Consider the following 57,205-nt stretch of genomic DNA (forward strand, 5'->3'; position numbering starts at 1 on the left):
GCGCCCCGGCGTTGGGCCGGTAGCCGAGCTCGTCGATCGCCTCCAGGATCCGCCGACGGGTCTCGTCAGGGATGGAGGCACCGGGCTTGTCGTTCAGGACGAAGGAGACCGTGGTCCGCGAGACACCCGCATGGCGGGCCACATCGCTCATGGTCACGCGATGCGTCCTGTTCGTGGCCACTTCCAGTCCCTTTCGGCTAGCCGGAGACGAGACACCGCCTCCAGTTTCGCGCTTTAATAACGCGTGTTACTTCCTTGTGGCAGGGAAGTTACGTCCGTCTTGAGCGGCATGTCAATACCTGCGCAATGGGCTGCATCGGGCCACCGTCCCGGTGCCCTTCGCCACCCGCGCTCTTCCTGAGAGGCAGACAGTCACCATGGCCCGACCCCATGCCCCCGTCAGTGTCACCGTCCTCGGCGAGTGCGTCGCCGACGCCTTCACCGACCCCGCCCGGTCCAGCTCCGATGAACTCGCACTGCGGGCCCTGCCCGGTGGCGGCCCCGCCAACACCGCCGTCGCTCTCGCCCGGCTCGGCACCCCCACCCGCTTCCTCGGCCGGTTCTCCCACGACGTCTTCGGCACCCTCTTCCGTGCCCGCCTCAGCGCCTCCGGCGTCGATCTGACCGGCAGCGTGACCGCTCCCGAGCCCAGCACCCTCGCCGTCGCCGACCTCGACGACTCCGGCCAGGCCAGCTACACCTTCTACGCCGACAGCGCCGCCGACTGGCAGTGGACCACCGACGAACTCGCCGCCACCCAGCAGGACGACGCGGCCTGCCTGCACACGGGCTCCCTGGCACTCATACGCCAACCCGGCGGCACCCGCATCGAGGACCACCTCGCCCAGGCACGCGAGCACGTCACCGTGTCCATCGACCCCAACGTCCGCCCCCTGCTCGTACCCCCCGCCGCCTACCGCGAACGGCTCCCCCACTGGTGCGCCCTCGCCGACATCCTTCGCCTCAGCGAGGACGACCTCGCGCTGCTCCTGCCCGGTGCTGGCGCCGAGGAGGCGTGCGACACCTGGCACGCCGCCGGCGCGCGCCTCGTCGTCATCACCTTGGGCGGACGGGGCGCCCTCGCCTCCCTCGACGGTCTCCGCGTCACCGTCGCGGCCCCGGCCATCGACGTCGTCGACACCGTCGGCGCCGGGGACTCCTTCACCGCGGGCCTGCTCCACCGGCTCGCGGCCCTCGGCCACCTCGGCGGCCGACTCGACGCACTGAGCCTCGAAGACCTGACCGACGCCTGCTCCTTCGCCGCTCGCGTCGCCGCCCTGACCTGCTCAGTCCCCGGCGCGAACCCGCCTCTGGCGGATGCAGTGGGGCTGAAAGCCGGGGTGGATGGGCTCCTGCCCCATGCCTGAACGCGGCATGCCCGTTCCCGCAGCCATGACTGCGGGAACGGGGGCGCCGAATCCAAACTCCCGGCACCCCGTACGCGCTGTTGCCGCGGCGTCGCCGGCGTTGCGAGGCCGGGGAGCCGAGCGGTGCTTGAGATCAGGCGCGGCTATCGGTGAGGTCGGCGAGGAGCGCGGTGATGACGGGGCCCGCAGCGGCCATGGCGACCGAGCCGGAGGCGAGCAACCACTGGACCGGGAAAGGACTTACGTCGCCTATCTGCCCGGACATGCCATGCGGATCGCCGTCCTCTGCCCAGGCTAGGAAAGCGCCACCATCCTGAGACAAAAGCACCCGTCCGCCGCGTGAGACGGTCCGGAGAACAACTGGTCAGCGCGATGCTCTCTGCCGGAAGTCGCGAGAACCTACATCAACGAACCCAGTCGTCGTCTCAAGGAAGCGAGGCGACTGGCCTCCCGTCTCATTCAACACAGTCGCCCCAGGTCGGGGTCTGCTCGACTCGCTTTCCAGTCAGCGGCCACTGGGTGTGGCGAAAGCCTTGTTGGGCGTGCGCGGTGTGGGACAGGATCAGACTCATGGATCCTGCTGTGACGGCTGCTCTCATTACCGCCCCTGTAGCTATCACCGCGGCTGGTGCTGCCTTCGCTGCCGGGCTAGTGCAGGGGCGGGGGGCTCAACGAGGGCCGGTAGACGCAGTGCGCCGACAGCATCAGCGCGACGCCTATGCGAGTCTTCTGGCCGCATTGCATGTCTTACGAGCGTGAGGCTGAGGTTGGGGCTTGCGAAAAGTTGGCTCGGGCCGAGTTACCGGCAGCTGGGGTGAGTTACACCCCGGAGGACCTAAACAGGCGCACGCTGGAGTTGGTAGCGGATGTCCCGATCAAAGAGGTTCTGGCGCGTGCCGCTGTCGTCGAACTAGAGGGGCCCGAACCCGTTTCCGACGCCGGTACCGAGGCAATGGTGGCCGTTTGTGATGTCCACTACAGCGCGGCCGCGACGAGAACAGGTATCGATGCCGCCATGCGCAACGTCCTGTCTGAGCACGACAAGGTCTATCCGGCTCTCGAGAAGTTCACTGAGGCAGCGAGCGCGGGCTCAACAGAGCGGGGTAGGCGTTGTCGCCGTGCATTGAGCGGATCGTCTTCTCCGTGTCCACGGTCTGCTGGCGGGCGGAGGGCCCGGCCTCCTTGCCCAGGCCAGTGTGTCAGTCGCCTCACTTCCTTGAGACTACGACTGGGTTCGTTGCCACCGGACAACTGCTGTCCCTCGTCATTCAAGCGAGGCGTTTGACAGCGAACCCAGTCGCGTCCGCCTCACTGTCGCCGCCCTGTCATTCGGCTGCACGCAGCTCCCCCTTGTCAGTGAGCATTTTCAGCGTTGCCTCGCCAGGGTGAGGACGGTCTTGGCGACTGACGTCATGCGGGTGGGGCTGATCCGGGGTCCTCGGAAGATCCGCCAGGACTTCAGCAGTGCCATGCCCTGTTCGACGGGTGCCCGGGAGGAGGCCAGCGCCCGGTGGGTCGTCTGCTGTGGGGGTCAACTGCCCGCCGGGCGGCCGTCTGCGCCCGGTGGTGACCCAGGGGCTGGCGCCCTGGTAGGCGCGGTCGGCCAGAACGGCCACGCCCTGGCGTTCGCAGATCCGGATGATCCTGTGGTGCGGGCCGCGGTCAGGTCATGGCACCGGCCTGGCAAGGCCGGCGAGATCCACAGCACCCGCACAGCCGGGTCGGTCACGACCTGCACGTTCACGCCGTGGCGACGGTGCTTGTGCGAGTAGTCGGCCCGGCCGTCGCCCACCCGGTCGCACTCGGCGAGCGTCCCGTCGAGCAGTGCGTACTCCGGTGCGTGCTCGCGCAGGACCTTCAGCAGGCCGGGCGCCCGCGCGGCCAGGAGATCGATCACCGCGGCCGTGTAGGCGTGGGCGGTGCCGACCGAGATGCCGAACCCGGCCGCTATCTGGGCCAGGGTGTCGTGCTTGCGCAGGGACAAAAGACCGACAAGCGCGCGTTGGGCGGCAAAAGCTTGCAGCGGCGGTCACCCTCGCGGGTGACGATGAGCATGGTGACCCACTCGACCAGCGCATGAGGCAGGTCGAGTGCGGCAGGATTGGGGACCAACGAGGCACCTGCGCTGGTGAGTTGAGACTTCGAACACTTCCCTCAACGGCACGGGTGCCTCGTGCCGTTGCCCCCTCGCCGCCGTCACCCCATCGGTGACCACGCTGAAAACGCGCATTCGCTCGCGGCCGTAATCCCGGGGCGTGGCGTGCGTGCAACTCGGCGAGGATCGTGATCGACGTACGGACCGTCCCGATGGCCAGGGGCGGGGTCAGCACGGCATGGGTGAGATCCCCGTGCGCGTACCTGTTCCGGATCGGCCGCCCGCAGCTATCGAGGAGGTCGTACTGCTCCTCGGTGAGGAGTCCGTCAGCGCGGGCATTCCCGAGGTGGCCGGCCAGGGTGCCCTTGCCGTAGCGGTCGGCGAGCGCGGTCTCGATGGCGATGACGGAGGTCGCAGCGCCGATCATCATGAACCGCGCCCACGGCGTCACGGTGACCGTCGTCGCCCGTGACCTCGCAAGCAGCTGGTGTTCCGACCGATCCGCCACGCCTGGCGCGTCGAGGTCGTCCACGGCCGGCTGGGACGCGCCCGCCGACTGGCGACCCGGCGTACAGGCCGACTCGTCTGCCGCCACCTGCGGCGACGATGGTCGGAGACTTGCCGCCCAGTTCCAGCGTGACGGGGACAAGGTTCTCGCTCGCCGCCTTCATCACGGCTCGTCCGACCTCGGGGCTGCCGGTGAAGACGGATCGCGTACTGCTTGACGTTGATGATCGAGGTGTAGTCCTTGCTCGTCGGTCCGGGTCCTCGTCGGTGAGGGCGTTGTGGGCGCTCGACGCCCGCGTCGCCCTGACCCTCACCGGCCCCGGCGGCGGGACCGGGTGGATCGACGAGGCAGGCGGCCTGGCTCCGTCCAACGGCGCGGTCGCCGCGCACGTCACCGCCCCCGCGCTGACGTTCCCCCGGGCGCTACCCGCAGTCCTGGAGCATCGGCGCACCACGACCGACACGAACGCTCGAGCGTCACTTGAGCGTCAAGAATGCTCGCCGATGCCCGGTACTTCACCGATGCCGTTCTTGCTGTGCGGTGAACTCGCAGGTCAGACCGCCTCCGCAGCTACGCCGACCGCGCGACCCGTTGCTTGCCCGGAAACAGGTCGGGCAAGCCGACAACATGCGAAGAACCACAGGTCAGAGGCCCTTCTGAGCCGGCTCAAGAATCGCCACACACTCCACGTGCGAGGTCATCGGGAACAGGTCGAACGCCCGCAGCGTCCGTACCTTGTAGCCGCCCTCCCGGAAGTACGCCAGGTCGCGCGCCAGGGCCGCCGGGTCGCAGGCGACGTACGCGATGCGGCGGGCGCCGAGGCCCGTGAGGTGCTTGACGACCTGCTTGCCCGCGCCCGCGCGCGGCGGGTCGAGGACGATCAGGTCGCACTCGGTGATGCCGGTGCGGGGCAGGATCTGGTCGACCTTGCCCTGCTCGATGCGGACCCGGTCGAGGTCCTGGAGGTTGTGGCGGGCGTCCTCGACGGCGCGCTTGCCGGACTCGATGCCGAGGACCGCGCCCTTCTCGCCGATGCGCTGGCCGAGGGCGCCGGCGAACAGGCCGACGCCGCAGTAAAGGTCGAGGGCCGTGTCGCCCTTGCGCGGCAGCAGGCCCTGCATGACCGCCCTGACCAGGGTGTTGGCGGCCTGGGGGTGGACCTGCCAGAAGCCGCCGGAGCCGACCCGGTACGTGCGGTCGTCGGCACGCTCGCGGACGAAGCCGCGGCCGTGGACCCGGTGGATGCCGCCGTCGCGTTCGTCGACGCGCAGGACGGAGACCGGCTTGTCGAGCTCGACGAGCGGCAGCCGGGCGCCGGGCTTCGGGGTGAGGATGACCTGGCGGTCGTTTGAACCGGTGGCGGTGATGGCTTCCACCGAGGCCATGCCGGTCCAGTCGCGCTTCTCGATGCCGAGTTCCGTGACGCCGGGCGCCGCGATCAGGCAGTGCTCGATCGGCTCGACGTCGTGCGAGCGGTGCTTGCGCAGGCCGGCCCGGCCGTCCTCGTCGATGGCGTACTGGACGCGGGTGCGCCAGGCGGGCACCGCGCCCTTCGGGAGCTTGTCGCCCTCGGCCGGCATGACCGTGCCGTCCCAGCCCGCCTCTTCGGGGGTGAGACCGGCGAGGCGCTGGAGCTGCTCGGCGATCACCTCGCCCTTGAGCCGGCGCTGGGCGCCGGGCTTGGCGTGCTGCCAGTCGCAGCCGCCGCACTTGCCGGGGCCGGCGTACGGGCAGGGCGCCTCGACGCGGTCCTTGGACGGTTCGATGATCGTGACGGCGTCTGCGCGCAGGAAGCGGGAGTCGCTCTCGCCCTCGGTGACCCGGGCGACGACCTTCTCGCCGGGGAGGGTGTGGCGTACGAAGAGCACCTGGCCCTCGGACGTGCGGGCGATGCAGTGGCCACCGTGGGCGACGGGCCCGACCTCGACCTCGTACTCCGCCCCGATCAGCGATTCCCCGGCCTTCGGCGAGGTGGATTCGTTCTGCATGAGGGGGTGGCTCCAGGGATCAAAGGGAAACGGCCGGACAACAGCCCACCAGTCTACGTGGGTGTCGTCCGGCCGCTCACCACAAAGCGTGTCAGCTCTTGCTGCTGGGTTCCTTCGGCCTGCGCTCCACCGGTCCGCGGCGCACCGCACCCGGAGCGTTCCACTCCGCGCGCTTCCTGGCGCGCTGCTTCGCGGCTTCGGAGGATTCCAGCTGGTACGGGACGGAGGTCACCATCACGCCCGGGGTGAACAGCAGCCGCCCCTTGAGGCGCAGGGCGCTCTGGTTGTGCAGCAGGTGCTCGTACCAGTGCCCGACCACGTACTCCGGGATGTAGACACTGACGACGTCGCGCGGGCTCTCCCGGCGCAGGCCCTTCACGTAGTCGATGACCGGCCGGGTCACTTCGCGGTACGGGGAGTCGAGGATCTTCAGCGGAATGTTGATGCCGCGCCGCTCCCAGTCCTCCCTGAGCGCCTTGGTCTCGGACGGGTCGACGCTGATGGAGAGCGCCTCCAGCTGGTCGGAGCGGATCAGCTTGGCGTACGCGAGCGCGCGCAGCGTGGGCCTGTGCAGCTTGGAGACCAGGACGATGGAGTGGACCCGGGAGGGCTTCATGCTGTCGTCGGACGGGGCCTCGTCGGCGGAGATCTCCTCGGCGACCCGGTCGTAGTGCCTGCGGATCGCGGTCATCGTGCCGTAGAAGATCACCATGCCGAGCAGCGCCACCCAGGCACCGTGGGTGAACTTCGTGGCGAGCACGACGACGAGCACGAGGCCGGTGAAGAACGCGCCGAAGGTGTTGATCGCGCGGGAGCGGATCATGTGGCGGCGCTTGGCCGGGTCCTTCTCGGTCCGCAGATGGCGGTTCCAGTGCCGGACCATGCCGGTCTGGCTGAGGGTGAAGGAGACGAACACGCCGACGATGTACAGCTGGATCAGCCGGGTCGAGTCGGCGCCGTAGATCCAGGTGAGCAGGATGGCCGCGCCGGCCAGCAGCACGATGCCGTTGGAGAAGGCCAGCCGGTCGCCGCGGGTGTGCAGCTGGCGCGGCAGGTACCGGTCCTGGGCGAGGATCGAGCCGAGCAGCGGGAAGCCGTTGTACGCGGTGTTGGCGGCCAGGAAGAGCACGAGTGCGGTGGCCGCGGCGAGGATGATGAAGAGGAACGAGCCGTCGCCGAAGACGGCGGCCGCGACCTGGGAGATCACCGGGTCCTGGACGAAGCTCGAACCGACGGCGGTGCCGTTGTGGATCAGGTCCTCGGCCGGGTTCTCGGCCATCTTCACATCGGTGGCCATGGCCAGGCCGATGATGCCGCAGAACATGGTAACGGCCAGCAGGCCCATCATCGCGAGGGTGGTCGCGGCGTTCTTGCTCTTCGGCTTGCGGAAGGCGGGGACGCCGTTGCTGATCGCCTCGACGCCGGTGAGGGCCGCACATCCGGAGGAGAAGGCCCGCAGCAGCAGGAAGACGAGGGCGAAGCCGGCCAGGCCCTGGTGCTCGGGCTTGATCTCGAAGTCCGACGTCGGAGCGTGCATGCCCTCGCCGAGGACCAGTCCGCGGAACGCCCCCCAGAGGATCATGACGAAGACGCCGGCCACGAAGAGATAGGTGGGGATGGCGAAGAGCTTGCCGGACTCCTTGACGCCCCGCAGGTTCATCAGGGTCAGCAGCACGATGGCCCCGATGGCGCAGAGCGTCTTGTGCTCGACGACGAACGGGATCGCCGAGCCGAGATTCTCCACGCCGGAGGCGATCGACACGGCGACGGTCAGGACGTAGTCGACCAGCAGGGCGCTCGCCACGGTCAGGCCGGCCTTGGGGCCGAGGTTGGTGGTGGCGACCTCGTAGTCGCCGCCGCCGCTCGGGTAGGCGTGCACGTTCTGCCGGTACGAGGCGACGACCGTGAACATCAGGACCACGACAGCGGCCGCGATCCACGGGCTGAAGTGGTACGCCGACACGCCCGCGACGGAGAGCACGAGGAGAACTTCTCCTGGTGCGTACGCCACCGAGGACAGCGGGTCGGATGCGAAGACGGGGAGGGCGATGCGCTTGGGGAGGAGTGTTTCCCCCAGCTTGTCGCTGCGCAACGCCCGTCCGATCAGGATCCGTTTGGGCACGTCGGTCAGTTTGGACACGCAGAGGATCGTAAGCGTTGCGTATGGAGGCCGCCCACGCACCACCCCCGTGGTCCTGCAATCTCCTGCGGTCAGTCGTAACAGCCACAAAATCCTTAACGGAATCCTTGCGCCGCCTCCTCATGAGGAGAGCACGCTGTAATCATTCGTGACGCTCGGCCACCGGATGTGCGGCGGACGGGGCCGAACGTCTCCCGGCAGCGGAGGGAGGCCCTCCCTTTGCTACCCGAACGTTCGGCCCTGCCGCCCCTTTGCAGGTACGGCCGTGACGAAAGCAGACTCGAATGAGGCAACGCACCGGCTGCCGCATAAGCTCATCCCGGGCAACGCCGGAAAACGTTGCCCCGTTGTTTGCCCGGCAAGCCGAGGAAAGAGTGTGAGCAGGGTGTTTTCGCAGGTCAGCCGGACGACCAGGACTGCGAGGTAGGCGCAAGGTGCACATCGTCATCATGGGCTGCGGGCGAGTAGGAGCCGCTCTCGCGCAGACCCTGGAGCAGCAGGGGCACACGGTCGCCGTGATCGACCAGGACCCCACGGCGTTCCGCCGTCTCGGGTCGGGGTTCGGTGGCCGCCGCGTCACCGGTGTCGGATTCGACCAGGACACCCTCCGTGAGGCGGGTATCGAGGAGGCCGGTGCGTTCGCCGCGGTGAGCAGCGGCGACAACTCGAACATCATCGCCGCCCGGGTGGCCCGCGAGATGTTCGGCATCGAGAACGTCGCGGCTCGTATCTACGACCCTCGGCGTGCCGAGGTCTACCAGCGCCTCGGCATCCCCACGGTCGCCACCGTGCGCTGGACCGCGGACCAGATGCTGCGGCGGCTGCTGCCGTCGGGCGCCGAGCCGCTGTGGCGGGATCCGAGCGGCGGTGTACAGCTCGCCGAGGTGCACACCACACCGTCCTGGATCGGGCACAAGATCAGCACGCTGCAGGAGGAGACGGGCGTCCGCGTGGCGTTCCTCACCCGATTGGGCGAAGCCATACTGCCGTCGTCGCAGACGGTGCTGCAGGAGGGCGACCTCGTCCACGTGATGATGCGCACGGACGAGATCGCGAAGGTCGAGGCGGCCTTCGCCGAGGGTCCTGAGGAGGGCGGTCACTGATGCGTGTCGCGATTGCCGGGGCCGGTGCGGTGGGCCGTTCCATCGCGGCCGAGCTGCTGGAGAACGGCCACGAGGTGCTGCTCGTGGACAAGGCGCCGACCGCCATCTCGGTGGAGCGGGTGCCGATGGCCGAGTGGCTGCTCGCGGATGCCTGTGAGATCACCTCGCTCGACGAGGCGGCGCTCCAGCGGTGCAACGTCGTGATCGCCGCGACCGGCGACGACAAGGTGAACCTGGTCGTCTCGCTGCTCGCCAAGACCGAGTACGGCGTGCCGCGGGTCGTCGCCCGGGTCAACAACCCGAAGAACGAGTGGCTGTTCAACGAGTCCTGGGGCGTCGATGTCGCGGTGTCCACGCCGCGTCTGATGTCCGCTCTGGTCGAGGAGGCGGTGAGCGTCGGCGATCTGGTCCGGTTGCTGCGCTTCAGCCACGGCGACGCCAACCTGGTCGAGCTGACGCTGCCCCCGGAGTCGGCGCTGGCCGGTACCCAGGTCGGCGATGTCGCCTGGCCCGAGGACACCTCACTGGTGACCATCATCCGCGGTACGCGGGTGCTGACACCGAGTTCGGAGGAGACGCTGGAGGCCGGTGACGAGCTGCTGTTCGTGGCCGCCCAGGCGCGCGAGGAACAGCTGGAGGATCTGCTGTCGGTGCGCCGGGAGCCCGCGGGCGACTGATCGACGCGCGTACGGCGAAGGGGGCCGGGAACCGCCACGGACGGTTCCCGGCCCCCTTCGTTCGTTCGCTGCCGGTCAGAGCTCGGTGTTGCGGGCCGCTGCGGCCTCTGCCTTACGGGCCTTCTCGGCTTCCTCCTGCGCCTCCATCTCGGCGAAGACGTCGATCGGCGGCGGAGCCTTGGCGAGGAAGACCCAGGTCAGGTACACCGCGAGCAGGAACGGCGGGATCTTCAGAGCGACCAGGATCCAGCCGAGCTGCGTGGTGTCGGCCCACCAGTAGAGCGGGAAGAGGATCGCGCACTTGGCGAGGAGGATCAGGCCCCACGCCCAGCTGGCCTTGGCGTATGCCTTCTTGCGGCCGGGGTTACGGGTGCGCCAGGAGAGGTTCTCCTTGAAGACCGGTCCCAGTATCAGGCCGATCAGCGGCACCCCGGCGATCGTCGTGACGATGTACGCGAGGGCCAGACCCAGGGTGTAGATCATCCCGGGCAGGTAGAAGTCCTTGGCGTTGCCGGTCATCATCGCGAAGACCACACCGAAGGCGACACCGAAGACCCCGCTGAAGGCGTGCTTGACGGTGTCCCTGCGGATCAGTCGTACGACGACGAGCACCAGCGACACGGCGAGGGCCGCAATGGCCGAGATGTGCAGGTCCTTGTTGATGGTGAAGATCGTGACGAAGAGCAGCCCGGGAAGGACTGTCTCCACCATCCCGCGGACGCCGCCGAACGCCTCGAAGAGGGCGGCTTCCGTGACCGCCTTCGCGTCGGCCTTCTGCTGGTCGGTGCGGGTGGTGCGGTCCGTGTCGGACGTCGGCTTGTCGAGAGACGTCACCGGCTACTCCTTGCCGAGCGGTCGGAGTTCGTATTTGGGGTTGAACAGCACCCGGCGCCCGTGGCTCATGGCGATCCGGCCCGAGGCGATGAGCTTGCGGCCCGGTTCTATGCCCACGATGGAGCGCCGGCCCAGCCAGACCACGTCCAGTGGCGCGGTGCCGTCGAAGAGCTCCGCCTCCAGGGCGGGCACTCCGGCGCGCGGCCGCAGGGTGACGGTCCGCAAGGTACCAGTCACCTTCACGATCTGGCGGTCGTTGCAGTCGGAGATCCGTGTGCAGCCCGAAGCCTGCGAGTCCTCCTGCAGCTCCTCCGATTCCAGGTCCTGCTGGGAGCTGGACAGCCGGTCGAGCATCCGGCGGAAGCGGCCGGACGGCCTCAACGCCTTCTCGGAACGAGGAACAGCACTCATACCCGAAGGGTACCGGGCCCGGATGGCCTGGGCAGGTGTCCGTTGTCTCACTCGGACGGGCGAGCAGGAGTCTTGAGGGGTTGACTCCCCCGTTCTCTCCTGCTTCCGGTCCCCCGTCGCGCGCGCTGCGCTCAGTCCCGTTCGAAGCGGTAGCCCATGCCCGGCTCCGTGACGAAGTGCCGCGGGTGCGAGGGGTCCGCCTCCAGCTTGCGCCGGAGCTGGGCCATGTAGACCCGCAGATAGTTGGTCTCGGTGCCGTACGAAGGTCCCCACACCTCCTGCAGCAGCTGCTTCTGGCTGACCAGCCGGCCGCTGTTGCGGACCAGCACCTCCAGCAGATGCCACTCGGTCGGGGTGAGCCGCACATCGCGCCCCTCGCGGTGGACCTTCTTCGCCGCCAGGTCGACGGTGAACCCCTCGGTCTCGACGACCACGACATCGTCGGCGCCGTCCTGGCCGACCGGTTCCGCCCGCCGGACCGAGGCACGCAGCCGGGCCAGCAGCTCGTCCATGCCGAACGGCTTGGTGACGTAGTCGTCGGCGCCGGCGTCGAGCGCCTCGACCTTCTCGTCGGACGTGTGACGGGCGGAGAGCACCAGGATCGGTACCCGGGTCCAGCCGCGCAGCCCCCGGATCACCTCCACGCCGTCCATGTCCGGAAGTCCGAGGTCGAGGACGACGACATCGGGATGACGTGCGGCGGCGAGCTGGAGGGCGGTCGCACCGTCGGGCGCCGCGTCCACCTCGTACTTGCGCGCCTTCAGGTTGATCACGAGGGCGCGTACGATCTGCGGCTCGTCGTCGACCACAAGCACCCGGGTCATCGGGACCTGCCTTTCTGCTGTACGGAAACGATCTGCTGAGGGAATGTCGGTGCTCACGAGACGACCTGCACGGGCAGATCGGGTCCGACCGGAACGTATCCCGACACCGCCTTGAGCGTCAGGACCATGGTCATGCCCCCGCCGGGGGTGTCCTCGGCATCGAGGGTGCCGCCCATGGATTCCACGAAGCCGCGGGCGACGGCGAGCCCCAGACCGACGCCGGCGCCGCGCGGGGCGTCGCCGTAGCGCTGGAAGGGCTCGAAGATCCGTTCCTTGCCCTCGTCGGGGACGCCGGGGCCGCGGTCGGCCACCCGTAGTTCGACCCGTTCGCCGAGCGCGCTGGCGGCCACGGTGACGCGTTTCCCGTCGGGGCTGTACTTGACGGCGTTCTCGACGATGTTGGCCACGGCCCGCTCCAGCAGCCCCGGGTCGACGGCGACCATCGGCAGCGTCTCCGGGATGTCCAGCTCGACGCTGTCCTCCGGTACGCCTCCGAGTGCCATCGGGACCACCTCGTCGAGGTCGATCTCGCGGATCAGCGGGGTGACGGTGCCGGTCTGCAGCCGGGACATGTCGAGGAGGTTGCCGACGAGGTGGTCGAGGCGGTCGGCACCGTTCTCGATGGCCTCCAGGAGCTCCGCCTCGTCCGCTTCGGACCAGGCCACGTCGTCGGAGCGCAGCGAGCTGACGGCGGCCTTGATGGCGGCCAGAGGGGTCCGCAGATCGTGGCTGACGGCGGCGAGGAGGGCGGTCCGTATCCGGTTGCCCTCGGCGAGCCGCCGGGCTTCCTCCGCCGCTCCGATCAGGCGCTGCCGGTCGAGCACGACGGCGGCCTGGGCGGCGAACGCGCCGAGCACCCGGCGGTCCTCGGCGGGCAGCACCCGGCCGGAGAGCGCGAGCGCCATGTGGTCGCCGACGGGCATGTCCACATCGGCGTCCTCGGGGCGGGAGACCGGTGCGGGGCCGACGCTGCCCGCACAGGTCCACGGGTCGACGTCGCTCTGCCGCTCCAGGAGCGCCACGGACTCCATGGCGAAGGTCTCGCGGACCCGGTCCAGCAGGGCGTCCAGGGTGGTCTCGCCGCGCAGCACGCTGCCGGCCAGGAAGGAGAGGATCTCGGACTCGGCGCGCAGCCGGGCCGCCTGATGGGTACGGCGGGCCGCCAGGTCGACGACGGAGGCCACCGCCACCGCCACCGCGAAGAAGATCACGATCGCGACGAAGTTCCGCGGGTCCTGCACCGTCAGCGTGTGGGTGGGCGGGGTGAACCAGTAGTTCAGCAGCAGCGAGCCGACGGCCGCGGACGCGAGGGCGGGCAGCAGACCGCCGAGCAGGGCGGCGGCGACCGTCATGAAGAGGAAGAGCAGGACGTCGTTGGCGAGCCCCGGACCGTTCGCCATGCGGGTCAGCAGCAGCGTGAGCAGGATCGGACCGCCGACCCCGGTCACCCAGCCCCACACGATCCGCGCCCGGCCCAGCCGGGCGCCGCGGGAGATCGGCAGTCCCCGGCCCTTGGCAACCTCGTCGTGGGTGACGATGTGGACGTCGAGGTCGGGGCCGGACTCGCGTGCGACGGTGGCGCCGACGCCGGGCCCGAGGACGTACTGCCAGGCCTTGCGGCGGCTGGAGCCGAGCACGATCTGGGTGGCGTTGACACCACGGGCGAACGCGAGGAGCGCCGCGGGTATGTCGTCACCGATGACGTGGTGGAACGTACCGCCGAGGTCCTCGACGAGCGTGCGCTGGCTTGTGAGCTCCTTGGGCGACGCGAAGGTCAGGCCGTCGCTGCGGGCGATGTAGACGGCGAGGATCTCGCCGCCGGAGCCCTTGGCGGCCATCCGGGACGCGCGGCGGATGAGCGTGCGGCCCTCGGGACCGCCGGTGAGTCCGACGACGATGCGTTCGCGGGCCTGCCAGGTGGAGCTGATGTTGTGCTCGCCGCGGTACTGCTGGAGGTATTCGTCGACCCGGTCGGCGACCCAGAGGAGGGCGAGCTCGCGCAGGGCGGTGAGGTTGCCCGGGCGGAAGTAGTTGGACAGGGACGCGTCGATCCGGTCCGGCTTGTAGATGTTGCCGTGGGCCATCCGGCGGCGCAGCGCCTGGGGCGACATGTCGACCAGCTCGATCTGGTCGGCGCGGCGGACCACCTCGTCGGGGACGGTCTCACGCTGCCGTACGCCGGTTATCGACTCGACGACGTCGCCGAGCGACTCCAGGTGCTGGATGTTGACGGTCGAGACGACGTCGATGCCGGCCTGGAGGAGTTCCTCGACGTCCTGCCAGCGCTTGGCGTTGCGGGAGCCCGGCACATTGGTGTGGGCCAGTTCGTCCACCAGGGCGACGGCCGGGGCGCGGTCCAGGACCGCGTCGACGTCCATCTCGGTGAAAACGGCCGAGCGGTACTCGATCTCGCGGCGCCGGATCTGTTCGAGGCCGTGCAGCATGACCTCGGTGCGCGGCCGGTCGTGGTGCTCCACGAAGGCGACGACGCAGTCGGTGCCCCGTTCCACTCTGCGGTGGGCCTCGGAGAGCATCGCGTACGTCTTGCCGACGCCCGGTGCCGCACCCAGGTAGATCCGAAGCTTGCCGCGTCCCATGGCCCCATTGTCTTTCAGATAGCCGACTGCGGCCGATGCGGCAGCCGCTCCCGAAGTTACTCCGAGAAATTGCGACAAATAGGGCGCAAGGTGGGGGTGGGGGCTGAATTGACAGGATTCTGACGCGTCGAGTCGGGTCGATCCGGCGCGCCTGCGCGCACATCCCGCCCGGCCCGGCACAATGTCCGGCTCAGCGGGACGGAATCCGGCCCGCGCAACCGAGCCGGTCCGGCGGTCGGGGACGGCACAGCACCCGGGCCCCCTTCCCCCCGCCCCCTTACGCGTGCTCGACGATGTGCCCGTCGCTGAGCTCCAGCACCCGGTCCGCCAGCCCCAGCAGCTGCGCATCGTGCGTCGCCACCAGCGCCGTGACCCCCTCGCTCCGCACCACCGCCCGCAGCAACTCCATCACCGCGAGCCCGGTCTCCGCGTCGAGCTGCCCCGTGGGCTCGTCCGCGATCAGCAGCGCGGGCCGGTTGGCGAGCGCGCGGGCGATGGCCACACGCTGCTGCTGGCCGCCCGAGAGCTCCCCGGGCCGCTGCGCGGCATGCTCGCCGAGTCCGACCAGGGAGAGCAGCAGCGCCACCCGGTCCTCGCGCTCGCGCGGGTGCGCCTTGCGCAGCCGCATCGGTACGCCGACGTTCTCGGCGGCGGTCAGGATCGGGATCAGCCCGAACGACTGGAAGATGAAACCGATCCGGTCCCTGCGCAGCTCCAGCAGCCCGTTCTCGCCGAGCTCGGAGAGGTCCGTGCCGCCGACCGTGATCCGGCCGCCGTCGGGGCTGTCGAGGCCGCCGACCAGGTTCAGCAGGGTCGTCTTGCCGGAGCCCGAGCGCCCCTTGAGCGCGACGAGCTCGCCGCGCTCCACCTCGAAGGAGACTCCGCGCAGCGCGTGGACGGCGCCCGCGCCGGTTCCGTACGAGCGGTGCAGGTCCTCGACGCGGACCATCGGCCCGCGGGCCGGGTCCCCGGCGACGGCCATGCCGCCCTGCCCGGTGTTCGTCGCGCCGCTTCGGTCGGTCATGTCGCCCCCGTGCGTGTGTCGGTCCCCGTGCCGGCCGCCAGTATGTGCATGAGGCACATGGACGGGCAATGGCCCGGGCTCCCGGCACACGACGGCGCCGGGCCGCCGTGGTCCGTGCAGCGTGACCACGGCGGCCCGGCGCATCGGCCGGCCGAGGATCAGCCTCCGTTCACCAGCTCCTTGAGTGCGATGTTGAGCTGCAGGACGTTGACCCGCGGCTCCCCGACGAAGCCGAGGATCCGGCCGTCGGTGTGCTGGTCGACGAGCTTCTCCACCTGGGCGACGTCGAGGTGGTTCCGCTCGGCGACGCGGCGCACCTGGAGCTGTGCGTACTCGGGGGAGATGTCCGGGTCGAGACCGGAGCCGGAGGAGGTGACGGCGTCGGCCGGCACGTCCGAGGGCTTGACCGGGTGGCCGGACACGGAGTTGTCCTTGACGACGGCGGCCTTGGCGGCAGTCACCCAGTCGATCAGATCCTTGTTGTCGCCGGACCGGTTGGTCGCGCCGGACAGGATCAGCTTGTACTGGGGGTTGACGCTGTTGGTGCCGAGGCCGTTGGACGGGCGCGGCTGGAACCACTTGAGGTCCGGGGCCGCGGTCTCCTCGCCCTTCTTCAGCGGCAGGTCGTAGCGCTGGCCGATCCTTTCGGAGCCGACGACCTTGCCGGCTGCCGTGATCTCGGAACCGTTGGCCTTGCCCGGGAAGATGCCCTGGGCGACACCGGTGACGGCGAGCGGGTAGATCACGCCGCAGACGATCGTGAGGACGAGCAGGGCGCGCAGCCCGGCCCAGAGCAGCCGAACGGTGTTTCCTGCGGAGGTGTTCATGGAAGTCATGGCGCGATCAGCCGATTCCGGGAATGAGGGAGAGGATCAGGTCGATGATCTTGATGCCGATGAACGGGGCGATCAGGCCGCCGAGACCGTAGATCCCGAGGTTGCGCCTGAGCATCGAGTCGGCACTGCTCGGCCGGTAGCGCACGCCCTTCAGGGCCAGCGGCACCAGCGCGATGATGATCAGCGCATTGAAGACCACCGCGGAGAGGATGGCGGACTCCGGCGAGGACAGGTGCATGATGTTCAGCTTGTCCAGGCCCGGGTAGACCACCGCGAACATCGCCGGGATGATCGCGAAGTACTTCGCGACGTCGTTGGCGATCGAGAAAGTGGTCAACGCACCACGGGTGATCAGCAACTGCTTGCCGATCTCCACGATCTCGATGAGCTTCGTCGGGTTGGAGTCCAGGTCCACCATGTTCCCGGCCTCCTTGGCGGCCGAGGTGCCGGTGTTCATGGCCACGCCGACATCGGCCTGCGCGAGCGCAGGTGCGTCGTTCGTGCCGTCGCCGGTCATCGCGACGAGCTTGCCGCCCGCCTGCTCACGCTTGATGAGGGCCATCTTGTCCTCGGGCGTGGCCTCGGCGAGGAAGTCGTCGACGCCGGCCTCCTCGGCAATGGCCTTCGCGGTGAGCGGGTTGTCGCCGGTGATCATCACCGTACGGATGCCCATCCGGCGCAGTTCGTCGAACCGCTCCCGCATGCCCTCCTTGACGACGTCCTTGAGGTGGATGACGCCGAGGATCCGGGCGCCCTGCTCGTCGTCGACGGCGACCAGCAGCGGCGTACCGCCGGCCTGGGAGATCGTGTCGGTGAGCGTACGGGCGTCCGGCGACACGTGGCCGCCCCGCTCCTCGACCCAGGCGATGACCGAACCGGTCGCGCCCTTGCGGATCCTGCGCCCCTCGACGTCCACACCGGACATCCGGGTCTGCGCGGTGAAGCCCACCCACTCGGCTCCCACGAGCTGCCCCTGGTGGCGCTCGCGCAGCCCGTACTTCTCCTTGGCCAGGACGACGACGGAGCGGCCCTCGGGCGTCTCGTCGGCGAGCGAGGAGAGCTGGGCGGCGTCGGCCAGTTCGGCCTCCGTCACGCCCTTGACCGGGACGAACTCGGCTGCCTGCCGGTTGCCGAGGGTGATCGTGCCGGTCTTGTCGAGCAGCAGCGTCGACACGTCACCGGCGGCCTCGACGGCGCGTCCCGACATGGCGAGCACATTGCGCTGGACCAGGCGGTCCATGCCGGCGATACCGATCGCGGAGAGCAGCGCGCCGATGGTAGTCGGGATGAGACAGACCAGCAGGGCGGTCAGCACGATCATCGACTGCCGCTGTCCGGCGTAGATCGCGAACGGCTGCAGGGTGACGACGGCCAGCAGGAAGACGATGGTGAGGGACGCGAGCAGGATGTTGAGCGCGATCTCGTTGGGCGTCTTCTGCCGAGCAGCGCCCTCGACCAGGGCGATCATCCGGTCGATGAAGGTCTCACCGGGCTTCGTGGTGATCTTGATGACGATGCGGTCGGAGAGCACCTTCGTACCACCGGTGACGGCCGAGCGGTCGCCGCCCGACTCCCGGATGACCGGTGCCGACTCGCCCGTGATGGCGGACTCGTCGACGCTGGCGACACCCTCGACGACGTCACCGTCGCCGGGGACGATGTCACCGGCCTCGCAGACCACCAGGTCGCCTATGCGCAGGTCGGTGCCGGGGACGTGCTCCTCGTTCGTCCCGACGAGCCGGCGCGCGACCGTGTCCGTCTTCGCCTTGCGCAGCGTGTCGGCCTGGGCCTTGCCGCGGCCCTCGGCGACGGCCTCCGCCAGGTTGGCGAAGATCGTGGTGAGCCAGAGCCATGCGGCGATCGCCCAGCCGAACCAGTCGGTGGGGTCCAGGGCGGCGAGGACGGTGGTGAGCACCGACCCGGCCAGAACCACGAACATGACGGGCGACTTGACCATCACCCGGGGGTCGAGCTTGCGTACCGCGTCGGGGAAGGACTTGAGCAGCTGCTTGGGGTCGAACAGCCCCGCACCGACACGTCCTTCGGGCCGGTGACCGGGTGCGTCCTGGTGCGGCGCCAGGTCCTTGGTGACAGTGGACATCGAGTCCTCTTGCTTCAGTTTCGTGGTCATGACGCCAGCCCTTCCGCCAGCGGTCCCAGTGCCAGCGCCGGGAAGAAGGTCAGACCGGTGACGATCAGGATCGTGCCGACCAGCAGACCGGTGAAGAGCGGCTTGTGCGTGCCGAGCGTGCCGACGGTCGCCGGGACGGGCTTCTGCTCGGCGAGCGAACCGGCCAGGGCCAGGACGAACACCATCGGCAGGAACCGCCCCAGCAGCATCGCGAGCCCGATGGTGGTGTTGAACCACTGGGTGTCCGCGTTCAGGCCGGCGAACGCCGAACCGTTGTTGTTGGCGCCGGACGTGTAGGCGTAGAGGATCTCGGAGAATCCGTGCGCACCGGAGTTGGTCATCGAGTTGACCGGGGTGGGCAGGGCCATCGCCGCGGCGGTGAAGCAGAGCACCAGCGCCGGGGTGATCAGGATGTAGCAGGCCGCGAGCTTGATCTCACGGGTGCCGATCTTCTTGCCGAGGTACTCGGGGGTGCGGCCGACCATCAGGCCCGCGATGAACACCGCGATGATGGCCATGATCAGCATGCCGTAGAGACCGGATCCGGTACCACCGGGGGCGATCTCGCCGAGCTGCATGCCCAGCATGGTGATGCCGCCGCCGAAGCCGGTGAACGAGGAGTGGAAGGAGTTCACCGCACCGGTCGAGGTGAGCGTGGTGGCCACCGCGAAGATCGACGAGCCGCCGACCCCGAAGCGGGTCTCCTTGCCCTCCATCGCCCCGCCCGCGATGTCGAACGCGGGACCGTGGTGCGCAAACTCGGTCCACATCATCAGCGCGGTGAAGCCGAGCCAGATGACACCCATCGTGGCGAGGATCGCGTAGCCCTGCTTGAGGGAGCCGACCATCCGGCCGAAGGTGCGGGTCAGAGCGAACGGGATGACCAGGATCAGGAAGATCTCGAGGAGGTTCGAGAGCCCGTTGGGGTTCTCGAACGGGTGGGCCGAGTTGGCGTTGAAGTAACCGCCACCGTTCGTGCCCAGCTCCTTGATGGCCTCCTGGGAGGCGACCGCGCCGCCGTTCCACTGCTGCGAGCCGCCCATGAACTGGCCGACTCCGTGGATGCCGGAGAAGTTCTGGATGGCGCCGCAGGCGACCAGGAGGATCGCGCCGATCACGGAGATCGGCAGCAGGATCCGTATGGTGCCGCGCACCAGGTCGGACCAGAAGTTGCCGAGCTCACCGGTGCGGGAGCGGGCGAAACCGCGGACCAGCGCCACCGCGACGGCGATGCCGACGGCGGCCGAGACGAAGTTCTGCACCGCGAGGCCGCCGGTCTGGACGACATGGCCCATGGCCTGCTCGCCGTAGTACGACTGCCAGTTGGTGTTGGCGACGAAGGACGCCGCCGTGTTGAACGCCTGGTCGGGATCGATCGAGGCGAAGCCGAGCGAGCCGGGCAGACTGCCCTGGACCCGCTGCAGCAGGTAGAGGAAGAGGACGCTCACCGCGGAGAAGGCGAGAACCCCACGGAGGTATGCGGGCCAGCGCATCTCCGTGTCCGGGTTGGCGCCGATGGCCTTGTAGACCCACTTCTCGACGCGCAGATGCTTCTTCGACGAGTAGACGGCGGCCATGTAGTCGCCGAGCGGACGGTACGCCAGACCCAGCGCCACAACGAGCGCGAGCAGCTGGAGCACACCAGCGAGGACGGGGCTCATATCGGGCTCAGAACCTCTCCGGGTACAGAAGGGCGAGGACGAGATAGCCCAGGAGGGCGACGGCCACGATCAGGCCGACAATGTTCTCGGCAGTCACAGCTTCGCCACCCCCTTGGCAACGAGAGCCACCAGCGCGAAGACCGCGATCGTGGTGACGACGAAGGCCAGGTCGGCCACCGTGTGCTCCTAGATGAGGACGGATTTTCGGACTTCTTGAGGAAACCCCCGTCCGAAGCCTCTTCGGCCTGCGTTGATGCCTTCCTTACGGGGAGGACCATGCCCTTGACGGCGCCCATACGTGCCGCATACGCGCCCTATACGTGTCCCTCCTACGCGCCGGCGCGTACGCCGTGCAGGTACGCAGAAGGCCGGTGGGCCGCACCCCCCTGAAGGGAAGTACGGCCCACCGGCCTGAGCTGTCTCGTGCTGCGACGGAGCCTCAGCGCACCTCGGTGATCTCCGGTCCGCGCTGGAGCTGACCCATGCCACCGGAGAACTTCGAGCCCTCCTGGTCCTCCTGCTGGACGCCCTCGGGCACCATCTGGGCGTCGTCGGGCAGCTTGAGGACGATCGGGTCGCGCGGCGCCATCGGGCCCTCACCGCGGACGACCACGGTGTCCCGGAAAATCGTCTCCAGCAGTCCGGCGGCCTCCGGCTGCACGGCTCCCTGGCCGGAGATCACTCCGCGCAGGAACCAGCGGGGACCGTCGACGCCGACGAAGCGCACCAGCTGTACGCCGTTCGTCCCGTCCGGAAGCTGCACGGGAACCTGCGCCCGCAGCTCCCAGCCCAGCGGGCCCTCGAGCTCGTCGATGATGCCGCCCTGCTTGGTGATGCCGACGGCGATCTCGTCACGGACCTCGCCCCAGATGCCCTCCTTCTTGGGGGCGGCGAAGGCCTGCAGCTGGATCGCGCTGTCGCGCAGCACGACGGTGGCGGCGACGATCGCGTCACCGGCGACCTCCACGCGCAGTTCCATGCCCTCGACCCCGGGCACGAAGATGCCGCCCAGGTCGACCCGGCCCTCGCCGGGCTGGGAGACCTCGTCGATGTCCCACGGTCCGTCCGGCCGCGGCGCCGGCGGGAGATTCACCCGGCGCGCAGCGCTCTCGGCGGCGTCGGTGTCATCGAGCTCGTCGACGACCTGCTCGGCCTCGCGTGCTTCGTCCGCCACGTCCTCGGCGGACCCACTCTTCTTGCGACGTCCGAACACGTCACTGTCCTTCCCGGTCGGGTACGACCGAAGCGTAGCTGTTCCCGCCATGGGTGATCCCGCCCCTGACGCCTTCAACATCATCACCGGCCGCATGCCCGCCGGTGGATCCGAAGCCCCCCTCGCCCCGCGCCGAGCCGGGCAGCTCCGACACCTCGTGGAAGCGCACCTTCTCGACCTGCTGGACGACCAGTTGGGCAATCCGGTCGAACCGCTCGAAACGCACGGTCTCGCGCGGGTCGAGATTGATGACGATCACCTTGATCTCTCCACGGTACCCGGCATCAACCGTCCCCGGAGCATTCACCAGGGCGACTCCGCAGCGTGCTGCGAGACCGGACCGCGGGTGCACGAACGCGGCGTACCCGTCGGGCAGCGCGATCGACACGCCGGTGGGCAGAACCGCCCGTTCGCCGGGAGCGAGTTCGGCGGCCTCGGTGGTCACCAGGTCGACCCCGGCGTCCCCCGGGTGTCCATAGGACGGAATCGGCACGTCCGGATCGACCCGGCGAATCAGTACGTCGACGGGATGGCGCATCACGGGTTCACCTCGAAGGCGCGGACCCGCCTGGCCTGGTCCGGGTCGGACATCGCGGCCTGGATCTCGGCGGGGCGGCCGTTCTCGATGAAGTGGTCGACCTTGACCTCGATGAAGAGGGCCTCGGCGCGGACCGCGACGGGCCCGTCCGGGCCGCCGATGCGGCCGGTCGCCCGGGAGTAGAGCTTGCGGCCGTGCACGGCGGTGATCTCGGCGTCCAGGTGCAGCACGGTGTCCACCGGCACGGGACGCACGAAGTCGGTCTCCAGCCGCCCGGTCACCGCGATCACCCGCAGCAGCCAGTTCAGCGAGCCGAGCGTCTCATCCAGGGCGGTGGCCAGCACGCCGCCGTGCGCCAGGCCCGGAGCGCCCTGGTGGGCGGGCTTCACAGTGAACTCGGCGGTGACACGCACACCCTCACCGGCCCGCGCCTGGAGGTGCAGCCCGTGCGGCTGTCCCCCGCCGCAGCCGAAACAGTGTTCGTAGTGCGACCCGAGGAGCTCGCCGGGGGCCGGGGCATCGGGGTGCCGGACCGGTTTCACCGCGTCGGCCGGTGGCTTCAAGGATGTAGATGTTCCACTCACAGGCGCAGACCTTACCCGCGCGGCTACGCGCAGGTCGCGCCGTGCCAAGCTTGGGTTCATGCAGCCTTCCACCCCGCCTTTCGACGAACGTCTGACCGCACCCCGTTCGTGGTGGCTCATCGCCTTCCTGATCGGCATCGCCTGCGCCCTGGTGCTGCTGCCGCTCGGCACCCTGCCCCTGCTGGCCGGCCTGGTCGGCGGCACGGCCCTGGCCTCGCTGGCGGTCAGCTCGTACGGCTCCGTCCGGATCCGCGTGGTGGCGGGCGCCCTGGTTGCGGGCGACGCCCGGATCCCGGTGACGGCGCTCGGCGCGGCCGAGGTGCTGGACGCCGAGGAGGCGCGGGCGTGGCGCTCGTACAAGGCGGACACACGCGCGTTCATGCTGCTGCGCAGCTACATCCCCACGGCGGTGCGGGTCGAGGTCACCGACCCGGCGGACCCGACCCCGTACGTCTACCTCTCGACCCGTGAGCCGCAGGCCCTGGTGGCGGCGCTCACGGCGGTGCGGGCGTAGGCCATTTCCTTCGGATCGGGTCTTCGGACCGGCCCCGCGGAGCAAGCGGCCGACTGTGCCGACCGCTCGGGCTGCGGGGGTTCGGGGGGCTCCTGCGGGCGTGCCGGCCGGTTCAGCCCTCGATCTCCTTGGGGAGGTCCTTGTGCAGCTTCCGCGGCCGCTCCAGCGGCGGCAGCTCCGGAAGCCGGTCCCAGGGGATCTGGCGCTTGCGCAGGTCCTTCCTGACCCGCTCGGCCAGCTTCCTGGTGTCACGGCGGTTCATCATCGCGCCGACGGCGGCGCCGACCATGAACGGGATCAGGTTCGGCAGGTCACGGACCATGCGCTTCATGATCTGCTGGCGCAGCTCCCGCTTCATCTGGCCGCCCAGCGCCGCATTGACCGTCGTGGGATGGGCGACGTCGATGCCGCGCTCCTCCGTCCAGGAGGTGAGGTAGGCGGCGCTGCGCTGGGTGAGTCCGCCCGGCGGGCGCTGACCGTAGACCTCGTGCAGTTCGGCCACGAGCTTCATCTCGATCGCGGCCACGCCGGTGATCTCCGCGGCCAGCTCGGCGAGCAGGGCCGGCGGTACGGGCATCATGGCCGCCGCGCCGATACCGGCACCCACCGTGGCCGTGCCCTTGCTCGCCCCTGCGATGAGCTTGTCGGCGAGCTCCTCGGGCCCGAGGCCCGGGAACTGCTTGCGCAGGGTCGCGAGATCGCGCACGGGGACGCGGGGAGCCGTTTCGATGATCCGGTCGGCGATATGACCGATCGCCGCCTTGGCGCTCTCCCCGCTCTTGCGTACGCCCCGTTTCACTGATTCCAGACGGCCTGCCCCGGTCACGGGCTCCGTCCTGCCGACCTGCTCGGCCCCACCGGCCGCGTCGACTGCTGGTACTGCTGCGTGTCCTGCTCGTGCGACCTCTGCCGCAATGGCCGCTTCCACCGCTTCGAGCGAGGCCCAGCGGCCCCGCTCGTCGTCCCACTCGCCCGCGGAGGGTGGCAGGGCGGACCGCTCGGCAGGCGCTGCTACGCCTTCCACCGGGCCTGTACCGCCCTGATACGCCTCCGACGACCTCTTGCGCCACAGGTGCCGCTTACGGAACGGTGTGTCGCCTGCCACGGTCGACCGAACCTAGTCGCAGTCGCGGCAGATCGGCTGGCCGTTCTTCTCGCGGGCCAGCTGACTCCGGTGGTGCACGAGGAAGCAGCTCATGCAGGTGAACTCATCGGCCTGCTTGGGCAGAACCCTTACGGCCAGTTCCTCATTGGACAGGTCTGCGCCGGGCAGCTCCAGTCCCTCGGCTGCGTCGAACTCGTCGACGTCGACGGCGGACGCCGTCTTGTCGCTCCGGCGTGCCTTGAGCTCTTCAAGGCTGTCCTGGTCGACGTCGTCGTCGGTCTTGCGTGGGGTGTCGTAATCCGTTGCCATTTGTCGCTCTCCCCCTCTGGGTGTCTGCGGTGTCTCAGCGCACGTAACGCGTGAGAGGCCGGACTTGTGCCCGACCTGAGGCGGAGATTTTGCCTCACATCAAGGTCTGTTACTCAATCGACACCCGAGCGGACCTCTCGAGAGCGATCGGCTTGGGTGGCGAAGGGGACCGTACACGGTCCGAACGGAGTGCTTCACGGGTGCCACCCCGTGTACTTCCCGTGATATCGGCCCCCGAAAACCCTGCTTTTTGCCGGATTTTTGGTGGGAGGCCTGATCACGGAGCGTGGACGGTCCGAAATTCGCTCCTGTGATCGATCACACAGGGTTCCTCACGGCACGGGTCCCGAAAATTCCGCTCAAAGCGAACGGGGCAATTCGTGGACGATTCGCTCGGACCAGCCTCTCAGACCGGTACGGTGACGCGCATCACGAGACCACCGCCTTCACGGGGCTCCGCGATGATCCGGCCGCCGTGAGCGCGCGCGACGGACCGTGCGATCGACAGGCCGAGCCCGACCCCCTTGTCGCTCCCCGTCCGCTCCGTACGCAGCCGCCTGAAGGGCTCGAAGAGGTTGTCGATCTCGTACGCCGGCACCACCGGGCCGGTGTTCGCGACCACCAGCACGGCCTGACCGGGCTGCAGCTCGGTGGTGACCTCCACCCAGCCCCCTTCCCGGACGTTGTAGCGCACGGCGTTCTGTACGAGGTTCAGAGCGATCCGCTCCAGGAGCACGCCGTTGCCCTGGACGACGGCAGGCGCGGTCTCGGCACGGATCTCCACCCCCTTCGCCTCGGCCTCGCCGCGCGTCTGGTCGAGCGCACGGGAGGCGACCTCGGCGAGGTCGACCGGTTTGCGCTCGATGATCTGGTTGTCGCTGCGGGCGAGCAGCAGCAGGCCCTCGACCAGCTGCTCGCTGCGCTCGTTCGTGGCCAGCAGGGTCTTGCCGAGCTGCTGGAGCTCCTGCGGCGCCTCCGGGTCGGAGAGATGGACCTCCAGCAGCGTGCGGTTGATCGCCAGCGGGGTGCGCAGCTCGTGCGAGGCGTTCCCGACGAACCGCTGCTGCGCCGTGAAGGCCCGCTCCAGCCGGTCGAGCATGTCGTCGAAGGTGTCGGCGAGCTCCTTGAGCTCGTCGTCCGGACCGTCCAGCTCGATCCGCCGGGACAGGTCCGTACCCGCCACCCTGCGGGCGGTACGGGTGATCCGGCCCAGCGGGGAGAGCACTCGTCCCGCCATGGCGTAGCCGAAGGCGAAAGCGATGACGCTCAGGCCGACGAGAGCCAGCAGCGAGCGGTTCAGGAGCGTGTCGAGCGCCTGCTGGCGCTGGTGGTTGACGCAGGAGTTCATGGCCGCGTTGACGGCACTCGGCGACGACCCCTCCCCGGACAGGTTGCACACCTCGCTGGACACCTGGCCGCTGACGATCTTGAACGGCAGCTCGCTGCCCACGTGCAGAGCCTGTGCGGCCAGCATGTAGATGATCGAGAGCAGCAGGATGCCGGCGATCAGGAACATCCCGCCGTACAGCAGGGTGAGCCGTATGCGGATGGTCGGGCGCAGCCAGGGGTACGGGGGCTCCAGCTGTTTGGGGTCCCAGGTGGGCTTCGGAGGCGCCGAGGGTGGCGCAGGGGCGGTGGACACGGCGGTCAGATCCGGTATCCGGAGCCGGGCACGGTGACGATCACCGGCGGCTCGCCGAGTTTGCGGCGCAGCGTCATGACCGTCACGCGGACGACGTTGGTGAACGGGTCGGTGTTCTCGTCCCAGGCCTTCTCCAGGAGCTGCTCGGCCGAGACGACCGCGCCCTCGCTGCGCATCAGGACCTCCAGCACGGCGAACTCCTTCGGCGCGAGCTGGATCTCCTGCTCGTCGCGGAAGACCTCGCGGCGGTTGGGGTCCAGCTTGATGCCGGCGCGCTCCAGGACGGGCGGCAGCGCGACGGTGGTACGGCGCCCGAGGGCCCGTACCCGCGCGGTCAGCTCGCTGAAGGCGAACGGCTTGGGCAGATAGTCGTCGGCGCCGAGCTCCAGGCCCTCCACCCGGTCGCTGACGTCCCCGGACGCGGTGAGCATGAGCACCCGGGTCGGCATGCCCAGCTCGACGACACGACGGCAGACGTCGTCGCCGTGCACCAGGGGGAGGTCCCGGTCCAGCACCACCACGTCGTAGTCGTTGACCTCGATGCGCTCCAGGGCAGCCGCACCGTCGTACACGACGTCGACGGCCATGGCCTCCCGGCGCAGTCCGGTGGCCACCGCATCGGCGAGCAGTTGCTCGTCCTCCACGACGAGTACGCGCACGGCGCTGTCCTTCCTTTGAAACTTCAGAACGTCCGAATGAGCCCACGGACCGTGATCCGGGCCGCTCAGCAGCACTGTCTGTGCGGCTACATCCTGCCCGCAACGCGTATAAACCGGCGGTAAGGCGACGCGGCACCACCTGCGGGTTCCGGGAATTCACCGGATTTCCGGGCCAGTTGAGGTTTCTCTGAGCCCGCGCCTGGGGAGGACGAATTCACACCCGCGATCACGTCATGCATGTGGCACTCCACGGCCGCTCCGTCCCCGGAGAGTGCGTGATCACCCGCCCTACCGCCCTCGGCGGAGGGAAACCCGGGCACACCCCCGTGCCACCGACCCACGATGAGGGGGCGCACTATGGACGCTTTCACCGCAGGTCTGCTGCAACGCATCAGGACCACCCAGTCCGACCTCACCAAGGCCCGCGAGACGGGCGACGACTTCCTCGCGGACGTCGAGCAGAGCGAGCTGGACGATCTGCGCCGCCTGGCCGCCGAGCACGGCGTCGAGATCGGCGCCGCGGCCGTCTGAGTCGTCGGCACAGGGCCCCGGCGCCGTCACCGGCGCCGGGGCCCTGTGCTGTCCATGAGCGTCCGCCACAGCCCGTACCAGGGGCTTTGCCGGCGGCTCCGGTCAGTCGTGCCAGGCTCCCAGCTCGTCCAGGAGGGGCTGCAGGAGCTCGAAGACGCCCGGCGACGCGGCCACCGCGAGGTCGCCGTCGGCGGGGAGTCCGGGCCTGCCGCCGGTGCGGGCGCCCGCCTCCCGGGCGATCAGGTCACCGGCCGCGAGGTCCCACGGGTGGAGTCCGCGCTCGTAGTAGCCGTCCAGCCGGCCCGCTGCGACATCGCAGAGATCGACGGCCGCCGAGCCGCCGCGCCGGATGTCGCGCAGCTGCGGGATCAGCTGCCGGGCGATGTCCGCCTGGTGCGTACGGACGTCGGCGACGTAGTTGAAACCAGTGGCGATCAGTGCCTGGCCGAGCGGCGGTGCGGGCCGGGTACGCAGCGCGGCACCCTTGCCGTAGGCCCCGCCGTTTGCGTACGCACCGCCGCCGAGGACCGCCTGGTACGTCTCGCCGCGCATCGGGACCTCCACCACGCCCACGACCCGCTCGCCGTCCCGCTCGGCCGCGATGGAGACGGCCCAGGTCGGCAGTCCGTAGAGGTAGTTCACCGTGCCGTCGAGCGGGTCGATGACCCAGCGGATGCCACTGCTGCCCTCGGAGCTGGCGCCCTCCTCACCGAGGAAGCCGTCGCGGGGGCGGCGCTCGGTGAGGAAGCCGGTGATCAGCTTCTCGGCGGCGATGTCCATCTCGGTGACGACATCGACGGGGCTGGACTTGGTCGCGGCCACGCCGAGATCGGCGGGGCGGCCGTCGCGCAGCAGTGCACCCGCGCGCCGGGCCGCCTCCAGGGCGAGGCCGAGCAGTTCGGAGAGGACGGGGTCGGTCACAGAGGGCACGGACGTCACGGGGTGCAGCGCTCCTGGGCGTAGGGACTGTCGGCGCCCGCGGCAGCGGGCTTGGGGGCACGGGCCGGGCAGCAGCCGACGGGGCAGAGGTCATGGCTCGGGCCGAGCGCGCCGAGCGCGCACCGCTCCACCGAGCGTCCCTGCTCGGTGGCGGCGCGCTCCAGCACGAGCTCGCGCACGGCCGCGGCGAACCGCGGGTCGGCGCCGACCGTCGCGGACCGGCGGACCGGCAGGCCGAGCTCGGCGGCCTTCGCGGTGGCCTCGGTGTCGAGGTCGTACAGGACCTCCATGTGGTCGGAGACGAAGCCGATGGGGGCCATCACCACGGCCGGCACATCCTCCCCGTGGAGCGTCTCCAGGTGGTCGCAGATGTCGGGCTCCAGCCACGGGGTGTGCGGGGCGCCGCTGCGCGACTGGTAGACGAGCTGCCAGGGGTGATCGATGCCCGTCTCCTCGCGGACCGCTTCGGCGATCAGCCGGGCGACGTCGAGATGCCCGGCGACATAGGCGCCGCCGTCGCCGTGCGTCTCCCGGGGGCCCGAGGCGTCGGCGGCGGAGGTGGGGATGGAGTGCGTGGTGAAGGCGAGGTGCGCCCCGGCCCTGACGTCCTCGGGGAGGTCGGCGAGGGACTTCAGGACGCCGTCCACCATGGGCCGTACGAAGCCGGGGTGGTTGAAGTAGTGCCGGAGCTTGTCGACGCGCGGCACGGGCAGCCCCTCGGCCTCCAGGACGGCCAGCGACTCGGCGAGGTTCTCCCGGTACTGCCGGCAGCCGGAGTACGAGGCGTAGGCACTGGTGGCGAGGACGGCGATGCGGCGGTGCCCGTCGGAGGTCATCTCGCGCAGTGTGTCGGTGAGGTACGGGGCCCAGTTGCGGTTGCCCCAGTACACCGGCAGATCGAGTCCGTGATCCGCGAAGTCCTTGCGCAGGGCGTCCAGCAGGGCCCTGTTCTGGGCGTTGATCGGACTGACGCCGCCGAACAGGAAGTAGTGCTTGCCGACCTCCTTGAGCCGCTCCTCGGGGATGCCGCGGCCGCGGGTCACGTTCGCCAGGAACGGAACCACGTCGTCCGGGCCTTCGGGACCGCCGAAGGAGAGCAGGAGCAGGGCGTCGTAGGGAGCGGGAGCACGCAGATCGGACATGGGAACGATCCTGCCACCCGCCTGCGACAGGGCTTCGACCGACGTCCGTCGGCGCGTCCGTCCGACTCCACCGGCGCGTGCCCGTACGGCGGCCGGCCCCGGCGCCGTACGCGGCGTCCGGCGCCACGGCCCGCCCGTAAGCTGTATCGGCTGCCTTCACGCATTACAGGCCTCGCCTCACGGGCATTGCCCTGCACGCACCGCCGACACCCGCGCATCACCTCGCTGTACCGGAGCCCCGCTTGCCCAGTCCCTATCGCGCGATATTCGCCGCCCCCGGCACCAAGGGGTTCTCGGCGGCCGGTTTCTTCGGCCGGATGCCGCTGTCCATGATGGGCATCGGCGTGGTGACCATGGTGTCCCAGATCACCGGCCGTTACGGACTGGCGGGCGCGCTCTCCGCGACGCTGGCGATGTCGGCCGCAGTGCTCGGCCCGCAGGTGTCCCGGCTCGTCGACCGGCACGGGCAGCGCCGGGTGCTGCGCCCCGTCACCCTGGTCGCGATGGCTGCGGTCACCGGTCTCCTGGTCTGCGCGCAGCAGCGGCTGCCGGACTGGACCCTGTTCGTCTTCACGGCGGGCGCCGGCTGCGTACCCAGCGTGGGTTCGATGGTCAGGGCACGCTGGGCGGAGATCTACCACGGTTCGCCGCAGCAGCTGCACACCGCGTACGCGTGGGAGTCGATCGTCGACGAGGTGTGCTTCATCTTCGGGCCGATCATCTCGATCGGCCTGTCCACCGCCTGGTTCCCCGAGGCGGGTCCGCTGCTGGCCGCCGCGTTCCTGCTCGTCGGCGTCTTCTGGCTGACGGCCCAGCGCGCCACCGAGCCGGTGCCGCACCCGCGCGAGCAGCACAGCGACGGCTCGGCCCTCCGCTCCCCCGGTCTTCAGGTGCTGGTCGTCACGTTCGTGGCGATCGGCGCGATCTTCGGGGCGGTCGATGTGGTGACGGTGGCCTTCGCCGAGGACCACGGCCACAAGGCGGCGGCCAGCCTGGTGCTGGCCGTGTACGCACTGGGGTCCTGCCTCGCCGGGGCGGTCTTCGGGCTGTTGCATCTCAAGGGAAAGCCGTCCACCAGGTGGGTGGTGGGGGTGTGCGCCATGGCCGTGAGTATGATCCCCCTCCAACTGGCCGGGAACCTGCCGTTTCTGGCCGTGGCGCTCTTTGTCGCGGGCCTCGCCATCGCACCGACGATGGTCACCACCATGGCCCTCGTCGAACAGCACGTACCGCGCGCCAAGCTGACCGAGGGCATGACCTGGACCGGTACCGGGCTCGCCGTCGGTGTGGCGCTCGGCTCCTCGGCCGCCGGCTGGGTGGTCGACGCGTCCGGGGCCGAGGCGGGGTACGCCGTGCCCCTCGTGGCGGGAGTGCTCGCGGCCGTGGTGGCGTTCCTGGGGCATCGCCGGCTGGGCAAGCCGGTTCCTACGGGGAGGCGCGGGGAAGATGACCGACACCTACGCACGGACGACGAGCGCGTGGCGTAACTGGGCGGGGAACGTCACCGCCCGTCCGGTACGGGCCGTGTCCCCCGCCTCGGTGGACGAGCTCGCCGACGTGCTGCGCAAGGCGGCCGAGGACGGCCTGCGGGTGAAGGCGGTCGGCACCGGACACTCCTTCACCGCGACCGCCGCCACTGACGGCGTCCTGATCCGCCCCGATCTGCTGACCGGCATCCGGGAGATCGACCGGACGGCGATGACGGTGACCGTCGAGGCCGGCACCCCGCTGAAGCGGCTGAACACCGCACTCGCCCGGGAGGGCCTGTCGCTGACCAACATGGGCGACATCATGGAGCAGACGGTCGCCGGGGCCACCTCGACGGGCACCCACGGCACCGGCCGCGACTCGGCGTCCATAGCGGCCCAGATCCGCGCCCTCGAACTGGTCACGGCGGACGGCAGGGTGCTGACCTGTTCCGCCGAGGAGAACGCCGAGATCTTCGCCGTCGCCCGGATCGGGCTCGGCGCGCTGGGTGTCATCACGGCGGTCACGTTCGCCGTGGAGCCTGTCTTCCTGCTGACGGCCCGCGAGGAGCCGATGGCCTTCGACAAGGTCACGGCCGACTTCGATCAGCTGGTCGCCGAGAACGAGCACTTCGAGTTCTACTGGTTCCCGCACACCGGCAACTGCAACACCAAGCGCAACAACCGCAGCGCGGGCCCCGCCGCTCCGCCCGGGAAGGTCAGCGGCTGGATCGAGGACGAGTTCCTCTCCAACGGCGTCTTCCAGGTGGCCTGTTCGCTCGGCCGGGCGGTCCCCGCCTCCATCCCTTCGATCGCCAAGATCTCCAGCCGCGCCCTGTCGGCCCGTACGTACACCGACATCCCGTACAAGGTCTTCACCAGCCCGCGCCGGGTCCGCTTCGTGGAGATGGAGTACGCCCTGCCGCGCGAGGCCGCAGTCGAGGCACTGCGCGAGGTCAAGGCGATGGTCGACCGCTCGCCGCTGCGGATCAGTTTCCCCGTGGAGGTCCGCACGGCCCCCGCGGACGACATCGCGCTCTCCACGGCCTCGGGCCGGGAGAGCGCGTACATCGCCGTCCATCTCTACCGGGGCACGCCCTACCAGGCGTACTTCACCGCAGTCGAACGGATCATGACCGCCCATGGGGGCCGCCCGCACTGGGGCAAGGTCAACACCCGCGACGCCGCCTATCTGGCCGGGGTGTACCCGCGGTTCGGCGAGTTCACCGCCGTACGCGACCGGCTCGACCCGGACCGGCTGTTCGCCAACGACTACCTGCGCCGGGTCCTGGGCGACTGACCGCCGGCGCGGCCGGTCACCGGCCGGTGTCCGTACCGGTCGTGGCGGGCGTTTCCTGCCCCGGGGCGGTACCCGCGCCGGTGGGGGAAGGATCGGTACTGCTGCCGCCGGACGCCGTCGGCGTGGGTGTGGGGGCCGGAGTCGTCCCGCCCTCAACGGAGTTCGACGGCGAGGGGGTGGGCGTCGGTCCGGCCGTGGAACCGTCGTCCTGTCCCGCGCCCGGACTCTCGCTCCGCCCGCCCTGTGCGTCCGTGCCCGACGTCCGACCGCCCTCCCGGTCGGGGGTCCGCCCCTGGCCCGGGTGGGTGCTGACCGACGGGGTCCGATCGGCAGGCTCCGAGCCGCTTCCCCGGCCACCGTGCACGGCGGAGCCGACGGTCGTGCCCTGACCACCGCTCAGATCGTTGCCCGAGACCAGTTCGTACGTGGTGATGCCGGCCATCGACACGGCGAAGACCGCCACCGCGCCGAGCGCCGACCGCTTCCAGCCGCGGATCCGGGTGCCATGGGTCGTGGACGCGGAGAACGCCTCGTCCGCAACCGCCGGATACGGCACGAGCGGCCGGGTCACGTCCGCGTCGGCGAGCGGAGTCGGCCGGCGCGCAGGCTCCGGGTCGGCCGCCATCGTGCGGAGCACCGTCGTGGCGTCCATGGAAACGCCGGCCGGCACCGTCTCCCGCACCTCATGCTCCCCGCGGATGTTCCGCGTCTCCCGCGTGTGCACCGTGACTTCGCGGATCTGCTCGCCCGTGCGGCGGAAGAAGTGCTGGAAGACCGAGCCGCCGCAGGTGGCGACGACGCTCATCACCCCGGCCCCGAGAATCGTTCCGTACACGCCCAGTTGCGAGGCAGCCACCGCCGCCGCGACCGCCGCGACGGCGCTCCCCGCCACCTGGGGAACGTTCAGATCGATGCGCCTTTCCTCGGGTTCTGTGTCGCTTTCCGGCTTCCGCACCATTCCCAGCCCTTGATTGACATCTCTTCCACCGTGCACCAGGAAGGGACAATTGTGCGAAGTAAATGGTTCCGTTTCGGGTGATTCTGTGAAGCGGAACACGTGTCGTGGGCATTTCGCAGCCAACTGGGTAGTTCAACTCCCGCGCCCGACGAGAACTTCGGCGGCGCGCCGGTCCACCCACATGGCCCGAATGGAGTACTGTGGCGAGCCCTGGGGCCGGACTCCCACGTGGGGTCCGGGATCTTCGGGAGGGGGCCGAAGGAGGCACTCGATCCGGCGGCGCCACGGCATCGCACGGGGGCCAGCTACACAGGGTGACGCATGGTCACTCAGTGTCGCACAACAGGTCACCGTGTCATACCGGCGATCCAGGGCTCATGCCCGACACGCCGGGCAACACGGCAATGTTGTGGCAGGCTGCACCCGGGCAGGCCACACTCGACTAGCGGAAGCAGCGACGCACGTGACGTCGGCAGGCACCACCCGGGAGGTCCCCATGCCCGAACTGCGTGTCGTGGCCGTCTCCAACGACGGCACACGACTGGTGCTCAAGGCTGCGGACAACACGGAATACACGCTTCCGATCGACGAGCGGCTGCGTGCCGCCGTGCGTAACGACCGTGCGCGGCTCGGCCAGATCGAGATCGAGGTGGAGAGCCACCTCCGCCCCCGCGACATCCAGGCCCGTATACGAGCCGGCGCCTCCGCGGAGGAGGTTGCTCAGTTCGCCGGAATTCCGGTCGACCGTGTCCGCCGCTTCGAGGGCCCCGTGCTCGCCGAACGCGCCTTCATGGCCGAGCGCGCCCGGAAGACTCCCGTGCGCCGTCCGGGCGAGAACACCGGCCCCCAGCTCGGCGAGGCGGTGCAGGAGCGGCTCCTGCTGCGCGGCGCCGACAAGGAAACCGTCCAGTGGGACTCCTGGCGCCGGGACGACGGCACCTGGGAAGTCCTGCTGGTGTACCGCGTCGCGAGCGAGCCGCACTCGGCAAGCTGGACGTACGACCCGCCGCGACGGCTGGTGCAGGCCGTGGACGACGAGGCGCGGTCGCTGATCGGCGAGACCGACGATGTCGCCGCGCCGGAGCCGAGCTTCCCGTTCGTGCCCCGGATCGCACGGCTGCCGCGCGACCGGCCGCTGGACCGCGCCCTCGACCGCCAGATGGAGCGGCCGGCTCCGCCGCCCCCGCCCGAACCGGAACCCTCGGCCGGCGAGCGCGACTCGCTGACCAGTCTGCTGGAGGCCGTGCCGAGCTTCCGTGGCGACATGGTGGTACCGGAGCGCCCCGCACCGCCGGAACCGTCGGCCTCTCCTGCCGCACAGGAGCCGGAGGCCGGCGAACCGCCGGCCGCGGCCGCTTCGGCGGGCGCCGGTTCCGCCTATGCGGATGTGCTGATGCCGCGAGCGGTGGCAGGTCACCGGGACCGGCTGACCGGGACGACGGACCGTCAGGCGGAGGCGGACGGCGTCCGTCCTGGCCGCCGGGCCGCGGTGCCGAGCTGGGACGAGATCGTCTTCGGTACCCGCCGCAAGAAGCAGGACTGACCCGCCGCGCAACCGCGACATGACGAGGGCCCGTACGCAGCTGCGTACGGGCCCTCGTGCGGTCCGTCCGGCCGACGCCACGACCGCAGTTCCGGTTACGGGCGAGGCCGGCGCCACTACTGCGGGTCGGCCCCCGTGGCAACCGGCCGGGACGCGTCGGCGGACCACTCGGACCAGGAGCCCGCGTACAGCGCCGCGGGAATGCCCGCGACCGCCAGGGCCAGCACCTCGTGCGCACCGGAGACGCCGGAGCCGCAGTAGACGCCGACCTCCGGCACCCCGTCCGCGCCGAGCTCCTTGAAACGGGTGGCAAGCACCTCCGCGGGCAGGAACCGCCCGTCACCACCGGTGTTCTCGGACGTCGGAGCCGAGACCGCGCCCGGGATATGGCCGCCGACCCGGTCGATCGGCTCCACATCACCGCGGTAGCGCTCGGCGGCCCGGGCGTCGAGAAGCAGGCCGGAGCGAGCCAGCGCCGCGGCGCCGTCGGCGTCCAGCAAGGGCAGCGCACCCGGTGCGGGCCTGAAGTCGCCCTCGGCGGGGGCGGGTGTCTCGGTGGAGAGCTCACCTGCCCAGGCGGCGAGCCCTCCGTCCAGTACCCGGACGTCCGCATGCCCCGTCCAGCGCAGCAGCCACCAGGCACGCGCCGCGGCCCAGCCCTGGCCGCCGTCGTAGACGACCACCGGAGTGTCCTGGCAGACGCCCGCGCGACGCATCACCGCGCCGAACTCCTCCGGATCGGGCAGCGGATGACGGCCGCGGCTGCCCGCGGTTCCGGCGAGTTCCGCGTCCAGATCGACGAAGACCGCACCCGGGATGTGTCCGGCCTCGTAGTCGGTTCGGCCGTGCGGGCCGCCGAGTTGCCAACGTACGTCCAGGAGTACCGGCGGACGGGCCTTCGCCGACTCGCTCGCATATTCGGATACGGAGATGATGGGCTTCATGGCTGCCATCCTTGCGCAGGAGGCGGCCCACCCGTAACAGCTCCGAAACGGACACACCGCAACAAACCGGGCTTCCTCCGTTGAGATCCCGGAAAATGCGGCGCGGCCGGGGCGCATCGCGCGCCGGGTGGTGCAAGCATCTGCACGGGGCGCACACTTCCCGCACCTTCGGTCGGCGTCGGCCCCGTTCCCCCCCGTACGGCCACACGATGGTCCGAGGAGAGAGTGACGATGACCGAGGCTGCCGCCCGGTGCACACCCGGAACACCTTGCTGGGTGAGCCTGATCGTGCACGGTCTGTGCACGACCCAGGAGTTCTACGCCGAGCTGTTCGGCTGGGAGTTCACGCCCGGTCCGGAGCAGCTGGGTCCTTACGTCCGCGCGCTGATCGACGGCAAAGTGGTCGCGGGCATCGGACAGCTGCCGCCCGACCGTCATCTGCCGGTCGCGTGGACGACCTACCTGGCCACCGACGACGCCGACATCACGGCGGAGACGATCCGTTCCTGCGGCGGAACGGTCGGCGTCGGGCCGCTCGACGCGGGCGAGGCGGGCCGGCTCGCGATCGCCTCGGACCCGACCGGGGCCGTCTTCGGGATCTGGCAGGCAGCCGCCCACGCGGGCACGGCCCTCGCCGGAGCTCCCGGGACCCCGGTCTGGAACGAACTGGTGACCCAGGAGACCTCGACGGTCGCCAAGTTCTACCAGGCGGTCTTCGGCTTCGAGACGGAAGCGGTCGTCTCGGCGGACTTCGACTACCAGACGCTGCATCTGAACGGCCGCCCGGTGGCCTCGTTGCACGGTGTCGGCCGCGCTCTGCCACGCGACCGGGGTCCGCACTGGATGACGTACTTCGAGGTCGCCGACACCGACGAGGCCGCCGCGCGGGTGGTGGACCTCGGCGGGCATGTGCTGCAGCCGCCGCGGGAGGGATCGAGCGGGCGCGTGGCGACGGTCGCGGACCCGGAGGGCGCGGTCTTCACGATCGTACGGTCGACAACTCACTGATCACCGCGGGCGATCCCGCCCGCGGGCTGCCGTGTGCACCCCGCGACGACTGCCAGTGGACACACGCGATCCACGGCAATCTCAAGGAGCCGTGAGCCCAAGCGCGCCAGCGGGCACGAGAGTTGCCCATCAGCGTACGAGAGGTCGCGCAGAGATGCGCGCGGGTGCCCCGGGCAAGCACGTCAGACACAGGTCATGGCGATCATGATGCGGTTACCCTCTGTGATCACGGCGGGGGAGGCCTGTGCCTGTACTGCCCCCGGAACGCCTGCCACCGCTTCGCCCGCTGCTACGAGCGCTGCGCCACCGTCACGGTGCTACGGCGAGGAGGGTCACTCGGGTGCGTGGGTGGCCCGGAGGAAGCGGGTCCCCCACTCCTGGACGTGTGCGGCGAACTCCGGTGGCCCCAGGACCTCGAACTCGGCGCCCACGTTGCCTAGTGCCTGGGCCGGCCAGTCGAGGGAGGCCGAGGTCATGGTGAGCCGGCAGCTGTCCCGGTCGAGCGGTTCGATCGTGCCCCACTGGCCGACCACCTGCCGCACCCGTACGGATGGAGCGTGGACGAGGGCCTCGACCGTGTAAGGAGCCGGGGCTCCGCTCGCCGCCTGGACGAAGGCCACGGCGTCCTCGGCCGGGAGCAGGCGGGGCCGGAAGCGGGCGCCGGTCGCCGTCGGCCCGGTCAGCCGGTCCAGGCGGAAACTGCGCCAGTCGTGGCGGTCCAGGTCGTAGGCGACCAGGTACCAGCGCCCGCCGAGAGCAACGACGCGGTGCGGTTCGACCTCGCGCTCGGTGGATGCGTGGCCCCTGGATGTGTAGCCGAACCGCAGCCGCTCCTCGTCCCGGCATGCCTGGGCCACCGCGGTGAGCACCCCTGCTGCGACGACCGGCCCGGACGCGGCAGCGGAGACGGTCATCGCGCGCAGGGCGTCCACCCTGGCCCTGAGCCGGGGCGGCAGGACCCGCACCACCTTGGTGAGTGCGCGCAGGGACGCATCCTCCATCCCCGCGATCCCGCTCTGCGCCGCGTCGCCGATGCCCACCGCGAGCGCCACCGCCTCCTCGTCGTCCAGCAGCAGCGGGGGCAGGACAGCGCCGGGCGCAAGCTGGTAGCCGCCGTCCGTGCCCCGGGCCGCGCTGACCGGGTAGCCGAGCTCGCGCAGCCGGTCGACGTCACGGCGCAGGGTCCGCTCGGAGACTCCGAGCCGGTCGGCCAGTTCCAGGCCGGGCCAGTGACGGTGGGTCTGCAGCAGGGAGAGCAGTTTGAGGGTCCGTGAGCTGGTGTTGGCCATGCCGGAATACTGCCCTGGGTTCCGGTCAGAAAGTGGCCGGAAGCCTCTCTAGGGTCGATCTCGAAGGCCGTACCGGACCGATGTGAGGACAGAGAAATGATCACACGTGAGATCCAACTGGCCGCGCAGATCACCGGCATCGCCACGCTCGACCACTTCACCGTCGCCAAGACCGAGGTGGACGGCGAGGTCCTGGTGCGGACCGACCAGGTGGGGCTCGCCGCGACGTACCTGGAACTGATGCGGGCCGACTGCACCCTCCCGGTGCCGGCCTGGCAGCCGGGCCGGCGGGTAGGAGTGGCCGCCACCGGCACGGTGGTCCGGTCCGACAGCCCCGAGCTCGCGGTCGGCGACCTGGTCCAGTCGATGGCCGGTTGGAGCGAGTACTCGGCGGGTCCGGCCGCCGGGTACGTCAAGCTCGACCGCGCGCTCTTCGCCGACCCCGGCTACCACCTCGGCCAGGGGCCGACCGCCTACTACGGCATGGCCGATGTGGCGGCCGTCGGCGAGGGCGATGTGGTGTTCGTCTCCGGTGCGGCGGGCGGGGTCGGCTCGCTGGCCGGGCAGATCGCCAGGTGTCTCGGTGCGGCGCGGGTGATCGGCAGTGCCGGAAGCCCGTCGAAGGTCGACTACCTCGTCAACGAGCTCGGCTACGACGCCGCGTTCGACTACCACGACGGCTCCGCGGCCGACCGGCTGGGAGAGCTCGCGCCCGAGGGCATCTCGGTGTTCTTCGACGTTGTGGGCGGCGAGCAGTACGACGCCGCGCTGCAGGCGGCCCGGCCCGGGGCGCGCTTCGCCCTGTGCGGCTCACTGTCGAGCCAGCTCGGCGACGCGGCCGAGCGCTTCCCGAAGCCCGACCGCGCGGCGGCCGAGGCACAGGGCATCGCGCTGTTGCCGTTCTCCTGCTATCACACACCCGATCAGATCGCGGCCTGGAGGGAGCACTTCAGCACCTGGCTGGGCGAGGGCCGCTTCATCTACCCGCAGACGGTCGTCGAGGGCGGGATCGAGGACGTGCCGCGGGCGTTCCTCTCGCTGCTTCAGGGTTCCTACCGGGGCAATGTCTCGGTGCGGCTGTCGTGACCACCCTCTCCCTCCGGGCCCTGAACCGGGCGCTGATGAACCGGCAGTTCCTGCTGGCGCGCACCGATCGCACTCCGGTGGAGGTGATCAGGCGGCTGGTCGCACTGCAGGCACAGGAGCCCAACTGGGCCTACGTCGGACTGTGGAGCAGGATCCACGGCTTCACGCAATCCGAGCTCACCGCACTGCTGGAGGACCGGCAGGTGGTCCGCTCCGGCCTGCTCCGCAGCACCCAGCATCTCGCCGCAGCCGACGACTTCCGTCGGCTGCGGCCGCTGCTGCAACCCGTGCTCGACCGCACCGCCGGCTCACCCCACTTCACCCGGAACAGCACAGCCCTGCACGCGGAGTCCTTGGTGGCCGAGGGGCTCCACCTGCTCGGGGGCGGCACGCTGTCGCGCAAGGAGCTGGCCCGGCGGCTGGCCGAACGCCACCCGGGACGCGACGGGCGAATCCTGGCCGGGGAGGTTGAACTGCGCACTCCTCTTGTCCACGGCGCTGCCACCGGTGCCTGGGGCTCCTGGGGAAACCGGTCGGCGGTCTCCGTCACGCCCGCCGAGGCGTGGCTGGGACAGCCGATGGCTGCCGCCGCGACGGCGACCGGCGTCAAGGATGCGGCAAAGGACCTGATCCGCCGCTATCTGGCCGCCTTCGGCCCGGCCGGGGTGAAGGACGTCCAGGCCTGGTGCGGACTGACCCGCCTGGGCGAGGTCGTCGCGGACATGCACGCCGAACTGCGCCGCTACCGCGGCCCCGATGGCAGGGAACTGATCGATCTGGCCGACGCGGAGCTGCCCGACCCCGAGACCCCCGCACCCGTGCGGCTGCTGCCCGCATTCGACAACGCCCTGCTCGGCCACGCCGACCGGACCCGCGTCATCAGCGATGAGGACCGCAAGCGCGTGATGCCCGGCCAGGCACAGGTACGACCCACCTTCCTGGTGGACGGCCGGGTGCACGGAACGTGGTCCCTCGACGCCGGGACGCTGCGGCTCACCCCGTTTCGGCCGCTCTGCGCCACCGATCGCGCGGCCCTGGAACAGGAGTCCGATCGACTGCTGCCATTCGTGGGAGGCACGACGGTGTCCTGCAGCGACACGGTCGCAATCCGGTCGCCCTGAGGTTCCACCCGGCACCTACCGCTGGAAACCGCCCGCGCCCACCGGTGGGAAGCACGGCGAAGGCCCATGAGCGGGGGTTACGAGCTGTTGTCGGTTTGCTGCATTGAAGTGAGTGGTGGTGAGCGGGAGTGAGTCCTGTGGGTGGGTTTGCGGGGGTGGGAACGGGAGTTCTGGGGCCGAATGGGTGACCTTGGTGGCTGTGGCTCGTTGGGCTGGGTGGCAGGGGTGCGGCCTGGGTGGGGGTGATGTGGTGGGTGGTGTGCGGGCCTTGGCCGTGTCCTTCGTGGCGCCTGGGCCGTGCGGGGTGGCGGTCCGGGACCGTCTCAAGCACCTGACCGCCCGGGACGAGAGGGTGTTGCGTGCGGTCGGTGCGCATCAGGGGGCGCTGGCTTCCGGTGATCTCAAGGCCCGGTGTGCGGATGGTCTGGAGCACGGTGCGGACAGGTGGGCGGCGCGTAAGCGGGAGCTGACCGGGGTGTCGTCGTCGCGGATCGCGGGTGCGATCACCAAGGCCACGCACGATCAGTGGGCGCTCGCACGCCGCTGCCAGGCGGCGCACATCCAAAACCTGGCAGCCGGGATCAAGACGCTGCGGCACCGGCTGTCCCTCCCGATCGGGGAGAAGGGCACCAAGCGTACGGCGGGTGGCTACCGGTCGAAGAGCGAGTGGTTCCGCAAGTCCCGCCGCCTCGCGGCACTCGAAGAGCGGCACACCGCTGCTGTAGCCGACCGGCAGGCCGGACGGGTCCGGGTGGTGAGGGGCGGCAAGCGTCTCCTGAACACCCGCCACCACCTCACCCAGGCCCAGCTCACCGAGGATCAGTGGCGGGAGCGGTGGGAGGCGGAACGCTGGTTCATCGCTGCCGACGGCGAGTCGGGCAAACGGTTCGGGAACGAGACGATCCGCGTCACCCCGAACGGCGAGGTCAGCATCAGACTGCCTGCCCCGCTCGCGCACCTGGCCAACACCAAGCACGGCCGCTACACCCTCACCGCCCGCATCGCGTTCGCACACCGGGGTACGGAGTGGGCCGACCGCATCGAAGCCAACCGGGCCGTCGCCTACCGCATCCACCTCGATACGGACCGCGGCCGCTGGTACCTCACCGCATCCTGGCAACGCCCCGTCGTGAAGACCATTCCGTTGGAGACCGCCCGCGCCCGGGGCATGATCGGCGTCGACACCAACGCCGACCACTTCGCCGCCTACCGCCTCGACCGGCACGGCAACCCGGTCGGCGAGCCGCACCGCTTCGGCTACGACCTGTCCGGGCCGTCCGGTCACCGGGACGCGCAGATCCGCCACGCGCTGACCCGGTTGATCAACTGGGCGGTGCGGGTCGGAGTCGCCGCGATCGGCATCGAAGACCTGGACTTCACGGCTGAGAAGACCCGCGAGAAGCACGGCCGCCGCAAGCGGTTCCGGCAGCTCATCTCCGGTATCCCGACCGGGAAGCTGAAGGCCCGGCTGGTCTCCATGGCCGCCGAACACGGCCTCGCGATTGTCGCGGTCGACCCCGCCTACACCAGCCTGTGGGGTGCCCAGCACTGGCAAAAACCACTGACCGCCCCACACCGCACCATGTCCCGCCACGATGCCGCCGGTATCGCAATCGGGAGACGCGCCCTCGGCCATCCGGTCCGGCGTCGGACGGCACCGCCCCCACACGACCGGAGTGATCGTGCGGGGCATCGGACCGCCCAGGCCGAACCATGTGACCGGGGGCGTGAGGGAACCCGCCCGCCCGCAACGGACCGGCCCCCTGGAGGGCCGTCGCCGAGCGGGAAGCGAAAGCGGGAGACCAGTGCATCCAAAACCGTTCGGGATGCGCCCAGTACGCAACAGTGGGCCCAAGACTCACTTACGCACACTGGCTAGGAACGGTCAGCGCAGTGCAGCCTCGCCCGTGTGGACGGCACGCATGGCGCGCTCGACGGTCTCGCGGTTTTCGCCGACCGGAGCCACGTAGCCGATGACGTCGCGCGCGGCGTCCTCCCCGAGCATGCGGCTGATCACCCACGTGGCGAGATACTGTGACGCCAGGCAGCCACCCGCCGTAGCGATATTTCCCTCGGCGTGGAACGGCGCGTCCAGCACGCTGACACCGCGGGCTTCCACAAAGGGCCGGCTCTTCATGTCCGTGCAGGCAGGCATGCCATCCAGCAACCCGAGTCGGGCAAGCACCAGCGCACCGGAACACTGCGCACCGATCAGCTGTCGCGAAGGGTCGAGCGCAAGCCTGGAGATCAGCCGGTCGTCAGCGACCACGTCTCGCGCCTTCACCCCGCTGCCGATCAGCACGACGCCGGCTTCACTCACGAACTCCATGGGGCGCTGCCCGGTTACCTCGACGCCGTTCATGGACGTGACCACCGGCGTCGGCGTCGTGATGAAGGCCTCCAAGCCGTCCTTTCGGCACCGGTTGATCAGCGCGGAGGCGATGAAGCTGTCGAGTTCGTTGAATCCGTCGAATGTGACCACGGCCACCTGCATGGCATCTCCTCGAAGTACGGCTCAGGAGGTGCAGTTTCCCAGGCACACCGTGCCCAGGTCGCGGGCCGGTCGGCAATGGGTGGCTCATCCGTCGGTGCCGCGGTCGCCGAAGCCGAGCCTGTACCGGTTGATGACCGAGAGGCAGCGCCGACGCCCCACCCACACGGCCGAGGCCGAGGGGCTGGGCGTCGGCGCCCCAGGGCTGAGGGGCCAGTCCTGTCATCCCGTAGTGGCTGCCTCCACAGGTCGCGGCGAGCGAACCCGGCGGCTTTCCAGATGTGCGACGGCGCCGGCGTAGAAGCGGTCCACGGCGTTGTCGAATACACGTCGAAGCTCGCGAGAGCAGCGATCATCGACGTCGCGACGGCCCATTTCCGGCTACGGCACCCCTTCGCGACGCTGCGGGAGCCCGACCGATCAGACGTCAGAGTCGATCCCACCGGGCAGGAAGGCGATCAGGCGGAGGTGACAGGGAGGACGTCCGGGGAAATGGCGGCGGCGCGGGCCGCGGCTGAGGTCATGCGGCGGCGGTGGTGGCGTCGGCAGAGGACCTCGTAGCCGATCTGCTCGGCCGGTCGGTCGACGTCGCCGACGACGACCTGCTCGCCCTCCACGACCATCTCGCCCCCTACCGTGCGGGCATTGTGGGTGGCGCGGGCGCCGCACCAGCACATGGCCTCGACCTGGAGCGTCTCGATCCGGTCCGCCAGCTCGATCAGCCGCTGCGAGCCCGGGAAGAGTTTGGTTCGGAAGTCCGTGGTGATGCCGAAGGCGAACACGTCCAGGCTCAGATCGTCCACGACCCGCCCCAACTGGTCGATCTGCTCGGGGGCGAGGAACTGCGCCTCGTCCACGATGACGTAATCGACCTTGTCGCCCTTCGACATCTGGCCCACGAGGTAGGCGTACAGATCCATGCCCGGGCCGGCCTCGATCGCCTCCGTCACCAGGCCGAGCCGCGAGGAGAGCTTCCCCTCGCCCGCGCGGTCGTCACGGGTGAAGATCACACCTTGCAGACCGCGGGCCGACCGGTTGTGTCCGATCTGCAGCGCCAAAGTACTCTTCCCGCAATCCATGGTGCCGGAGAAGAACACAAGCTCGGGCATGAGGGGTTGAGCACCTTTCGAAAGGGGGGTGGAGCGATCGGGGGGACCGGGTCAGGAACGGACTTCGAGGAGGGGGACGAGCTGCTCGACGGCGGTCATCGAGCCGTGCATGCCGACCATCGCCGACTCGTGCGGCTCCTGGACGGAGGCGGTGACCACGACGTCGTCGTGGGCGGCCGCCACCACATCGCCGATCCGGCCGTACACCCGCTCGTCGACCTGCGGACCGAACCAGCCGGCCGCGATCGCCTCGTCCCGGCTCGCCACCCAGAACTGTTCGCCGAGCACCTCCTGCCAGACGGTCAGCACATCGGCCTCGGCGCCGGGGACCGCGTACACATGGCGGGCCCGGCCCTCGCCGCCGAGCAGGGCGACGCCCGCGCGCAGCTCCCAGTCCTCGTCGAAGTCGATCCGGGACTGCTCGTCGAACGGGACGTCGATCATGCCGTGGTCCGCGGTGACGTAGAGGGCGGAGCGGGGAGGCAGTTGCTCGGCGAGGCGCTGCACGAGACCGTCGACGTACATCAGCTGGCCGCGCCAGGCGTCGGAGTCCACGCCGAAGCGGTGACCCTTGCCGTCGACCTCGCTGTAGTACGTGTAGACGAGCGACCGGTCGCCGGCGGCGAGCCGGTCAGCGGCCAGGTCCATCCGCTCCTCGCCCGAGAGCCTGCCGTGGAACGTGCCACCGCTGAGCGCGATCTTGGTGAGCGGGGTGTCCTGGAAGGTCGGGGCGGAGACCTGAGCGGTGTGCACACCCGCCTCGTGGGCGAGCTGGAACACCGTCGGGTACGGCTGCCAGACCGCCGGCGAGGTCCAGGGCCTCCAGCGGAGCTGGTTCATCAGCTCGCCGCTCTCGGGATTACGGGCGGTGTAGCCGGGAAGGCCGTGCGCGCCGGGCGGCAGCCCCGTACCGACCGAGGCGAGCGAAGTCGCGGTGGTGGCCGGGAAGCCTGCGGTCAGGGGACGGCCGGTGCCGCCGCGCGAGGTCGGGAGCAGGGAGTGCAGATACGGGGCCTCGTCCGGGTGGGCCTTGATCTGCTCCCAGCCGAGACCGTCGATCAGGAAGACGCAGTTCCGGTCCGCCGGGGTGAGCTCGGGGATCACCGCGGTGAAACCGGGCACGCCCTGTCCGGCGGCGAGCGTCGGCAGCAGATCGGCGAGCGAGCCACTTCCGTACTCGGGGACGGGGGCCGTGTCGAGAGGGAGCAGAACGGGGTCCTGCCAGGCCGGCTGGGCCATCAGCGGCCGGTCGCCGCGGGTGTGGTGGCAGCCGTCGCCTCGGAGAGCGACTGGGCGAATTCGAGGGTCTGGCGCACCGTGTCCGGGCCGTCGCCGGCCTCGCTGACCCGCAGGCTCAGGTCGTCGGCGGTGGAGCTGCCGGTGTAGCCGTGGTCCGCATCGCAGTTGGGGTCGCCGCAGGCGGCGGGCTCCAGGTCGATCCGGGAAACGGCGCCCCAGCCGATGGTGAGGACGACCTCGCGGGGCAGCGTCCCCGGGACGTACTTCTCCGGGTCGGCCACGACGCGGCTGACCACGACCGACGAGATCCGGTCGAGCTTGACCGACTCGGTGGAGGTGGTGGCGTACGGCGACGGGGAGCTGGTGTCGGCGTTCTGCTCGTCGGTGTGGCTGACGATGAAGCGGGTGTCCGTCAGGACCAGGACCGTGACGTGCCTGCGCACCTCGTTGGAGTCGAAGGTGGTCTCCTGGTGCACCAGGTACGAGGCGACCGGCTCACCGCCCACGGCGGCTTCCACCGCCTCGGCCACAAGGGCCGGGTAGTAGCCGCTGCGCTCGATCGCCGCGCGCAGCCCCTGGGTCGTCGTACCGGTCTTCGCCATACGGACCATCCTACGGGGGGCGGATGACTGCCGGGGACGCTGTGGAAAAGGGTGCGGGACGGCTCACCGGTGGTTTCAGTAGTTGGGGAGGCGGCGCGGACCCAGGTCGGTCCGGGCGGGGGGCGGGGCGAGCCGGACGCTCGCGCCGAGCACGGTCAGGCTCTGAGTGGCGACCACGACCGGCTCCAGTGCGACGGAAACCACCTCGGGATGGTCGTCGACGAGCCGCGACACCCGCAGCAGAAGCTCTTCGAGCGCCGCGGTGTCGACAGGTGCCGAGCCGCGCCAGCCGAAGAGGACCGGGGCCGCCCGGATGGACCGGATCAGCTCGGCGGCGTCGCGGTCGGTGGCGGGCACGAGCCGGTGGGCGGTGTCGCCGAGGAGCTCGGAGGGCGCACCGGCCAGTCCGAAGGAGAGGACGGCGCCCGCCGCGGGATCGATCGTGGCCCGTACGACGGTGTCCACACCGCGCGGGGCCATGGACTGGACGACGGGCTGAAGCTCGGTGGGCTTGCCGAGCAGATCGGTGAGTTCGCCGTACGCCCGGCGCAGCGCGTCTTCGTCGGCGAGGTCCAGCCGGACGCCGCCGAGGTCGGCGCGGTGGCGCAGATGGGGTGCGGTGGTCTTGAGCGCGACCGGATAGCCGAGCCGCGCCGCGGCGGCGACCGCGGCGTCTGCGTCGGGGGCCGGGAGCGTCGGCCGTACGGTGATGCCGTAGCGCCCCAGCAGTTCGCGCGCCTCGTCGTGACCGAGCGGACGGCCACGGGGGTCGGGGTCGGGTCCGAGGAGCGCGTCGATACGGGCCGCGGCTCCGGCCTCGTCGATCGTGTCGTCGAGAAAGTCGGGCACCTTCCCCGGCACGGCGGCCTGCCGTCGCCACTGGGCATACTTCACCGCCTCGGCCAGAGCCCGCACGGCGCGCTCGGCAGCGGGGTAGGCGGGGATGCGGCCGGGGGTGGGAGCAGGGCCGGCATCCGTGTCCGGCCGCTGCGGGGCGTGGCGGCCGACGGGGTCGGCGGAGCCGGTCGGCCGCTCCTGGCCGGCCGAGGCGGTCGAGGAGGAAGCGGCGGTGGAGGAGGCCGGGGAAGCCTGAGTGACCGGCCCGCCCGAAGAGCCCGCGGCACCCGGTCCGGCCGCAGCGCCCGGGGCAGCAGGTGCGGACCGCGTCACCCGTGGCACCGCGGCCGTGCTCGTGGCAGCCGCGAGCGCTTCGGCCAGGCCGCCGATCTCCACATGGACCACGGCAACCGGCTTGGCCGGCCCCGTGGCCGCGGCGGTACGCAGGGCGGCCGCCAGAACCTCGCCGTCGCCAGATTCCGCCTGGCCGTTCTCCCCCACCCACGGGATCGCCGTCACGATCACCGCGTCGCAGCCCGCGTCAGCCAGCGCCTCGGCCAGCGCGTCCCGGAAGTCCTGCGGGGTGGCCGCGGTGGTGAGGTCGCGGGGCGGCCGCGGGCGCAGCCCCTCGGCGAGGCAGGCGTCGTACGTGAGAAGGCCGAGGGACTCGGAGTTGCCGATGATCGCGACCCGCGGTCCCGCCGGGAGGGGCTGGTCGGCGAGGAGCAGGCCCGCGTCGACCATCTCCGTCACCGTGTCGACGCGGATCACGCCCGCCTGCCGCATGAGCGCGGAGACCGTCGCGTCCGGGATCCGGCTGACCGGCACCGCATGGCCCGGCGGGGTGCTGCCGCTGTGCCGGGCGCCCTTCACCACGACCACCGGCTTCACCGCCGCGGTGCGTCGGGCGAGGCGGGTGAACTTGCGCGGGTTGCCGAGCGATTCGAGGTACAGCAGGGCGACATCGGTGTCGGGGTCCTCGTACCAGTACTGCAGGAAGTCGTTGCCCGAGATGTCGGCGCGGTTGCCCGCAGAGATGAACGTGGACAGACCCGCGCCGCGCCGGTAGAGCCCGGAGAGCAGCGCGATGCCGATGGCACCGGACTGCGTGAACAGGCCGATGCGCCCGGACGCGGGTGGCTCGGGGGCGAGGGAGGCGTTCAGCCGCACGGCGTCGGAGTTGTTGATGAGGCCGAAGGCGTTCGGGCCGATGATGCGCATGCCGTACGAGCGGGCCTGGCGCACCAGTTCGCGCTGCCGTTCCCTGCCTTCTGCGCCCCACTCGGCGTATCCGGCGGAGAGGACGACGAGTCCCTGGACACCGTGCTCTCCGCAGTCGACGACGGCCTCCGGAACCCGTTCGGCAGGTACGGCGACGACCGCGAGGTCGACCGTTTCCCTGATCTCTCCGATGGAGCGGTGGGCGGGGACGCCGTCGATCGTGGTCTGGTCGGCGCCGAAGGCGCTGTTCACGGCGTACGTGCGACCGGTGAACCCGGCCGCGAGGAGGTTGCGCAGGACCGTGCGGCCCACCCCGCCCGGATTGCGGCCCGTGCCGATGACCGCGACGGAACCCGGCGCGATCAGCCGCTGCACCGACCGCGACTCCGCCCGCTGCTCACGGGCGCGCTGCACGGCCAGCGACTCCGCGGTCGGTTCGAGTTCGAGGGTGAGGTGGACGGAGCCGTCCTCGAAGCTGCGGTGCTGGGTGTAACCGGCGTCCCGGAACACCTTGATCATCTTGTTGTTGGCGGGCAGCACCTCGGCGGCGAAGCGCCGGATGCCGCGCTCGCGGGCCACCGCAGCGATGTGTTCCAGCAGCGCCGATGCCACGCCGCGGCCCTGGTGGGCGTCCTGGACGAGGAAGGCGACCTCGGCCTCGTCGGCAGGGGCGGAGGCGGGCCTGCCGGATGCGTCGATCCGGTCGTAGCGGACGGTCGCGATGAACTCGCCGCCGACCGTGACGGCCAGACCCACCCGGTCGACGTAGTCGTGATGGGTGAAGCGGTGCACGTCCTTGGCCGACAACCGCGGATAGGGGGCGAAGAACCTGTAGTACTTCGACTCGTCCGATACCTGCTCGTAGAAGCTGACCAGCCGCTCTGCATCGTCCGTGGTGATGGGCCTGATCCGGGCCGTGCCGCCGTCACGGAGCACCACGTCCGCTTCCCAGTGGTCGGGGTACGCGTGATGCGGACTCTGCTCCGGAGAGGGCTGCATGGGCAAAGACTACGGCTCGGTCACCGGTCGCGTACGGATCGGGGCCGGGGCAGTCTGAGAGGGCCGATCGGCCGTGCGGCACGGGCTTCGGCACCGGGTCGCGGGCCGGCCGCAACGGTCCGCTCGGGTCGGCCGGAGCAGCCCGCACCACATGAGAGACTGGTCTAGACAACCATTGATTCGTGAAGGGCAGAACCATGGCTGAGCGCCGCGTCAATGTCGGTTGGGCCGAGGGCCTGCACGCCCGCCCCGCTTCCATCTTCGTCCGTGCCGCCACGGCGTCCGGCTACCCGGTGACGATCTCCAAGACCGACGGCAGTCCGGTGAACGCCGCCTCCATGCTCGCGGTGCTCGGCCTGGGCGCGCAGGGCGGCGAGGAGATCGTGCTCGCGTCCGAGGCGGACGACGCGGAGGCCGCGCTCGACCGGCTGGCGAGGCTCGTCGCCGAGGGGCTCGACGAGCTCCCGGAGACCGTCTGATTCCGGACACTCCGGCCGGCTGCTTTTCTGCGGCGGAGCCGCGGCACCCCTGACGGGGGCCGCGGCTCTTTTGTTTTTGTTTTCCGCACCGTTTCTCCATGCCGATCCACCGGGGCCACCCCCAGCGTTTTCGCGAGGGATTCGTGCGGTATTCGGGCAGCCTGAAGAAAGCGCCGCAGAATTACATCTCTTGTATACGGCGCACGTGTTAATGACGGCCGCTCGCGGTGTTTACGACATGTTGCGAAGTCCTCACCCGGCCGGGAGCGGGCGGGACGGCCTCCCGGCCCGGCATGCGGTCCGCGCACCGCAACCGGTGGGCGGCCGTGGTCCGCTCGGCGTGCTGCGCGGCCAGCGCCCTGGCGCGTTCCGCGTCCCCACGGGCCACGGCGTCCACGATGGCTCCGTGCTCGGCCCAGGAATCGGCGGGGCGGGCCGGCTGCTCGACCGCGTACATCCAGGCGATCTTGTGCCGTAGCTGGGTGAGCAGCGCGATGAGACCGGGGCTGCGGGAGGCCTGCGCGAGCGTCTCGTGGAACCAGCCGCCCAGCGACCGCAGATCCTCCCCCTCGCCCCGCCGGGCCCGCTCCTGGCCGAGCCTGACCAGGCCACGGAGGACTTTGAGGTGCGCCTCGGTGCGGCGCTGCGCGGCGCGGGCCGCACCCAGCGGCTCCAGCAGCATCCGGACCTCCAGCAGGTCGGCGGCCTCCTGCGCGGTGGGCTCGGCGACACAGGCACCGGCATGCCGGCGGGTGACCACGAAGCCCTCGGACTCCAGGGTCCGCAGCGCTTCCCGCACCGGGACACGGGAGACCCCGTAACGGCGTGCGAGGAGCTCCTCGGTGAGTCTGCTGCCGCGTTCGAAGACACCCGAGACGATGTCGTCACGGATCGCCGTGCATACCGAATGCGCCGGAATGCGCATGTCCGAACCTCCGCCTTAATCCCCGCGAAACGCGGCCGGCCGACGCCTGTTCTGTGACTCTATTGCAATGCGGCTGCATTTCCGATGCCGGGTCGAAATCCATGAATATCTTTTTGTTCGGACTCCGTTCGACAAGCCCGCCCCGGCTCGTTCGACGAGCCTGCCCGGGCTCGTTCGGCAGGTCCGTCCCGCGAGGAGGACGGCGGGATACGCCGAAGGCCCCGGCGGGAAGCCGGGGCCTTCGGGACAGTGCGGACGTGTCGTCGGTCAGACGTTGACGCCGTGGGCGCGCAGGTACGCGACGGGGTCCATGTCGGAGCCGTACGACGGCGTGGTCCGGGCCTCGAAGTGAAGGTGCGGTCCGGTGGAGTTGCCGGTCGAGCCGGAGAAGCCGATCCGCTGGCCCGCACCGACGCTCTGGCCGACCGAGACGCCGATCGAGGAGAGGTGGCCGTACTGGGTGTACGTGCCGTCCGTCATCCGGAGCACGATGTTGTTGCCGTACGCGCCACCCCAGCCGGCCTCGACGACCGTGCCGGCGCCGACGGCGACGACGGAGCTGCCGGAGGCGGCGTGGAAGTCGATGCCCGAGTGACGGCCGGAGGACCAGAGGGAACCGCTGGACTTGTAGCCGGTGGTGACGTATGAACCGGCGACCGGGAGCTGGAAGGCGCCGAGACGGGTGCGCTCGGCAGAACGGGCGGCGCGGGCCTTCGCCTCGCGGGCCGCCTTGACACGGGCGTCGGCCTTGGCCTTGGCCTTGGCCACTGCTTCGGCCTTGACCTTGGCCGCGGCCTTGGCCTTCGCGGCTTCGGCCTTCGCCTTGGCGGCGGCATCGGCCAGGTGCTGCTGCACGTCGGCCTGGGCGGCCACCTGGTCGGCGAGGGCGCCTTCGATGGCGATGATCTGGTTCAGACCGGTCTCGCTGACGGAGGGGACCTTGGCCTCGGCGGCGAGGGCCGGGGAAGCCAGGCCACCGATGACGCCGGTGGTGGCCAGAGCCGCGACGCCGGCGACCTGCGCGCTCCTGCGCGTCAGGCGGCTCGGGGCACGATGCTTCCCGGTGGGGCGGGTGAACGCCATGAAGGGTTGATCCTTTCCTTCCTTCTCGCCTACCGGGTTAGCTGACGGGTTCGGAGCAGGAAGGTCTCCTACGGAGGTCCCGGCCCCACAAGAGGGCCGCAGGCATCCGATTCACCCCAGGGACTGCGTGGGTCCCCGGCTCCCCAGGCTCGCGCCTGACGGGGACTCGGCGATCGCTGCCCGGCGCCGCGGATGCAGCATTCGAGTGACGGACAGCTGAGCCGACGCTAAGCGGGGGCACTTTCATTCACCAAACGGACAGGCCGTTTTGTAGCGCACACCACAGGACATACAGACTCTCGACCTGATAAATCAGACAAAAGGGAAGACCCCGGCGAGAAGTGACTCGCCGGGGTCCGCATTCGTCCCGGTACAGGAGCGTTCGGCTGATCAGCCGGTGACGACCGACACCTCTCCGATACCCAGCGCCCGGACCGGCTCCTCGATCTGCGAGGCGTCGCCGACGAGGATCGTGACCAGCCGGTCCACCGGGAAGGCGCTGACCACCGCCGCGGTCGCCTCGACCGTTCCCGTCTCCGCGAGGCGCGCGTACAGCTGCGCCTGGTAGTCGTCCGGCAGGTGCTGCTCGAGCTGGTCGGCGAGCGTGCCCGCCACGGAGGCCGCCGTCTCGAACTTCAGCGGGGCGACACCCACGAGGTTCTGCACCGCCGTCTCGCGCTCGGCGTCGGTCAGGCCCTCGGCCGCCAGCGTCCGCAGGACCGTCCACAGGTCGTCCAGCGCCGGTCCGGTGGACTCCGTGTCCACCGAACCGCTGATGGCGAGCATCGCGGCGCCCGTCGCCCCGGAGGCGGAGCCGGGCGCCGACGACCGCAGGACCTGCGCGAAAGCCCGCACGCCGTAGGTGTAGCCCTTCTCCTCGCGCAGCACCCGGTCCAGCCGGGAGGTGAGCGTGCCGCCCAGGCAGTACGTGCCGAGGACCTGGGCCGGCCAGACGCTGTCGTGCCGGTCGGCGCCGATCCGGCCGATCAGCAGCTGCGTCTGCACGGCGCCCGGACGGTCGACGATGACCACCCGGCCGGTGTCGTCGGCGGTGATCGGCGGGGCGGGGCGGGGCTCCGCGGTGTTTCCGGCCCAGTCGCCCACGGTGTCGGCGAGCAGCGCGTCCAGGTCGATGCCGGTGAGGTCACCGACGACCACGACGGTCGCGGTGGACGGCCGGACATGGGCCTCGAAGAAGGCGCGGACGGCCGCGGAGTCGATCCGCTCCACCGTCTCCTCGGTGCCCTGGCGGGGGCGCGACATGCGGGCCGTGGCCGGGAAGAGCTCCTTGGAGAGCTGCTTGGCGGCGCGGCGGGCCGGGTTGGCCTGCTCGTGCGGGATCTCGTCGAGCCGGTTGTTCACCAGCCGCTCGATCTCGCTGTCGGCGAACGCGGGTGCCCGCAGTGCCTCGGCCACCAGGCCGAGTGCCTTGGCCAGCCGGGAGGCCGGGACCTCCAGGGACACCCGGACTCCGGGGTGGTCGGCGTGCGCGTCGAGCGTGGCGCCGCAGCGCTCCAGCTCGGCTGCGAACTCCTCCGCGGAGTGCTTGTCGGTCCCCTCTGACAGGGCCCGCGCCATGATCGTGGCAACGCCGTCGAGGCCTTCGGGCTCGGCGTCCAGCGGGGCGTCGAGGAAGATTTCGACCGCGACGACCTGCTGGCCGGGGCGGTGGCAGCGCAGCACCGTGAGCCCGTTGGGCAGGGCCCCTCGCTCGGGAGCGGGGAAGGCCCAGGGCCTGGCCGTGCCGGGGGTCGGCTGCGGGTGATACTCCATCGATACTCCAGTCGCGGCAGCGTCGGTCACTTGTCCGCCCCTTCGTGCGCGTCGGTGTCGGCGTCCGTCTCGTCTGCGACCGCCGCGCCGCTGGGCTCGACCGGCTCGTAGACGAGCACCGCCCGGTTGTCGGGCCGCAGCTGGGCCCGGGCAGCCGCCCGGACCTCTTCCGCGGTGACGTCCAGCACCCGCTGGACGGCGGTCAGGGCGAGCTGCGGGTCGCCGAACAGCACGGCGTACCGGCACAGTTCGTCGGCGCGGCCCGCGACCGTGCCGAGCCGGTCCAGCCACTCGCGCTCCAACTGCGCCTGGGCGCGCTCCATTTCCTCGGGCGTCGGGCCGTCGGCCGCGAACCGGGCCAGTTCCTCGTCGACCGCGGTCTCGATCTGCGCCACCTCGACCCCACCGGACGTCTTCACGTCCAGCCAGCCGAGCGAGGGCGCACCGGCGAGCCGCAGCAGCCCGAATCCGGCCGCCACGGCCGTCCGGTCGCGGCGGACCAGGCGGTTGTGCAGCCGGGAGGACTCGCCGCCACCCAGGACCGTCAGCGCCAGGTCTGCGGCGTCGCACTCCCGGGTACCGTCGTGCGGCAGCCGGTACGCAGCCATCAGCGCCCGCGCCGGAACCTCCTCACGGACCTCTTCGCGCAGCTGCTCGCCGATGATCTCGGGGAGCGTCCCGTCGCGCGGCGGCTGCTTGCCGTCGTGGGACGGGATGGAGCCGAAGTACTTCTCGATCCAGGCGAGCGTCTGCTCCGGGTCGATGTCGCCGACGACGGACAGAACCGCGTTGTTGGGCGCGTAGTACGTACGGAAGAAGGTCCGCGCGTCCTCGAGCGTCGCAGCGTCCAGGTCGGCCATCGAGCCGATCGGCGTGTGGTGGTACGGGTGGCCCTCTGGGTAGGCGAGGGCGGTCAGCTTCTCGAACGCCGTGCCGTACGGGACGTTGTCGTAGCGCTGGCGGCGCTCGTTCTTGACGACGTCCCGCTGGTTCTCCATGGACTCCTCGTCGAGCGCGGCGAGCAGTGAGCCCATCCGGTCGGCCTCGAGCCACAGGGCGAGCTCCAGCTGGTGCGTGGGCATCGTCTCGAAGTAGTTGGTCCGTTCGAAGCTCGTGGTGCCGTTGAGGGAGCCGCCGGCCCCCTGCACCAGCTCGAAGTGTCCGTTCCCCTTGACCTGTCCGGAGCCCTGGAACATCAGGTGCTCGAAGAGGTGAGCCAGACCCGTGCGCCCCTTGACCTCGTGGCGCGAACCGACGTCGTACCAGAGGCACACCGCGGCGACCGGGGTCAGATGGTCCTCGGAGAGCACCACGCGCAGGCCGTTGGCCAGACGGTGCTCGGTTGCTGTCAAGCCGCCGGAGCCGGCCTGGGCTGTGGCCGTGTGACCCATGGGCATGTACGTCCCTTCGATCGCGATACTAAATTTCCTGCGAGACCTGCCACTGTAAGCAAGCGGACGGACACCTGGCGAAGTTCCCGTGCCGCGGAAGTTCGCGTGAAAGAGCGCCGGACAGCCCCTTGGGACGGGTCGAGGTCGGCGTTGTCAGTGCCGCGGTCCACAATGGTCCGCGTCAGAACCAGAGGTTGCCCGAACAGATCTGTGAAGGAGTCGCAGCAGCGATGCCCCGCCGCAGTACGAAGACCCCGCCGCCGGACGACTTCGAGGAGAAGATCCTCGACATCGACGTCGTCGACGAAATGCAGGGCTCCTTCCTCGAGTACGCGTACTCGGTGATCTACTCACGGGCCCTGCCGGACGCCCGCGACGGCCTGAAGCCGGTGCACCGCCGCATCGTGTACCAGATGAACGAGATGGGGCTGCGCCCCGACCGCGGCTATGTGAAGTGTGCCCGGGTCGTCGGCGAGGTCATGGGCAAGCTGCATCCGCACGGCGACGCGTCCATCTACGACGCGCTCGTGCGGATGGCGCAGCCGTTCTCGATGCGGCTGCCTCTCGTCGACGGGCACGGCAACTTCGGCTCGCTCGGAAACGACGACCCGCCCGCCGCCATGCGGTACACCGAGTGCCGGATGGCCGACGCCACATCGCTGATGACGGAGTCGATCGACGAGGACACCGTCGATTTCCAGTCGAACTACGACGGCCAGGAGCAGGAGCCGGTCGCCCTCCCGGCCGCGTATCCGAACCTCCTGGTCAACGGCTCATCCGGGATCGCTGTCGGCATGGCGACCAATATGCCGCCGCACAATCTGGGCGAGGTCATCGCCGCCGCCCGCCATCTGATCAGGCATCCGGGTGCGGACCTGGAGACCCTGATGCGGTTCGTTCCCGGCCCGGACCTGCCGACCGGCGGCCGGATCGTGGGCCTCGGCGGCATCAAGGACGCGTACGCGGCGGGCCGCGGCACGTTCAAGATCCGTGCGACCGTCTCCGTGGAGGACGTCACCGCGCGCCGCAAGGGCCTGGTCGTCACCGAACTGCCGTTCTCCGTCGGCCCGGAGAAGGTGATCGCCAAGATCAAGGATCTGGTCTCGGCGAAGAAGCTCCAGGGCATCGCTGACGTCAAGGACCTCACCGACCGCGAGCACGGCCTGCGTCTGGTCATCGAGGTCAAGAACGGCTTCGTACCCGAGGCCGTGCTGGAGCAGCTCTACAAGCTGACGCCGATGGAGGAGTCCTTCGGCATCAACAACGTGGCGCTGGTCGACGGACAGCCGCTCACGCTGGGCCTGAAGGAGCTCCTGGAGGTCTATCTCGACCACCGCTTCGACGTGGTACGCCGTCGCAGCGAGTTCCGCCGGACCAAGCGCCGCGACCGGCTCCACCTGGTCGAGGGCCTCCTCGTCGCGCTGATCGACATCGACGAGGTCATCCGCCTCATCCGGTCCAGCGACAATTCGGCCCAGGCGAAGGAGCGGCTCATCGAGCACTTCTCGCTGAGCGAGATCCAGACGCAGTACATCCTGGACACCCCGCTGCGGCGGTTGACCCGGTTCGACCGGATCGAGCTGGAGAGCGAGCGGGACCGGCTGAAGGCCGAGATCGACGAGCTGACCGCGATCCTCGAATCGGACACCGAGCTGCGCAAGCTGGTCTCCACGGAACTGGCCGCGGTCGCCAAGAAGTTCGGCACCGACCGGCGGACGGTGCTGCTGGAGTCGGCCGGTTCGCAGGTCGCCTCGGTTCCGCTGGAGGTCGCGGATGACCCGTGCCGCGTGCTGCTGTCCTCGACCGGTCTGCTGGCCCGTACGGCCACGGGCGACGCGATCGCGTTCGACGAGGGCGCCAAGCGGGCCAGGCACGACGTGATCGTGTCGGCCGTCCCTGCGACGGCGCGCGGCGATGTGGGTGTGGTGACGTCCACCGGGCGTCTGCTGCGGCTCGCGGTGATCGATCTGCCCCAGCTGCCCGACACGCACGCGGCGCCCAACCTTTCCGGCGGCGCGCAGGTGTCGGAGTTCCTCACGCTGGAGACAGGTGAGGACGTCATCTGCCTCACCACGCTCGACGAGTCCTCCCCCGGCCTGGCCATCGGCACCCTGCAGGGTGTTGTCAAGCGCGTGGTGCCGGACTACCCGGCCAACAAGGACGAGCTGGAGGTCATCACCCTCAAGGACGGTGACCGGATCGTCGGCGCCGCCGAACTGCGTACGGGCGAGGAGGACCTCGTCTTCATCACGTCAGACGCACAGCTGCTGCGTTACCCGGCGGCCCAGGTGCGGCCGCAGGGCCGGCCCGCCGGAGGCATGGCGGGGGTGAAGCTGGCGGCCGACTCCGAGGTTCTCTCGTTCAGTGCGGTGGACCCGGCGGCGGACGCGATGGTGTTCACGGTGGCGGGCTCGCACGGCACGCTGGACGACTCGGTGCTCACGGCGAAGCTCACGCCGTTCGACCAGTATCCGCGCAAGGGCCGGGCGACCGGCGGGGTGCGCTGTCAGCGGTTCCTCAAGGGCGAGGACGTCCTGGTGTTCGCCTGGGCGGGCGCGACGCCTGCGCGGGCGGCGCAGAAGAACGGCACGCCGACCGAGCTGCCGGAGCCGGATCCGCGCCGCGACGGTTCGGGTACGCCGCTGGCCAAGCCGGTCGCGGTGATCGCCGGACCGGTCTAGCCGACCCGCCTCGGCCGGCCGGTCTCAGTCGGTCGGCTGTTGTACGTAACGCAGGACGCCCCACATGCTCTGCTCATGTGCGGCGTCCTGCGTCGTGTCCGGCGCCGACGAGGCTTCCTGTCGTGCTACGGCGTTCTCTCGGCAGCCGGCCAGCTCCTTGTGCAGGGTGTCCGGGCCGATGCCGGAGCCGATCAGCACCAGCTGGGTCAGGCGGGGTTCGTCGCGCTTCCAGGGCCGCGGGACGAACCGCAGGAACCGGCCGACCGCATGCACCGCGTATGTGTTGCC

Annotated in this window: 50 protein-coding genes, 1 pseudogene and 1 riboswitch (2 of these 52 only partly in view); of the genes and pseudogenes, 14 read left to right on the top strand and 37 right to left on the bottom strand. The window is 70.3% G+C overall.

Going from position 1 to position 57,205, the window contains the following annotated elements:
* A protein-coding gene (locus OG878_RS10925; protein WP_328891204.1) for a LacI family DNA-binding transcriptional regulator crosses the window boundary here: on the bottom strand, nucleotides 1-151 show its start. 842 nt of this gene lie to the left of the window's left edge; only the first 151 of its 993 coding nucleotides appear in the window; it begins with the start codon at nucleotides 149-151; its stop codon lies off the left edge, out of view.
* A 226-nt stretch (nucleotides 152-377) separates the two neighbouring features.
* Between OG878_RS10925 and OG878_RS10930 the strand changes: the two genes are divergently transcribed.
* Nucleotides 378-1,367, top strand: coding sequence for a carbohydrate kinase family protein (locus OG878_RS10930; protein WP_328886604.1), 990 nt, complete (start codon nucleotides 378-380; stop codon nucleotides 1,365-1,367).
* 133 nt (nucleotides 1,368-1,500) lie between these two features.
* Here the strand turns inward: OG878_RS10930 and OG878_RS10935 are convergent, their stop codons facing one another.
* The 5 genes and pseudogenes from OG878_RS10935 to OG878_RS10955 form a co-directional block, all read right to left on the bottom strand.
* On the bottom strand, nucleotides 1,501-1,632 hold the full coding sequence (locus OG878_RS10935; protein ID WP_267006449.1) for a hypothetical protein: 132 nt from the start codon (nucleotides 1,630-1,632) through the stop codon (nucleotides 1,501-1,503).
* Nucleotides 1,633-2,733: 1,101 nt separating this feature from the next.
* Nucleotides 2,734-3,479, bottom strand: a pseudogene (locus tag OG878_RS10940) (transposase family protein).
* Nucleotides 3,480-3,788: 309 nt separating this feature from the next.
* A complete protein-coding gene (locus tag OG878_RS42255; protein ID WP_443049092.1) occupies nucleotides 3,789-4,433 on the bottom strand; it encodes an aldehyde dehydrogenase family protein in 645 nt (214 codons plus the stop codon).
* Between the two features lie 181 nt (nucleotides 4,434-4,614).
* A complete protein-coding gene (locus OG878_RS10950; protein ID WP_328886605.1) occupies nucleotides 4,615-5,958 on the bottom strand; it encodes a class I SAM-dependent RNA methyltransferase in 1,344 nt (447 codons plus the stop codon).
* A gap of 91 nt (nucleotides 5,959-6,049) precedes the next feature.
* On the bottom strand, nucleotides 6,050-8,098 hold the full coding sequence (locus tag OG878_RS10955; RefSeq protein ID WP_328886606.1) for an APC family permease: 2,049 nt from the start codon (nucleotides 8,096-8,098) through the stop codon (nucleotides 6,050-6,052).
* Between the two features lie 434 nt (nucleotides 8,099-8,532).
* Here OG878_RS10955 and OG878_RS10960 point away from each other — a divergent pair, with 434 nt between their 5' ends.
* On the top strand, nucleotides 8,533-9,201 hold the full coding sequence (locus tag OG878_RS10960; RefSeq protein ID WP_026242838.1) for a potassium channel family protein: 669 nt from the start codon (nucleotides 8,533-8,535) through the stop codon (nucleotides 9,199-9,201).
* Complete coding sequence (locus tag OG878_RS10965) at nucleotides 9,201-9,878, top strand: potassium channel family protein (RefSeq protein ID WP_277328832.1); 678 nt, start codon at nucleotides 9,201-9,203, stop codon at nucleotides 9,876-9,878. Before OG878_RS10960 ends, OG878_RS10965 begins: the two co-directional genes overlap by 1 nt.
* Nucleotides 9,879-9,953: 75 nt before the next feature.
* Here OG878_RS10965 and OG878_RS10970 read toward each other — a convergent pair whose 3' ends face one another.
* The 12 genes from OG878_RS10970 to OG878_RS11025 form a co-directional block, all read right to left on the bottom strand.
* Entirely contained in the window at nucleotides 9,954-10,712 is a 759-nt protein-coding gene (locus OG878_RS10970) for a DUF3159 domain-containing protein (protein WP_328886607.1), read from the bottom strand.
* 3 nt (nucleotides 10,713-10,715) lie between these two features.
* Nucleotides 10,716-11,123 (bottom strand): OB-fold nucleic acid binding domain-containing protein, encoded by a 408-nt coding sequence (locus OG878_RS10975; protein ID WP_277328830.1) that lies wholly within the window; start codon nucleotides 11,121-11,123, stop codon nucleotides 10,716-10,718.
* Between the two features lie 131 nt (nucleotides 11,124-11,254).
* Nucleotides 11,255-11,947 carry a response regulator gene (locus OG878_RS10980; protein WP_328886608.1) on the bottom strand — a complete coding sequence of 231 codons (693 nt, stop codon included), beginning with the start codon at nucleotides 11,945-11,947 and terminating at the stop codon, nucleotides 11,255-11,257.
* Nucleotides 11,948-12,000: 53 nt separating this feature from the next.
* Nucleotides 12,001-14,544: a sensor histidine kinase KdpD gene (locus OG878_RS10985; RefSeq protein WP_328886609.1), complete on the bottom strand. Its 2,544-nt coding sequence runs from the start codon at nucleotides 14,542-14,544 to the stop codon at nucleotides 12,001-12,003.
* Between the two features lie 277 nt (nucleotides 14,545-14,821).
* Complete coding sequence (locus OG878_RS10990) at nucleotides 14,822-15,568, bottom strand: ABC transporter ATP-binding protein (RefSeq protein WP_328886610.1); 747 nt, start codon at nucleotides 15,566-15,568, stop codon at nucleotides 14,822-14,824.
* A 158-nt stretch (nucleotides 15,569-15,726) separates the two neighbouring features.
* Nucleotides 15,727-16,395: a potassium-transporting ATPase subunit C gene (locus OG878_RS10995; RefSeq protein ID WP_328886611.1), complete on the bottom strand. Its 669-nt coding sequence runs from the start codon at nucleotides 16,393-16,395 to the stop codon at nucleotides 15,727-15,729.
* Between the two features lie 16 nt (nucleotides 16,396-16,411).
* Complete coding sequence (gene kdpB / locus OG878_RS11000; RefSeq protein ID WP_328886612.1) at nucleotides 16,412-18,535, bottom strand: potassium-transporting ATPase subunit KdpB; 2,124 nt, start codon at nucleotides 18,533-18,535, stop codon at nucleotides 16,412-16,414.
* Nucleotides 18,532-20,196: a potassium-transporting ATPase subunit KdpA gene (gene kdpA, locus OG878_RS11005; protein WP_328886613.1), complete on the bottom strand. Its 1,665-nt coding sequence runs from the start codon at nucleotides 20,194-20,196 to the stop codon at nucleotides 18,532-18,534. The genes kdpB and kdpA overlap by 4 nt, the downstream gene beginning before the upstream one ends.
* A 7-nt stretch (nucleotides 20,197-20,203) precedes the next feature.
* On the bottom strand, nucleotides 20,204-20,293 hold the full coding sequence (kdpF, locus tag OG878_RS11010; RefSeq protein WP_037701211.1) for a K(+)-transporting ATPase subunit F: 90 nt from the start codon (nucleotides 20,291-20,293) through the stop codon (nucleotides 20,204-20,206).
* A gap of 342 nt (nucleotides 20,294-20,635) precedes the next feature.
* Nucleotides 20,636-21,409 carry a DUF3710 domain-containing protein gene (locus OG878_RS11015; RefSeq protein ID WP_277328823.1) on the bottom strand — a complete coding sequence of 258 codons (774 nt, stop codon included), beginning with the start codon at nucleotides 21,407-21,409 and terminating at the stop codon, nucleotides 20,636-20,638.
* 1 nt (nucleotide 21,410) lies between these two features.
* Nucleotides 21,411-21,947, bottom strand: a complete 537-nt coding sequence (dut, locus tag OG878_RS11020) for a dUTP diphosphatase (RefSeq protein ID WP_277328822.1) — start codon at nucleotides 21,945-21,947, stop codon at nucleotides 21,411-21,413.
* A complete protein-coding gene (locus OG878_RS11025; protein WP_328886614.1) occupies nucleotides 21,947-22,531 on the bottom strand; it encodes a PaaI family thioesterase in 585 nt (194 codons plus the stop codon). Before OG878_RS11025 ends, dut begins: the two co-directional genes overlap by 1 nt.
* Before the next feature lie 58 nt (nucleotides 22,532-22,589).
* On the opposite strand from OG878_RS11025, the gene OG878_RS11030 reads away from it, so the two are divergent.
* Nucleotides 22,590-23,045, top strand: coding sequence for a DUF3093 domain-containing protein (locus OG878_RS11030; protein WP_328886615.1), 456 nt, complete (start codon nucleotides 22,590-22,592; stop codon nucleotides 23,043-23,045).
* Between the two features lie 112 nt (nucleotides 23,046-23,157).
* Here the strand turns inward: OG878_RS11030 and OG878_RS11035 are convergent, their stop codons facing one another.
* From OG878_RS11035 to OG878_RS11050, 4 genes are all read right to left on the bottom strand, one after another.
* Nucleotides 23,158-24,150, bottom strand: coding sequence for a hypothetical protein (locus tag OG878_RS11035; protein WP_328886616.1), 993 nt, complete (start codon nucleotides 24,148-24,150; stop codon nucleotides 23,158-23,160).
* Between the two features lie 12 nt (nucleotides 24,151-24,162).
* Nucleotides 24,163-24,459 (bottom strand): DUF4193 domain-containing protein, encoded by a 297-nt coding sequence (locus OG878_RS11040; RefSeq protein ID WP_003965732.1) that lies wholly within the window; start codon nucleotides 24,457-24,459, stop codon nucleotides 24,163-24,165.
* Nucleotides 24,460-24,865: 406 nt separating this feature from the next.
* Nucleotides 24,866-26,101 (bottom strand): sensor histidine kinase, encoded by a 1,236-nt coding sequence (locus OG878_RS11045; protein ID WP_328886617.1) that lies wholly within the window; start codon nucleotides 26,099-26,101, stop codon nucleotides 24,866-24,868.
* Nucleotides 26,102-26,106: 5 nt separating this feature from the next.
* Entirely contained in the window at nucleotides 26,107-26,760 is a 654-nt protein-coding gene (locus tag OG878_RS11050; protein ID WP_277328817.1) for a response regulator transcription factor, read from the bottom strand.
* Between the two features lie 357 nt (nucleotides 26,761-27,117).
* Between OG878_RS11050 and OG878_RS11055 the strand changes: the two genes are divergently transcribed.
* On the top strand, nucleotides 27,118-27,291 hold the full coding sequence (locus OG878_RS11055) for a hypothetical protein (protein ID WP_328886618.1): 174 nt from the start codon (nucleotides 27,118-27,120) through the stop codon (nucleotides 27,289-27,291).
* 102 nt (nucleotides 27,292-27,393) lie between these two features.
* On the opposite strand, the gene OG878_RS11060 is transcribed toward OG878_RS11055, so the two are convergent.
* Nucleotides 27,394-28,212: an inositol monophosphatase family protein gene (locus tag OG878_RS11060; RefSeq protein WP_328891205.1), complete on the bottom strand. Its 819-nt coding sequence runs from the start codon at nucleotides 28,210-28,212 to the stop codon at nucleotides 27,394-27,396.
* 14 nt (nucleotides 28,213-28,226) lie between these two features.
* Nucleotides 28,227-29,372 (bottom strand): ferrochelatase, encoded by a 1,146-nt coding sequence (locus OG878_RS11065; RefSeq protein WP_328886619.1) that lies wholly within the window; start codon nucleotides 29,370-29,372, stop codon nucleotides 28,227-28,229.
* A 242-nt stretch (nucleotides 29,373-29,614) separates the two neighbouring features.
* Here OG878_RS11065 and OG878_RS11070 point away from each other — a divergent pair, with 242 nt between their 5' ends.
* Both OG878_RS11070 and OG878_RS11075 read left to right on the top strand, forming a co-directional pair.
* Nucleotides 29,615-30,859, top strand: a complete 1,245-nt coding sequence (locus OG878_RS11070; protein ID WP_328886620.1) for an MFS transporter — start codon at nucleotides 29,615-29,617, stop codon at nucleotides 30,857-30,859.
* Complete coding sequence (locus OG878_RS11075) at nucleotides 30,819-32,138, top strand: D-arabinono-1,4-lactone oxidase (protein ID WP_328886621.1); 1,320 nt, start codon at nucleotides 30,819-30,821, stop codon at nucleotides 32,136-32,138. The genes OG878_RS11070 and OG878_RS11075 overlap by 41 nt, the downstream gene beginning before the upstream one ends.
* A 16-nt stretch (nucleotides 32,139-32,154) precedes the next feature.
* Here OG878_RS11075 and OG878_RS11080 read toward each other — a convergent pair whose 3' ends face one another.
* On the bottom strand, nucleotides 32,155-33,096 hold the full coding sequence (locus tag OG878_RS11080; RefSeq protein ID WP_328886622.1) for a hypothetical protein: 942 nt from the start codon (nucleotides 33,094-33,096) through the stop codon (nucleotides 32,155-32,157).
* A 496-nt stretch (nucleotides 33,097-33,592) separates the two neighbouring features.
* Between OG878_RS11080 and sepH the strand changes: the two genes are divergently transcribed.
* Nucleotides 33,593-34,639, top strand: coding sequence for a septation protein SepH (gene sepH / locus OG878_RS11085; protein ID WP_328886623.1), 1,047 nt, complete (start codon nucleotides 33,593-33,595; stop codon nucleotides 34,637-34,639).
* A 116-nt stretch (nucleotides 34,640-34,755) separates the two neighbouring features.
* On the opposite strand, the gene OG878_RS11090 is transcribed toward sepH, so the two are convergent.
* Nucleotides 34,756-35,583, bottom strand: coding sequence for a sulfurtransferase (locus OG878_RS11090; protein ID WP_328886624.1), 828 nt, complete (start codon nucleotides 35,581-35,583; stop codon nucleotides 34,756-34,758).
* A gap of 231 nt (nucleotides 35,584-35,814) precedes the next feature.
* On the opposite strand from OG878_RS11090, the gene OG878_RS11095 reads away from it, so the two are divergent.
* A complete protein-coding gene (locus OG878_RS11095; protein ID WP_328886625.1) occupies nucleotides 35,815-36,591 on the top strand; it encodes a VOC family protein in 777 nt (258 codons plus the stop codon).
* 332 nt (nucleotides 36,592-36,923) lie between these two features.
* Here the strand turns inward: OG878_RS11095 and OG878_RS11100 are convergent, their stop codons facing one another.
* A complete protein-coding gene (locus OG878_RS11100; RefSeq protein WP_328886626.1) occupies nucleotides 36,924-37,880 on the bottom strand; it encodes a helix-turn-helix transcriptional regulator in 957 nt (318 codons plus the stop codon).
* Between the two features lie 96 nt (nucleotides 37,881-37,976).
* Between OG878_RS11100 and OG878_RS11105 the strand changes: the two genes are divergently transcribed.
* From OG878_RS11105 to OG878_RS11115, 3 genes are all read left to right on the top strand, one after another.
* Nucleotides 37,977-38,966, top strand: coding sequence for an NADP-dependent oxidoreductase (locus OG878_RS11105; RefSeq protein WP_328886627.1), 990 nt, complete (start codon nucleotides 37,977-37,979; stop codon nucleotides 38,964-38,966).
* On the top strand, nucleotides 38,963-40,087 hold the full coding sequence (locus OG878_RS11110) for a winged helix DNA-binding domain-containing protein (protein ID WP_328886628.1): 1,125 nt from the start codon (nucleotides 38,963-38,965) through the stop codon (nucleotides 40,085-40,087). The genes OG878_RS11105 and OG878_RS11110 overlap by 4 nt, the downstream gene beginning before the upstream one ends.
* A gap of 250 nt (nucleotides 40,088-40,337) precedes the next feature.
* Nucleotides 40,338-41,966 (top strand): transposase, encoded by a 1,629-nt coding sequence (locus tag OG878_RS11115; protein ID WP_328886629.1) that lies wholly within the window; start codon nucleotides 40,338-40,340, stop codon nucleotides 41,964-41,966.
* A gap of 6 nt (nucleotides 41,967-41,972) precedes the next feature.
* Here the strand turns inward: OG878_RS11115 and OG878_RS11120 are convergent, their stop codons facing one another.
* The 5 genes from OG878_RS11120 to OG878_RS11140 form a co-directional block, all read right to left on the bottom strand.
* Nucleotides 41,973-42,581, bottom strand: a complete 609-nt coding sequence (locus tag OG878_RS11120) for a DJ-1/PfpI family protein (protein ID WP_328886630.1) — start codon at nucleotides 42,579-42,581, stop codon at nucleotides 41,973-41,975.
* A gap of 455 nt (nucleotides 42,582-43,036) precedes the next feature.
* On the bottom strand, nucleotides 43,037-43,687 hold the full coding sequence (locus tag OG878_RS11125) for a thymidine kinase (protein WP_328886631.1): 651 nt from the start codon (nucleotides 43,685-43,687) through the stop codon (nucleotides 43,037-43,039).
* A 51-nt stretch (nucleotides 43,688-43,738) separates the two neighbouring features.
* The gene (locus OG878_RS11130; RefSeq protein WP_328886632.1) at nucleotides 43,739-44,926 is read right to left on the bottom strand and encodes an alkaline phosphatase family protein; all 1,188 of its coding nucleotides are present in this window, start codon (nucleotides 44,924-44,926) and stop codon (nucleotides 43,739-43,741) included.
* Nucleotides 44,926-45,528, bottom strand: a complete 603-nt coding sequence (locus tag OG878_RS11135; protein WP_277328803.1) for a DUF5998 family protein — start codon at nucleotides 45,526-45,528, stop codon at nucleotides 44,926-44,928. The genes OG878_RS11130 and OG878_RS11135 overlap by 1 nt, the downstream gene beginning before the upstream one ends.
* Nucleotides 45,529-45,603: 75 nt before the next feature.
* On the bottom strand, nucleotides 45,604-48,585 hold the full coding sequence (locus tag OG878_RS11140) for a bifunctional acetate--CoA ligase family protein/GNAT family N-acetyltransferase (protein ID WP_328886633.1): 2,982 nt from the start codon (nucleotides 48,583-48,585) through the stop codon (nucleotides 45,604-45,606).
* A 197-nt stretch (nucleotides 48,586-48,782) separates the two neighbouring features.
* Between OG878_RS11140 and OG878_RS11145 the strand changes: the two genes are divergently transcribed.
* Nucleotides 48,783-49,064 carry an HPr family phosphocarrier protein gene (locus tag OG878_RS11145; RefSeq protein WP_328886634.1) on the top strand — a complete coding sequence of 94 codons (282 nt, stop codon included), beginning with the start codon at nucleotides 48,783-48,785 and terminating at the stop codon, nucleotides 49,062-49,064.
* 208 nt (nucleotides 49,065-49,272) lie between these two features.
* On the opposite strand, the gene OG878_RS11150 is transcribed toward OG878_RS11145, so the two are convergent.
* From OG878_RS11150 to OG878_RS11165, 4 genes are all read right to left on the bottom strand, one after another.
* Nucleotides 49,273-49,989 (bottom strand): GntR family transcriptional regulator, encoded by a 717-nt coding sequence (locus OG878_RS11150; RefSeq protein ID WP_328886635.1) that lies wholly within the window; start codon nucleotides 49,987-49,989, stop codon nucleotides 49,273-49,275.
* A gap of 267 nt (nucleotides 49,990-50,256) precedes the next feature.
* Nucleotides 50,257-51,072 (bottom strand): M23 family metallopeptidase, encoded by an 816-nt coding sequence (locus OG878_RS11155; RefSeq protein WP_328886636.1) that lies wholly within the window; start codon nucleotides 51,070-51,072, stop codon nucleotides 50,257-50,259.
* Between the two features lie 12 nt (nucleotides 51,073-51,084).
* A riboswitch (cyclic di-AMP (ydaO/yuaA leader) is annotated at nucleotides 51,085-51,254 on the bottom strand.
* A 208-nt stretch (nucleotides 51,255-51,462) separates the two neighbouring features.
* The gene (locus OG878_RS11160; protein WP_328886637.1) at nucleotides 51,463-52,845 is read right to left on the bottom strand and encodes a M16 family metallopeptidase; all 1,383 of its coding nucleotides are present in this window, start codon (nucleotides 52,843-52,845) and stop codon (nucleotides 51,463-51,465) included.
* Between the two features lie 26 nt (nucleotides 52,846-52,871).
* On the bottom strand, nucleotides 52,872-54,242 hold the full coding sequence (locus OG878_RS11165) for a M16 family metallopeptidase (RefSeq protein WP_328886638.1): 1,371 nt from the start codon (nucleotides 54,240-54,242) through the stop codon (nucleotides 52,872-52,874).
* A gap of 224 nt (nucleotides 54,243-54,466) precedes the next feature.
* Here OG878_RS11165 and OG878_RS11170 point away from each other — a divergent pair, with 224 nt between their 5' ends.
* Nucleotides 54,467-56,917 carry a DNA gyrase/topoisomerase IV subunit A gene (locus OG878_RS11170; protein ID WP_328886639.1) on the top strand — a complete coding sequence of 817 codons (2,451 nt, stop codon included), beginning with the start codon at nucleotides 54,467-54,469 and terminating at the stop codon, nucleotides 56,915-56,917.
* A gap of 24 nt (nucleotides 56,918-56,941) precedes the next feature.
* Here OG878_RS11170 and OG878_RS11175 read toward each other — a convergent pair whose 3' ends face one another.
* Nucleotides 56,942-57,205, bottom strand: partial view of a CobW family GTP-binding protein gene (locus OG878_RS11175; RefSeq protein WP_328886640.1) — the end only. Its footprint extends 849 nt past the window's final position; only the last 264 of its 1,113 coding nucleotides appear in the window; the start codon falls outside the window, past its right edge — the gene reads right to left on this strand; its stop codon occupies nucleotides 56,942-56,944.

The organism is Streptomyces sp. NBC_00316 (assembly GCF_036158715.1).
Taxonomy (GTDB): Bacteria; Actinomycetota; Actinomycetes; order Streptomycetales; family Streptomycetaceae; genus Streptomyces.

Coding starts and splice junctions, on each gene's coding strand:
- OG878_RS10930 (WP_328886604.1), top strand. CDS start 378: ATGGCCCGACCCCATGCCCCCGTCAGTGTCACCGTCCTCGGCGAGTGC.
- OG878_RS10975 (WP_277328830.1), bottom strand. CDS start 11,123: ATGAGTGCTGTTCCTCGTTCCGAGAAGGCGTTGAGGCCGTCCGGCCGC.
- OG878_RS11120 (WP_328886630.1), bottom strand. CDS start 42,581: ATGCAGGTGGCCGTGGTCACATTCGACGGATTCAACGAACTCGACAGC.
- OG878_RS10990 (WP_328886610.1), bottom strand. CDS start 15,568: ATGACCGACCGAAGCGGCGCGACGAACACCGGGCAGGGCGGCATGGCC.
- OG878_RS11130 (WP_328886632.1), bottom strand. CDS start 44,926: ATGGCCCAGCCGGCCTGGCAGGACCCCGTTCTGCTCCCTCTCGACACG.
- kdpA (WP_328886613.1), bottom strand. CDS start 20,196: ATGAGCCCCGTCCTCGCTGGTGTGCTCCAGCTGCTCGCGCTCGTTGTG.
- OG878_RS11165 (WP_328886638.1), bottom strand. CDS start 54,242: ATGCCCATGGGTCACACGGCCACAGCCCAGGCCGGCTCCGGCGGCTTG.
- dut (WP_277328822.1), bottom strand. CDS start 21,947: ATGCGCCATCCCGTCGACGTACTGATTCGCCGGGTCGATCCGGACGTG.
- OG878_RS11055 (WP_328886618.1), top strand. CDS start 27,118: ATGGACGCTTTCACCGCAGGTCTGCTGCAACGCATCAGGACCACCCAG.
- kdpB (WP_328886612.1), bottom strand. CDS start 18,535: ATGACCACGAAACTGAAGCAAGAGGACTCGATGTCCACTGTCACCAAG.
- OG878_RS10965 (WP_277328832.1), top strand. CDS start 9,201: ATGCGTGTCGCGATTGCCGGGGCCGGTGCGGTGGGCCGTTCCATCGCG.
- OG878_RS11105 (WP_328886627.1), top strand. CDS start 37,977: ATGATCACACGTGAGATCCAACTGGCCGCGCAGATCACCGGCATCGCC.
- OG878_RS11140 (WP_328886633.1), bottom strand. CDS start 48,585: ATGCAGCCCTCTCCGGAGCAGAGTCCGCATCACGCGTACCCCGACCAC.
- OG878_RS11125 (WP_328886631.1), bottom strand. CDS start 43,687: ATGCCCGAGCTTGTGTTCTTCTCCGGCACCATGGATTGCGGGAAGAGT.
- OG878_RS11065 (WP_328886619.1), bottom strand. CDS start 29,372: ATGTCCGATCTGCGTGCTCCCGCTCCCTACGACGCCCTGCTCCTGCTC.
- OG878_RS11155 (WP_328886636.1), bottom strand. CDS start 51,072: ATGGCGTTCACCCGCCCCACCGGGAAGCATCGTGCCCCGAGCCGCCTG.
- OG878_RS11145 (WP_328886634.1), top strand. CDS start 48,783: ATGGCTGAGCGCCGCGTCAATGTCGGTTGGGCCGAGGGCCTGCACGCC.
- OG878_RS11160 (WP_328886637.1), bottom strand. CDS start 52,845: ATGGAGTATCACCCGCAGCCGACCCCCGGCACGGCCAGGCCCTGGGCC.
- OG878_RS11095 (WP_328886625.1), top strand. CDS start 35,815: ATGACCGAGGCTGCCGCCCGGTGCACACCCGGAACACCTTGCTGGGTG.
- OG878_RS10980 (WP_328886608.1), bottom strand. CDS start 11,947: ATGACCCGGGTGCTTGTGGTCGACGACGAGCCGCAGATCGTACGCGCC.
- OG878_RS11100 (WP_328886626.1), bottom strand. CDS start 37,880: ATGGCCAACACCAGCTCACGGACCCTCAAACTGCTCTCCCTGCTGCAG.
- OG878_RS10985 (WP_328886609.1), bottom strand. CDS start 14,544: ATGGGACGCGGCAAGCTTCGGATCTACCTGGGTGCGGCACCGGGCGTC.
- OG878_RS10935 (WP_267006449.1), bottom strand. CDS start 1,632: ATGTCCGGGCAGATAGGCGACGTAAGTCCTTTCCCGGTCCAGTGGTTG.
- OG878_RS11080 (WP_328886622.1), bottom strand. CDS start 33,096: ATGGTGCGGAAGCCGGAAAGCGACACAGAACCCGAGGAAAGGCGCATC.
- OG878_RS11075 (WP_328886621.1), top strand. CDS start 30,819: ATGACCGACACCTACGCACGGACGACGAGCGCGTGGCGTAACTGGGCG.
- OG878_RS11040 (WP_003965732.1), bottom strand. CDS start 24,459: ATGGCAACGGATTACGACACCCCACGCAAGACCGACGACGACGTCGAC.
- OG878_RS10950 (WP_328886605.1), bottom strand. CDS start 5,958: ATGCAGAACGAATCCACCTCGCCGAAGGCCGGGGAATCGCTGATCGGG.
- OG878_RS11135 (WP_277328803.1), bottom strand. CDS start 45,528: ATGGCGAAGACCGGTACGACGACCCAGGGGCTGCGCGCGGCGATCGAG.
- OG878_RS10995 (WP_328886611.1), bottom strand. CDS start 16,395: ATGAACACCTCCGCAGGAAACACCGTTCGGCTGCTCTGGGCCGGGCTG.
- OG878_RS11150 (WP_328886635.1), bottom strand. CDS start 49,989: ATGCGCATTCCGGCGCATTCGGTATGCACGGCGATCCGTGACGACATC.
- OG878_RS11170 (WP_328886639.1), top strand. CDS start 54,467: ATGCCCCGCCGCAGTACGAAGACCCCGCCGCCGGACGACTTCGAGGAG.
- OG878_RS11090 (WP_328886624.1), bottom strand. CDS start 35,583: ATGAAGCCCATCATCTCCGTATCCGAATATGCGAGCGAGTCGGCGAAG.
- sepH (WP_328886623.1), top strand. CDS start 33,593: ATGCCCGAACTGCGTGTCGTGGCCGTCTCCAACGACGGCACACGACTG.
- OG878_RS11030 (WP_328886615.1), top strand. CDS start 22,590: ATGCAGCCTTCCACCCCGCCTTTCGACGAACGTCTGACCGCACCCCGT.